The sequence below is a fragment of the Streptomyces griseoruber genome (assembly GCF_001514205.1).
Lineage (GTDB): Bacteria > Actinomycetota > Actinomycetes > Streptomycetales > Streptomycetaceae > Streptomyces > Streptomyces griseoruber.
The window spans coordinates 234,250-286,811 of sequence record NZ_KQ948777.1 but is presented as its reverse complement, the minus strand read 5'-3'; the positions used below and the strand labels follow the sequence as shown (position 1 = coordinate 286,811).

Annotated in this window: 35 protein-coding genes and 1 pseudogene (1 of these 36 running past the window's edge); 11 read left to right on the top strand and 25 right to left on the bottom strand. The window is 73.2% G+C overall.

The genetic code is table 11. The features are described 5' to 3' along the window. Positions 1-21: 21 nt before the first annotated feature. The 3 genes from AQJ64_RS33005 to AQJ64_RS32995 form a co-directional block, all read right to left on the bottom strand. The gene (locus tag AQJ64_RS33005; protein WP_059203239.1) at positions 22-927 is read right to left on the bottom strand and encodes a universal stress protein; all 906 of its coding nucleotides are present in this window, start codon (positions 925-927) and stop codon (positions 22-24) included. Between the two features lie 179 nt (positions 928-1,106). Next, the gene (locus AQJ64_RS33000) at positions 1,107-2,021 is read right to left on the bottom strand and encodes a universal stress protein (protein ID WP_055631318.1); all 915 of its coding nucleotides are present in this window, start codon (positions 2,019-2,021) and stop codon (positions 1,107-1,109) included. Between the two features lie 182 nt (positions 2,022-2,203). After that, on the bottom strand, positions 2,204-2,932 hold the full coding sequence (locus AQJ64_RS32995) for a DUF429 domain-containing protein (protein WP_055631317.1): 729 nt from the start codon (positions 2,930-2,932) through the stop codon (positions 2,204-2,206). A gap of 131 nt (positions 2,933-3,063) precedes the next feature. On the opposite strand from AQJ64_RS32995, the gene AQJ64_RS32990 reads away from it, so the two are divergent. Together AQJ64_RS32990 and AQJ64_RS32985 are read left to right on the top strand one after the other, a co-directional pair. Next, positions 3,064-3,528, top strand: a complete 465-nt coding sequence (locus tag AQJ64_RS32990; protein ID WP_055631316.1) for a cyclic nucleotide-binding domain-containing protein — start codon at positions 3,064-3,066, stop codon at positions 3,526-3,528. Positions 3,529-3,684: 156 nt separating this feature from the next. Then, positions 3,685-4,107 (top strand): pyridoxamine 5'-phosphate oxidase family protein, encoded by a 423-nt coding sequence (locus AQJ64_RS32985; protein WP_055631315.1) that lies wholly within the window; start codon positions 3,685-3,687, stop codon positions 4,105-4,107. Between the two features lie 74 nt (positions 4,108-4,181). On the opposite strand, the gene AQJ64_RS32980 is transcribed toward AQJ64_RS32985, so the two are convergent. Then, entirely contained in the window at positions 4,182-4,874 is a 693-nt protein-coding gene (locus tag AQJ64_RS32980; RefSeq protein WP_055631314.1) for a response regulator, read from the bottom strand. 352 nt (positions 4,875-5,226) lie between these two features. Here AQJ64_RS32980 and AQJ64_RS32975 point away from each other — a divergent pair, with 352 nt between their 5' ends. Next, entirely contained in the window at positions 5,227-6,441 is a 1,215-nt protein-coding gene (locus AQJ64_RS32975; RefSeq protein WP_055631313.1) for a globin domain-containing protein, read from the top strand. Between the two features lie 31 nt (positions 6,442-6,472). Here AQJ64_RS32975 and AQJ64_RS32970 read toward each other — a convergent pair whose 3' ends face one another. After that, positions 6,473-7,792 (bottom strand): hypothetical protein, encoded by a 1,320-nt coding sequence (locus tag AQJ64_RS32970; RefSeq protein WP_240512432.1) that lies wholly within the window; start codon positions 7,790-7,792, stop codon positions 6,473-6,475. Positions 7,793-7,872: 80 nt separating this feature from the next. Here AQJ64_RS32970 and AQJ64_RS46790 point away from each other — a divergent pair. Then, positions 7,873-8,641 (top strand): annotated as a pseudogene (locus tag AQJ64_RS46790) (class I SAM-dependent methyltransferase). Here AQJ64_RS46790 and AQJ64_RS32960 read toward each other — a convergent pair. After that, on the bottom strand, positions 8,619-9,158 hold the full coding sequence (locus tag AQJ64_RS32960) for an EVE domain-containing protein (RefSeq protein ID WP_055631311.1): 540 nt from the start codon (positions 9,156-9,158) through the stop codon (positions 8,619-8,621). The pseudogene AQJ64_RS46790 and the gene AQJ64_RS32960 overlap by 23 nt on opposite strands. Positions 9,159-9,833: 675 nt before the next feature. Here AQJ64_RS32960 and AQJ64_RS32955 point away from each other — a divergent pair. Both AQJ64_RS32955 and AQJ64_RS32950 read left to right on the top strand, forming a co-directional pair. Further along, positions 9,834-10,925, top strand: a complete 1,092-nt coding sequence (locus AQJ64_RS32955) for a GNAT family N-acetyltransferase (RefSeq protein ID WP_055631310.1) — start codon at positions 9,834-9,836, stop codon at positions 10,923-10,925. Between the two features lie 117 nt (positions 10,926-11,042). Then, positions 11,043-11,336 carry a hypothetical protein gene (locus AQJ64_RS32950; RefSeq protein ID WP_055631309.1) on the top strand — a complete coding sequence of 98 codons (294 nt, stop codon included), beginning with the start codon at positions 11,043-11,045 and terminating at the stop codon, positions 11,334-11,336. Positions 11,337-11,497: 161 nt separating this feature from the next. On the opposite strand, the gene AQJ64_RS49260 is transcribed toward AQJ64_RS32950, so the two are convergent. The 7 genes from AQJ64_RS49260 to AQJ64_RS32915 form a co-directional block, all read right to left on the bottom strand. Further along, entirely contained in the window at positions 11,498-12,727 is a 1,230-nt protein-coding gene (locus AQJ64_RS49260; protein ID WP_055631308.1) for an extracellular solute-binding protein, read from the bottom strand. After that, entirely contained in the window at positions 12,724-13,686 is a 963-nt protein-coding gene (locus tag AQJ64_RS49255; RefSeq protein ID WP_159060321.1) for a hypothetical protein, read from the bottom strand. Before AQJ64_RS49255 ends, AQJ64_RS49260 begins: the two co-directional genes overlap by 4 nt. Next, on the bottom strand, positions 13,683-15,143 hold the full coding sequence (locus AQJ64_RS32935) for a vWA domain-containing protein (RefSeq protein WP_159060320.1): 1,461 nt from the start codon (positions 15,141-15,143) through the stop codon (positions 13,683-13,685). The genes AQJ64_RS49255 and AQJ64_RS32935 overlap by 4 nt, the downstream gene beginning before the upstream one ends. Positions 15,144-15,195: 52 nt before the next feature. Next, complete coding sequence (locus AQJ64_RS32930) at positions 15,196-17,226, bottom strand: tetratricopeptide repeat protein (RefSeq protein WP_159060319.1); 2,031 nt, start codon at positions 17,224-17,226, stop codon at positions 15,196-15,198. Between the two features lie 103 nt (positions 17,227-17,329). Further along, positions 17,330-19,024 (bottom strand): S1 family peptidase, encoded by a 1,695-nt coding sequence (locus AQJ64_RS32925; protein ID WP_079062084.1) that lies wholly within the window; start codon positions 19,022-19,024, stop codon positions 17,330-17,332. Positions 19,025-19,029: 5 nt separating this feature from the next. Next, a complete protein-coding gene (locus AQJ64_RS32920; protein ID WP_055631303.1) occupies positions 19,030-19,404 on the bottom strand; it encodes a hypothetical protein in 375 nt (124 codons plus the stop codon). Between the two features lie 423 nt (positions 19,405-19,827). Next, positions 19,828-22,950 carry an AfsR/SARP family transcriptional regulator gene (locus AQJ64_RS32915; RefSeq protein ID WP_055631302.1) on the bottom strand — a complete coding sequence of 1,041 codons (3,123 nt, stop codon included), beginning with the start codon at positions 22,948-22,950 and terminating at the stop codon, positions 19,828-19,830. 198 nt (positions 22,951-23,148) lie between these two features. Between AQJ64_RS32915 and AQJ64_RS32910 the strand changes: the two genes are divergently transcribed. Next, positions 23,149-25,557: an ATP-binding protein gene (locus AQJ64_RS32910; RefSeq protein WP_059203232.1), complete on the top strand. Its 2,409-nt coding sequence runs from the start codon at positions 23,149-23,151 to the stop codon at positions 25,555-25,557. A gap of 38 nt (positions 25,558-25,595) precedes the next feature. On the opposite strand, the gene AQJ64_RS32905 is transcribed toward AQJ64_RS32910, so the two are convergent. Both AQJ64_RS32905 and AQJ64_RS32900 read right to left on the bottom strand, forming a co-directional pair. Continuing rightward, the gene (locus AQJ64_RS32905) at positions 25,596-26,216 is read right to left on the bottom strand and encodes a hypothetical protein (protein WP_059203231.1); all 621 of its coding nucleotides are present in this window, start codon (positions 26,214-26,216) and stop codon (positions 25,596-25,598) included. Continuing rightward, a complete protein-coding gene (locus AQJ64_RS32900; RefSeq protein ID WP_206189584.1) occupies positions 26,213-27,466 on the bottom strand; it encodes a hypothetical protein in 1,254 nt (417 codons plus the stop codon). Before AQJ64_RS32900 ends, AQJ64_RS32905 begins: the two co-directional genes overlap by 4 nt. Positions 27,467-27,730: 264 nt before the next feature. Between AQJ64_RS32900 and AQJ64_RS32895 the strand changes: the two genes are divergently transcribed. After that, positions 27,731-29,071, top strand: coding sequence for a jacalin-like lectin (locus AQJ64_RS32895; RefSeq protein WP_055631275.1), 1,341 nt, complete (start codon positions 27,731-27,733; stop codon positions 29,069-29,071). 194 nt (positions 29,072-29,265) lie between these two features. After that, the gene (gene argB / locus AQJ64_RS32890) at positions 29,266-30,171 is read left to right on the top strand and encodes an acetylglutamate kinase (RefSeq protein ID WP_079062083.1); all 906 of its coding nucleotides are present in this window, start codon (positions 29,266-29,268) and stop codon (positions 30,169-30,171) included. A 43-nt stretch (positions 30,172-30,214) separates the two neighbouring features. Here argB and AQJ64_RS32885 read toward each other — a convergent pair whose 3' ends face one another. Both AQJ64_RS32885 and AQJ64_RS32880 read right to left on the bottom strand, forming a co-directional pair. Next, positions 30,215-30,730 (bottom strand): GNAT family N-acetyltransferase, encoded by a 516-nt coding sequence (locus AQJ64_RS32885; protein WP_055631274.1) that lies wholly within the window; start codon positions 30,728-30,730, stop codon positions 30,215-30,217. 29 nt (positions 30,731-30,759) lie between these two features. Further along, the gene (locus tag AQJ64_RS32880) at positions 30,760-30,972 is read right to left on the bottom strand and encodes an MbtH family protein (protein ID WP_055631273.1); all 213 of its coding nucleotides are present in this window, start codon (positions 30,970-30,972) and stop codon (positions 30,760-30,762) included. Positions 30,973-31,066: 94 nt separating this feature from the next. On the opposite strand from AQJ64_RS32880, the gene AQJ64_RS32875 reads away from it, so the two are divergent. Continuing rightward, positions 31,067-32,167 (top strand): alpha/beta hydrolase-fold protein, encoded by a 1,101-nt coding sequence (locus AQJ64_RS32875; protein ID WP_055631272.1) that lies wholly within the window; start codon positions 31,067-31,069, stop codon positions 32,165-32,167. Position 32,168: 1 nt separating this feature from the next. Here AQJ64_RS32875 and AQJ64_RS32870 read toward each other — a convergent pair whose 3' ends face one another. The 8 genes from AQJ64_RS32870 to AQJ64_RS32835 all read right to left on the bottom strand — a co-directional run bounded on the left by AQJ64_RS32870 (position 32,169) and on the right by AQJ64_RS32835 (position 52,207). Beyond that, a complete protein-coding gene (locus AQJ64_RS32870) occupies positions 32,169-33,869 on the bottom strand; it encodes an ABC transporter ATP-binding protein (RefSeq protein WP_055631271.1) in 1,701 nt (566 codons plus the stop codon). Next, a complete protein-coding gene (locus tag AQJ64_RS32865) occupies positions 33,856-44,787 on the bottom strand; it encodes a non-ribosomal peptide synthetase (protein ID WP_055631270.1) in 10,932 nt (3,643 codons plus the stop codon). The genes AQJ64_RS32870 and AQJ64_RS32865 overlap by 14 nt, the downstream gene beginning before the upstream one ends. 71 nt (positions 44,788-44,858) lie before the next feature. Further along, on the bottom strand, positions 44,859-46,643 hold the full coding sequence (locus AQJ64_RS32860; protein WP_055631269.1) for an ABC transporter ATP-binding protein: 1,785 nt from the start codon (positions 46,641-46,643) through the stop codon (positions 44,859-44,861). Next, complete coding sequence (locus tag AQJ64_RS32855) at positions 46,644-47,711, bottom strand: iron-siderophore ABC transporter substrate-binding protein (RefSeq protein ID WP_055631268.1); 1,068 nt, start codon at positions 47,709-47,711, stop codon at positions 46,644-46,646. 112 nt (positions 47,712-47,823) lie between these two features. After that, positions 47,824-48,663 (bottom strand): ABC transporter ATP-binding protein, encoded by an 840-nt coding sequence (locus AQJ64_RS32850; RefSeq protein WP_055631267.1) that lies wholly within the window; start codon positions 48,661-48,663, stop codon positions 47,824-47,826. A gap of 38 nt (positions 48,664-48,701) precedes the next feature. After that, positions 48,702-49,763 carry a FecCD family ABC transporter permease gene (locus AQJ64_RS32845; protein WP_055631266.1) on the bottom strand — a complete coding sequence of 354 codons (1,062 nt, stop codon included), beginning with the start codon at positions 49,761-49,763 and terminating at the stop codon, positions 48,702-48,704. Then, positions 49,760-50,818: a FecCD family ABC transporter permease gene (locus AQJ64_RS32840; protein ID WP_055631265.1), complete on the bottom strand. Its 1,059-nt coding sequence runs from the start codon at positions 50,816-50,818 to the stop codon at positions 49,760-49,762. The genes AQJ64_RS32845 and AQJ64_RS32840 overlap by 4 nt, the downstream gene beginning before the upstream one ends. A gap of 36 nt (positions 50,819-50,854) precedes the next feature. Continuing rightward, positions 50,855-52,207, bottom strand: a complete 1,353-nt coding sequence (locus AQJ64_RS32835) for a lysine N(6)-hydroxylase/L-ornithine N(5)-oxygenase family protein (RefSeq protein ID WP_055631264.1) — start codon at positions 52,205-52,207, stop codon at positions 50,855-50,857. Between the two features lie 266 nt (positions 52,208-52,473). On the opposite strand from AQJ64_RS32835, the gene AQJ64_RS32830 reads away from it, so the two are divergent. Further along, positions 52,474-52,562, top strand: the start of a protein-coding gene (locus AQJ64_RS32830; protein WP_055631263.1) for a methionyl-tRNA formyltransferase. 859 nt of this gene lie beyond the right edge of the window; only the first 89 of its 948 coding nucleotides appear in the window; its start codon is at positions 52,474-52,476; the stop codon falls past the right edge of the window.

The following is a 52,562-nucleotide window of genomic DNA, read 5'->3' as shown; positions in this document are numbered from 1 at the left end:
TCAACTCCTGCAGAGGGTGGGTCAGTCGTGGGGGACCACGGCGACGGGGACGGTGGCGTGGTGCAGGACGGCGTGGGTGACATGGCCGATGTGGCTGCCCACCGGGTTGCGGCGGGTGCGCCGGCCGACGACGACCAGGGAGGCCTCGTGGGAGGCGTCCACGAGATGGACCGCGGGGCTGCCGTAGCGGGTGACCTCGACGGTCTCCACGCCCGGGAACCTGGTCCGCCAGGGGCTGAGCACCTTGGCGACCTCCTCGGCCGCGCTGAGGGCCAGCGCCTCGTGCAGGGCGGGGTTGGCGGGGGTGCCGTAGGCGTAGTACGGCGGCGGGTTCCAGGCGTGGACGACCCGCAGCGGGGTCTCGCGGCGCAGGGCGGCGTCGAAGGCGAACGCGATGAGCGTCTCGTCCGGATGCGCGGTGTCGAGCCCGAGGACCACGGGCCGGAAGGGCGTCGCGGCGGACGGGATGCCCACCGGGTCCGGCTCGTGCTCGTCGGCGGCCTGTTCCAGCGCCCGGACCAGCACCACGGGGCGCTCGGCGTGCGCGAGGACCGACAGGCCGACCGATCCGACCAGGAAACCGCCCAGGCCGCCGAGGCCGCGCGAGCCGAGGACGAGCAGTTCGGCGTTCTTCGCCGCCTCGGCGAGCACGTCGCCGGGGTGGCCGTAGAGCTGCTCGGTGATCACCTCCAGGCCGGGGTGGCGCAGCGCGACGCCCTCGGCCGCCTCGCGGGGGATCCGCTCGGTCCAGTGCTGCTGGGTCTCCGCGCCGAGGAGCGGGGCCTGGGCCATCGGCTCCGGTACCGGCTCCCACACATGGACGAGCTTCAGCGGCAGGCTGCGCAGGGTCGACTCGCGGGCCGCCCACTCTGCGGCGGCCCGGCTCTCGGGCGAGCCGTCGAGGCCTACGGTGACAGTGCGGAGCATGATCTCCACCTCCTGGTGCGACAGATCCGATTCCAGCGTGGTTTCCCGGGGGCCCGGGCGGCAGGGGCCGGTGGTCCCGGGTGGGGCCCGACCGGCCCGGCCGACGGCACCGGGCGGCGGCACCTGGCGGTGGCGCCGGGCGGTGGCGCCGGGCGGGCCGGTCGGGCGGTGGCCCGCCCTCAGTCGTGCGGTACCACCGCGACCGGTGCCGAGGCGTGTTGCAGGACGGCGTGCGTCACCGGGCCGATGCGGCCGCCGACCGGGGTGTGGCGCTGCGCGCGGCCCACGACGACCAGTGCGGCGTCCCGGGAGGCGTGCACGAGATGGCGGCCGGCGCCGCCCACGACCGTCTGCTCCCGGACCTCGACGCCGGGGAACTTGTCCCGCCACGGCCGCAGAACCTCGCTGAGCCCCTGCCGCGCCTCCTCGGCCAGCTCGGCGTTGAGACCGGCGTCCAGGACGGCGCCGTAGCCGTAGACGGCCGCCGGGTTCCAGCCGTGCACGACCCGCAGCCCACTGGCGCGGCGGCGGGCGGCCTCGAAGGCGAACTCGAGGACGGCGGCGGCCGGGTTCGCCAGGTCCAGGCCGAGCACGACGTCGCGGTACGGCGTGGCCTCCGAGGCGGCTCCGCCGGCGTCCGGCCGATGCTCGTCCTCGGCGCGCTCACCGGCCCGCACGAGGACGACCGGCCGCTCGGAGCGCGCCACGACGGCCAGGGCGACGGAGCCGACCAGGAACCCGGTGACCGTGCCGAGGCCCCGGGACCCCAGGACCAGCAGGTCGGCGTGTCCGGCGGCGGACAGCAGGGCGGGCACGGCCTCCTGCCGGGTCTCCTCGGCGGTGATCCGCAGATCGGGGCGGCGCAGCGCGAGCCGGGACTCCGTCTCCCGGAGCAGGTGCGCGGCCCAGTCGCGCTGCGCGGCGAGCACACCGGGCGCGGAGATGCCGCCGAGCGGCGCGTACAGGGGGACCACCGGTTCCTCGGCGTGGACGAGCCGCAGGAGCGCCTCCTGCTGGGCCGCCTCGCGGGCGGCCCAGTCCGCGGCGGCGAGACTCTCGGGCGAGCCGTCGAGACCGACGGTGATGACGGACATGTGCGGACCTCCTTGGGGGATGCACCGCAAGTCTCCGGTCCGGTGCCCCTGGGACGGCAGGGGCCTGAGGTCCCTGCCGGGGGCCGAACGGCCCTACGGCGGAGACTCGGTGATGGTCCGTCAGTCGTGTCCGTCGGTCGTGTCCGTCGGTCGTGTCCGGTCGTGTCCGTCGGCCGTGTCCGTCAGTCGTGCAGGAGGCCGGGGAGGGAGTCCGGCTCAGGGAGGTGGATCCAGCCCTCGGTGCGCGCGGGCCCGGCGTCCGCTGCGGTGGGCCACGCGGTGCGCCGTACGCCGATCGCCCGGGCGGTCAGCGAGGCGATGAGCGCGTCGTAGGCGTCCCGGTCGGTGGCGTACGTCTGCCGTGCCGTGCCGGAGAGGTGCAGCCAGGGTGCGGCGGCGGTCAGTTCGTCCACGGTGCCCAGGGGCAGGCCCCAGCGGTGCCGGGCGGCGGCCGGGTACACCTCGGCCACCCGGCCGGCCCCCGTGCGGTCCACCGGGTGGCCGAGCCGGGCCAGCCGGGCCTGCAGGCGGGCCCAGCGGGCGGCGACGGAGCCGAGCTTGTCGAAGGAGACCGACAGCGGAAAGCGCGGGGCGTGGCGGGCGACGAGCAGATCGGTGCGCCGGTAGCGCAGGGCCCGGAGATCGTCGTCGCCCGCGGCGTCCCGGCCCGGCCAGTCGGGGTGCGGTGCGGCGTGGGCGGCCATCGCCTCGACGAACGCGACGGGCCAGCCGAACGGGCAGTCCACCCCGGCCCGGTCCTCCTCCCCCAGCGCGGTGAGCAGCTCCAGCAGGCGATCGTCCGTGCAGCGCAGGATGGGGGCGTGCACGACGGCCCGCTCCCCGGACCAGTCGATCACGGACACGGCGGTACGACGGGGGCGCGCGGAGAGGTCCACGCCGACGGTGCGCATGCCGTCAGGATGCCCTGTCCGGGGCCGGGCCGACCGGCCCGGGCCGGGTACCGGACGGCCCATGGCCCGTGAGCGGGCGCCGGGACCATGCTGGACATGGCAGATCCCGCCGACCAGCCCGGAGGCACGCCATGATCGACACACCTGCGCCCAGCATGCTGCGGGCCCTGCCCGCCGCGCACCGTGAGCGGCTCCTGCGCGTCGCCCGCGAGGTGTCCTTCCCGCAGGGAACGCGGCTGTTCGAGGAGGGCGGCCGGGCCGACCGGTTCTGGATCATCCGTACGGGCACCGTCGACCTGGACATGCATGTGCCGGGCCGTCGCGCGGCCGTCATCGAGTCCCTGCGGCACAACGAACTCGTCGGCTGGTCCTGGCTGTTCACGCCCCACGTCTGGCACCTGGGCGCGGAGGCGGCGACGCCGGTGCGGGCGTACGAGTTCGACGCCACGGCCGTCCGCATGATGTGCGAGGAGGACCCCGAGCTGGGCCGGGCCGTCGGCCAGTGGGTCGGTGACGTCCTCGCCCACCGTCTGCGCTCCACCCGCACCCGGCTGCTCGACCTGTACGCCCCGTGGGGCGCCGACAGCGCCGTCTGATCCCGCACCCGGAGGGGTCCCGCGGCACTCACGTCGCGGGGCCCCTCCGCCATGCCCCTCCGCCCTGTCCCGCTCCGTTCGGCGGCCCGTGTTCCGTGCCCAGAACGGGCCGTCCGGCCCTACCCGGGACCCGGAGGCGCGTCCCACGATGGACGGATGGTTCAGAACGATGCCTTTCGCGCGCTCGACCGGCAGGAGTGCCTGCGCCTGCTGGCGAAGGTGCCGGTCGGCCGTGTCGTGTACACCCGACACGCGCTGCCCGCGGTCCTCCCCGTGAACTTCACCCTCGACCCGGACGCCTCCGTCGTGCTGCGCACCTCGGCCGCCTCCGACCTGGTCCGTGCGATCGACGGCGTCGTGGTCGCCTTCGAGGCGGACGAGTGGCACGCGGCGACCCAGTCGGGCTGGAGCGTCGTCGTCACGGGGCAGGCGGCCGTGGTGACCGACCCGGCCGAGCACGACCGGCTGTCCGAGAGCGGTCCCACCTCGTGGATGCCGATCAGGGACGGCGTCTTCGTCCGGATCGAGCCCGGCATGGTCACCGGTCGCGAGGTGATCGGGGCCCGGTACAGCGCCTGAGCACAGCGGTACGGCAAGGGGCCATGGGTCCCTTGCCGTACCGACCGGAGCGTGTGCGGGTCCGCGCCGAGGGGTCAGTGCCCCTTCTGCCGGAGCCGGTCCTGGGCCTGGGTGGCGATGACGGCGGCCTGGATGCGCCGCTCCACGCCGAGCTTGGCGAGCAGCCGGGAGATGTGGTTCTTGACCGTCTTCTCGGCCAGGTACAGCCGCTCTCCGATCTGGCGGTTGGTCAGCCCCTCGCCGATCAGGGCCAGGATCTCGCGCTCCCGGTCCGTCAGGCCCGGCAGGGCGTCCGGCTCGGGCTCCGGCTCCTGGCCCTGGCGCAGCCGGGCCATCAGGCGGGTGGTGGCGCTGGGGTCGAGCAGCGACTGCCCGGCGGCCACCGTGCGGACCGCGGACACCAGATCCGTGCCCTGGATCTGCTTCAGCACATAGCCCGAGGCGCCGGCCATGATCGAGTCGAGCAGGGCCTCCTCGTCGTCGAACGAGGTCAGCATCAGACAGAGCAGCTCCGGCATGCTGGACCGCAGCTCGCGGCAGACGGTCACGCCGTCGCCGTCCGGCAGCCGTACGTCGAGCACGGCCACCTGCGGGCGCAGCGCGGGCACCCGTACGAGGGCCTGCTCCACGGTGCCCGCCTCGCCGACCACGGTGATGTCCGGCTCGTCGTTCAGCAGGTCGCGCACCCCGCGCCGGACCACCTCGTGGTCGTCCAGCAGGAAGACCCGGATCGGGGTCTCGGGTCCGGGACGCTCGCCGTCCGCCATCGGATCGCTCCTCGTTCGTACCGTGGGACGCCTGGGCCGGCCTGCCCCGTACGAGGGCGTGACCGGTCCTGGCCTTAGGGAGATCTTGCGCCATCGGGGGCCGGAGGGCCAGGGCCGGTCGGCCCTACCGCGCCCGGTCCCCGGGCCGAAGGGCGGTCGCGTCCCGCCGTACGTCCCGTCGGCCGGGCCGCCCGCCGGGCCGATGTTCCCGAACCGGTGGGGCCGTTGGTCCCCTTTTCGTCCCGGACGGCCGATCGGGCCCGGAATCCTGGCTTTCGCCTGCTAGACAGAGGTGCGCCGCCGCCATCCGAAGCGGCGCTCCCCCTGTCTCAGGCCCTCCCCGGGAGGCTCCATGCTGTCCGCAGAATCCGCCGCAGTCGTCCGTGCCACCCTGCCCGCGGTCGCCGGAGCGCTCGACGAGATCACCACGCGGTTCTACGCCACGATGTTCCGCGAGCGGCCCGAACTGCTGGACGGGATGTTCAACCGGGGCAACCAGGCGAGCGGCGCCCAGCGGCAGGCCCTCGCCGCTTCGATCGCCGGGTTCGCGACCGCGCTGCTCGACGCCCCGGACACCCGTCCCGACACGCTCCTGGACCGGATCGCGCACAAGCACGCGGCCGTCGGGGTCACCGACGACCAGTACACGATCGTCCACAAGTACCTGTTCGGCGCGATCGCCGAGGTGCTCGGGGACGCGGTCACCCCGGAGGTGGCGGCCGCCTGGGACGAGGTGTACTGGCTGATGGCGGGGGCCCTGATCGGGCGGGAGGCCCGGCTCTACCAGGACGCGGGGGTCGCGCCCGGCGAGGTGTGGCGGCCGTGGACGGTCGTCGAGCGCCGGGCGGAGACCGCGGACGTGGCGTCGTTCCTGCTGCGCCCCGCCGACGGCGCGCCCGCACCGCACGCCCGGGCGGGCCAGTACGTGAGCGTGCGGGTCCGGATGCCCGACGGGGTACGTCAGCTCCGGCAGTACAGCCTGTCCTGCGCCCCGGGCGGCGAGCTGCGGCGGATCACGGTGAAACGGGTCGCGGGGACGGCCGGCGGACCGGACGGAGAGGTCTCCACCCTGCTGCACGACCGGGTCCGGGCGGGGGACGAGCTGATGCTGTCCGCGCCGTTCGGTGACATCTTCCTCGACGAGCCGGCCGACGCCGGCGCACCGGTGGTCCTGGTCTCCGCGGGCATCGGCTGCACCCCCATGACCGGCATCCTGGCCCACCTCGCCGGCCTCGGCTCGACCCGCCCGGTGCTGGTCCTGCACGCCGACCGCTCCCCCGCCGAGCACGCGCTGCGGGCCGAGACCCGCGACCTCGTGGAGCGGCTGCCGGGCGCCCGTGCCACGTTCTGGTACGAGCGTCCCGGAGCGGAGGAGCCCACCGCCCGGACCGGTCCGATGGACCTCGACGGGATCGAACTGCCCGCGGACGCCACGGTGTTCCTGTGCGGCCCGGTGCCCTTCATGCGGGAGATACGGGGCGGGCTGCTGCGCGCCGGCGTCCCGGCCCGGCGGATCCGTTACGAGGTCTTCGGCCCCGACCTGTGGCTGCCCGCCCCGACGGCGTGAGGCCGGGCCCTCCCGGCGGCTCCGTCCGGGTTCACAGGTGGTGCACCCGGGCGGAGCCGTCGACCCAGTGCCAGTTCACCGGGGCGTACTCCTTCTTCCACGCCGTGCGCCCGCGGGCGTAGCTCTTCAGGGCCGCCTCCACCGCGGCCGCGAGGCCGTCGAGGTCCTCCGGGACCGGCACGCGGAGCAGCAGGTGCTGGGTGCGGTGGGCGAGGAGGAGTTCACCGGCGGGCGTGGTCTCCAGGAGGGTGAAGTGGGTGAGCGCCTTGTACGGCTTGTCCTCGGTGGACATACGGGAGCGCAGCCGGCCGTCGGCGCTCCAGGCGTACAGGCCGAAGCGGTTGAGATGGAAGGCGCGGGCGCGGTACGGATCGCCGACCACGGTGAAGCAGAAGCCGGTGAACGGGCTGTCCTCGTACCGGTGGAGCCCCTCCAGACGGCCCCGGACCGCTCCCTGGTCGTCGAGGAGCGCGAAGGTGAAGACCTGGCCCCGGTTGCCCGAGCGGTAGAGGCGTCCGAAGACGGGGACGACGAACAGGTCGTCGCCGAGCGCCGCAGGCCGTCCCATCGTGCAGTCGTGGTAGTCGTCGGAGCGGGCGGCGTCCTCGGACACGATCTCGGTCAGCGAGGGCGAGGGACGGTTGTCGTGGCCCACCGGCGCGCCCCGGTAGCGGACGTGGGCACGGAGGTCGGCATCGGTCTGGCGGTCGGTGCGCGCGTCGTGCGTGGCGAGGGCCCGGAGCGTGGCCTTGGAGCCGGGGGCGAGAGGGTCGCCCGGCTCGGAGAGGGCGACGATGTTGGGGTGGGCTCCGGCGAAGTTGCTCAGCCCGTACTCGGAGGTCACGCACAGCAGCCGGCCCGAGGGCGTGACGGATATCGACGCGGCGTAGGGGTCGCCGTTCCGCTCCTTCTCCTCCTGCCAGCCCCAGGGCATCCGCCAGGAGGCCAGGACCCGGCTCAGGTCCGCGGAGAGCAGATGGGTGCTGCCCGGTCTGGAGCTGACGGCGAGGGTCCCGTCCGGAAGGACCGCCAGGGTCGGCTCGGTGCCCTCCTCGACCGCCGAGGGCGTGCCGTCCGGGCGCGGCTGCCCGTACAGGGCGACGGCGACGGGCCGTCCGTCGGTGCCGTGGCGGGTGATCAGCTGACAGCCGAAGTTCTGTTCCGCGGGATCCGTCGCCCCCTCGGCCTCCCATCGATAGCGTCGCGCCCCGGACACCACGTAGGTGTCCCCCGCGGGCGTGGCCACGGCGTGATGCGTGACGAACGCCCACCCGTCGGAGGCGGGATCGACCCGACGGGCGTCCGTCAGGGAAGCGGGCAGGGTCAGCGGCGAGGTCAGCGGCGACGTCATGATCGGCATCTTCCTCCGGACCACTGACAACGCCCGTCCAGGCGCCGCGGCTCAGCGGGCGAGTTCAGCAGTGTCCGGTCATGTCCGAGACCTCGGTGACCCGCCGCTTCTCCGACGAACTCGCCGACGACCACCACCTGATCCACGCGGACGGGGACGCGAGCGTCCGCCGGCAGGGCCGTGCCCTCGACGCGCTGCCGGGCCGGGCCGGGGCGGCTGTCCTGGACTGCTCCTGCGGCATCGGCACCCCGGCCGCCGGCCTCGCCCGGCACGGGCACGAGGTCACCGGGACGGATCTCAGCCCCCGCGCGGCGGCCCGGGCCGCCCGTGAGGCCGCCCTCAGGGAGGTGACACTGCGCACGGCCGCCGCCGACATGCGACGCCTCCCGTTTCCGGACGCCCGCTTCGACGCCGTCGTCTGCGCCGACAACTCCCTGCCGCACCTTCTGACGGCCCAGGACGTGCACACCGCGCTGACGGAGATGCGCCGTGTCCTGCGCCCCGGCGGCCGGCTGCTGCTCGGCACCCGCCCCTGCGACGACCTGCTGCGGACCGGCCCGAATCGACGCCTCCCCAGGTCCACCGGCCCGTGGGCGGAGCGGAGCGCACCGTCTCCTTCCGGCTCTGGCACTGGCACGAGGCGGCGAGCACTACGACCTCGAGCACTTCCAGCTCCTGCCGGCGGACGGGCGGTGGAGTGTCCAGGTCCGCGGGGCCACCTACTGGGCGCTCGGCCGGGACCGTCTGAGCGCGCTCGTGGCCGACGCGGGCGTCGTGGACCCCGTGGGGCGGCCGCCCCAGGAATCAGGTTTCTTCTTACCGCTGCTCACGGCGCGCACGGCCCCGTAGGCGACCGCGGCGACTCCTCTCCTCGCTCCATCGCTCCGCGCAGTACCTCGAAGTCCGCCACGGCCAGCGGCAGCAGCCCGAAGCGCAGTCGGTAGCCCCAGTTCCGCTCCCGGGTCAGGGCCAGGTCGTGGGTGACGGTGTGCAGGCCGACGGCGTGCACCCGCGCGAAGTCGACGGCCCGTCGCCAGGGCCGCAGGGTCCCTCTGGCGCCCATGTTCACGACTTCGTCGGCGAGATGGGGCTCGTCGTCGGCAACGGTCCCCAGCGCCGTGAAGGCGCGCAGCTTCGCCCGGTCGCCCAGGCGCTCGGTGGGCGAGTAGAAGACGAATCCGTCCCCCCGGCGCAGCCGGGCGACGTTGCGGCGGTCGCCGTGGTTGAGCTGGATCCAGCCGTGCCGGCTCGCACGGCGGGCGTGCTCGGCCGACACCACGCCGAGCCAGGCCCGCTCGAACGGAACGGATTCCTCACGGGAGGCTTCCTCGCCCCCCAGGGGGATGACGGTCTGCCGGATGTGCACGGGGGCTCCTCACGCCGTGGAATGCCGTCCTGACGAGCCCATGCTTCCTGCCATACCTGTCAAGTTCCGTCAGGTTTTGCCGGCGTGCGCACGGGCTGGCGCGGATCACCAGCCGGCCCGGGCCGAGGTGAGCGGCGGGATGAGGTCCGCGGCGAAGGGGACGTCGCCGAAGCCGACCACCGAGACGTCGGAAGGACACGCCGGTGGCCCTGGGAGAAGAGATCGCCGGCGGCCTGGAAGGCGCCGCCCCGGTTGCCGTGGTCCACGACGGTGACCGGGAGGTCCGCCGGCAGCGGCGGGCGGCCCACCAGCACCGGCCGGACCCGGCGGTGTCCAGGGCAAGCTGCGCGCACGGCGACGAAGCGGCGGGGATCCCGGCCCGGCCGGCGCGGTACCGGACGCACGGGGCCCGCGCGGCGGCCGGGTTCGTCGCCGGCGCGTTCTCGGCGGGCTCCCCGGGCCCGCCCACGGCGTGTCCGGACCGTACTCGGCACACCGGACACACGATCGCCCCGATCGTGTCCTGGGCCACCGGCAACGGACAGGGCCCGGACCGAACCGTGGCGCCCCGGGGCGGTTCACCCGTCCCCGTGAGTCCTCGGCTGAACGTTCACATGGGCCGGTTTTCCTGTTCCGGGCGCCTGGCCTGCGCGTCTCATCGACGATGGAGACGCCATGACCACCACCGCTCCGCGTATCTCCATCGTGCACCCCCGCGATCTGACCGCCGCCGACCTCGATCACTGGAACGACCTGCGGGCCGCGACCACGACCGCCACCAACCCGTTCATGAGTGCCCAGTTCAGCCAGGCCGTCGGCCGGGTGCGGCACGACACCCGGGTGGCGGTCCTGCGCCGCAACGGCCGTACGGTCGGCTACTTCCCGTACCAGAGGGGCCGTTGGGGCTGCGGCAGGGCCGTCGGCCTGGGCGTCTCCGACTGCCAGGGCGCCGTCCTGGCCCCCGGCCTGCGCCTGGATCCGCACCACCTGATGCGGGCCTGTGGCCTGAACACCTGGGAGTTCAACCACCTCGAAAGCGGCCAGGATCTCTTCCTCCCGTACGCGACGGGCCAGTTCGCGTCCCCGGTCGTCGACCTCACCGACGGGTTCGCGCACTACGAGCGCCATCTGCGCACCCATGCCCGTGGCTTCCTGAAGACGGCACGGGCCCAGGAGCGCCGGATGACCCGGAACATCGGGCCGGTCCGCTTCGTCCACGACGACCGGAGCCAGGCGGCCCTGCGCACCCTGGTCGCCTGGAAGTCCGCCCACTACCGCCGCACCGGCCGGCGCGATCCCTTCGCCCAGCCCTGGATCGCCCGGCTGGTGGAGGGTCTCGCCGCGACCGACGCCGCGGACTGCTCGGGCACGCTCTCGGTGCTCTACGCCGCCGGCCGGCCCGTCGCCGCCCACTTCGGCCTGCGCTCGCGCACGGTCCTCTCCTGCTGGTTCCCCTCGTACGACCGGGCCCTCGCCACGTACTCACCGGGCCGCATCCTCTATCTGCGGATGATCGAGGCCGCCGCCGAGTCCGGCATCCGGCTGGTGGACTTCGGCCGGGGCGAGGCCCCGTACAAGAACTCCTTCAAGACCGGAGATCTCCTGGTCCACGAAGGAGCCCTGAGGACGGCGGGCCCCGCCGCGGCCCTCCACTGGCTCCGGCACGAGCCCCTGCGCGCCGCCCACCACGTGGTACGCGGCCACCCCGCCCTGAAGAACGGGGCGGTCCGCGTCCTCAGGGCCTTCGGCACACTGCGTCAACGATGACCGGGCGTCGGGGACGACGGTGGGACGCCCGGGCCTCGGATGGGTAGAAAGCTTGCGGTGATGCGCACATCTCAGTGACCGGGGGCCGGGCCCCGCCATCGGGGAGGAGGGGCGTTCATGCGGCGCGGGGACATGCGGCGGGTGCGTGAGGCCGACCTCCGGCTGGGGGCCGCGATGGCCGAGGTCGAGGGGCTCTACGCCGCGGTGCTGCGGGCCGGTACGTCCGGGCGGCGCCGACGGCTCCAGGCGGAACTGTCACGCGCCGCCGGCCGTCTCGCCGACCTCGCCGCTCCGCCGTCCGCTCCCCGGACGCGCACCGTCGTACGACGCTCGCGCTGGGGCCGGCGACGCGCCCTGGCCGAGCGGGGCGCCGAACGGATCGTCGCGCGGTACGGGAGGGGCGCGAGCTGAACGCGTTCCGCGGGCACCGGGAACCCGTCCCTCGCCCCTTCCGCGCGACGAGCCGGCCTCGGTCCACGACCGTGAGCAGTTCACCGGTCCGGTCACCCTCGACGACCCGCCGGCCCGGCTCCGTCACCCGCGGGCGGTCCGAGCCCGGCCCGCGACCGGCGTCAGTCCGGGCCGGCGCAGAGCTTGCCGGAGGGGACGGGTGAACCGCCGAGCTTCTTCTGGACCTCGTCGAGCGCGTCCAGGACAGGGGTGGGATCCGTCGTCGCGTCGGTCGCGTAGTCGAGGACGGCCCGGTAGAAGGCGGCCGACACGTCCGGGGTCATCGCGTCGGCGGCGCCGAAGCACAGCGTGTGGCCGGAGCCGGGCCGCAGCAGCTCGGCTATCCGCCGCTGCACGGCGTCGCCGTAGGTGACCCGGCTGTCGGCGGAGAACGCGGCCCCCTCCCCCTGGTTCACCCAGGCCTGCTGGGCCTTGGTCCCCGCGAGGTAGGCGATGAACGTCTCGGCGCTCGGGTTGTCGTCGGTGAACATGCCGACGAAGTCCGCCGAGACCTCCAGCCGACGGGTCGAGGAGTACGTGGTGTAGTCGTAGCTCTGCCCCTTCTTGAAGCCCATGGCGGACAGCGCGCCGTGGGTGAGGGAGCAGGTGCGGGGCTCCGTGGTCATTCCGGCGGCCGCCGCGGCGAAGTTGCGGACGGCCGCGGACTCGGCAGCGGTCCCGACGAGGTGCCGCCAGGTGGTCCAGGCCTCCTTGACCGGGGCCGAGTTCCAGCGCAGCCGGCCCGTGAGCCACCGGGTGTAGGCGTCGCCGTTGCCCTGGGCGAGCACCAGGTCGGCGATCCAGTCGGCGCCCGGCCAGCCGGAGGTGGGGCCGGACTCCAGCCCGAGGCACCATGTCCCGGACGTCCGCAGCACCGCCGGTGACGGCCGCTCCGTGACCGCCGGGTCGAACCAGACGAGACTCTTGACGTCCACTTTGGCCGGCACCGCGTAGACCCCGCCCCGCACCTCGGCCAGCCCGCGGAACGGCTCCAGATAGGTACTCGTGGGTACGTGCAGCGGTTGCAGCTCCCGGTCCTCCTCCCGTTCCCCGTCCGCGTATCGGTGGATGGCTCCGACGCTCGGGAGCATGGCGAGATCGGGCGGCGCCCCGGCCGCCACCGCGGCGTCCAGCTGCTGGGTCAGGGCCCGGGTGACCTGGACGTCCACCTGGATGCCGGTGTCGTCCTCGAAGGACTCGACGACCGAGTAGAACGCCGTGAACTCGTTGCCGGACCAGGGAATCATGATCGTCACCCTGCCGTGGCCCGGGCCCCCGCCGCAGCCGGCCGCGGCGAGCAGCAGACCGATGACGAGGACACAGCGCGTGATCCGGGACGTCAGCGTGGTCATGACCGCGGGAACCGGTACTCGGCGAGGCGGGGCCGGTAGCCCAGGTGGGCGAGGACCCCGGCGGCAGCGAGCAGGCCCAGGGCGAGGGCCGTCGTCGCCCAGTGTCCGACCAGGGGCTCGCGACCGAGCGCCTGGGCGTCGTGCCGGCACAGCAGGCTCGTGGTGATCCCGACCCCCGCGGTGGCCGGCAGCGCGACGAGCAGCGACGGGCCGACGTGCCGGCGGAAGTGTCGGGCGATCACCCGGCCGGTCGCGAGGACGCACAGCAGCATGGCGACCGCCGGTCCGACGAGCAGGGACCAGACATGGGCGGGGTCGAGCCAGGAGGACCGGCGCTGGACGTCGAGGGCCTGGCGCTGCATCTCCTCCAGGTCGGTGAGCGAGGCCGTGAGGCCGCCCGTGCCGGGGATGGGCGCGCCGGTCTCCGGCTCCTTCGCGCGGGGGGCGGTGAGCGCCTGGCGGGCGGCGGCCAGACCGGCCCGGCCGCTGCGGGCGTAGTCGCGCACCGCCGTGTTGGCGAGCTGCACACATGTCGTCAACTGCCCCTGGACGAACTGGAACTGGGCCTGGCCCCGGCTGCCGGCCGCGTTGCCCTCGGCGGCCGAGGTGACGAGGGAGTTGACCCGCGCGGTGTCGTTGGCGAACTCCGTGCCCGTCCCGATCAGGGTGACCTGCCCGGTGCCGGCGGCCTTCGCGAGCGCCTCGTCGGCGGCGACGGCCGTCCGGCGGGCCCGGGCGATGTCCGCGACCGCGTCGCCGGTGCGCCGCGCTGCGGCCAGCTGGTCCTCGGCCCGCGTCGAGACCAGCAGGAACATCAGTGCCGTGGCCAGCACCATGGCGATCACGCCGGCTCGGAACCACCGCAGCCATCGCACCGGATGGACGGCCCGGACGCGGGTTCTCCAGCGGGTCGCCGTCCCCCGCAGGGATCTGCGGGGGGCGGCGGCCGACGCGCTCACGAGGCGTCCACCGACGTACCGCCCGTCGCCGCTTCGTCGAAGAGGCCGCCGCACTCCTCGCAGAACCTCGCGCCGCGGGCCGCCGTCGTCGCACCGCACCGCGGGCAGCCGCGCGGGGCCGTGCCCTCGGCGGGCGGGAGGTCGGCCGCGTCGAGCGGCGGGACCGTGGTCCTGGTCGACCGGAGTCCGAGGCGCTGCATCTCTCCGCGCGAGGCGTCGCGGCGCACCCGCGGCCGGCCGTCCGGGCCGGTGAGCGCCACCGAGCGCAGCAGCCGCAGACGCACGGTGTCCCGGAGGTCCTCGGCGAGTCCCAGGGCGAGGTGCAGCTCCCGGTCCGCGCGGGCGAAGTCGCCCCGCTGCTGGGCGTCGGCGCACGCCCGCATCGCCATGCCCAGTTCGTACTCGTTCTCGACCCGGGTGAGGTCGGCCGACGGCGGGATCCCGAACCCGGGTGTCGACCGCCGCCGTACGACCATGGCACGGGGCTCCGAGCAGGGCGCGCGGGTTCCGTCGGGCTGTTCGGCGTACAGCGTGAGCCGGGCGGCGCGCAGGTCCTCGTCGACGGTCAGCGTCTCGGGGTCGAAGCGCAGCGACACCTGGTACTGGCGGGTCTCCGGCGGCCAGGCGCCGAGCGGGACGTGCAGGGTGCCGTCCTGGTGCGGGCGGGCGGTCAGTTCCGCCTCCACGGGACGGGTCTGGCGTACGAAGCCCAGCCGGAACCGGTGGTTGAGGCGCAGGCCGAGGTAGACCCGGGCCACGACGATGCGCTGGGCCTGCCGCATGATGCGGGTGAAGTCCTCGGTGAGGTCGGAGACGGTGACGACCGCCTCGGCACTGCCGTGCAGGGCCTGGGTGATCCGCAGGAGTTCGGCGTAGTTCCAGTCCTCGCCGAGGCCTCGCGCGTCGCACACGAAGCGGTCGGTGCACGCCCGGAGCACGCCGTCGAGCTGCTCGGGCGTCTCGTGCTCGTCCTTGCCGTCCGTGTAGAGCACCGCGTGGCGCACGGTGCCGGGGGCGGTCACCGCGGTGAAGAGCCGGTCGGCGCAGGCCAGCCACTGCCCGATCGCCGTTCCGCCCTCGGCCAGTTGGCCGGCGATCCGGCTCTTGGCCTCCTGTCTGGCCGCGGCGTCGACGGTGGCGAGGCCGCCGGTGGCCGGGTAGACCACGTCGGCCTGGTGGTTGCCCGCGACGATCCCGAGGAGGGTCCCGTCGCGCAGGGTGTCGACGGCGGCGCACATCGCGCGTTTCGCCTCGTCCAGCTTGCCGCGGCCCGCCATGGACAGCGACTTGTCCATGATGAGGATCTCGGCCGCCCGCGTCCGGGGCGGCGGCTGGGCGGCGGGGTGCGCCCGGACGGTGACGAGCGCGTCCGCGCGGGTCTCGTCGTGGGCCAGATCGGACGGAGCGTCCACGTCGACCTCGAAGCTGAGCCCTGTTAAGTGCGGCCTGTCCCCCACCGGCACCACCCGACCGTGTCCCGTGTCCCCAGTGTGTCCTCTGCGTGGCGGACTAGGAGCGTAGCGTGTCGGGCTTCGGTCCGATACGGGAATGACCGGTTCGGCCGCTCCGCCGTGGCCACCTCCACTCCAGCAGCGGGCGCAGCCGGTTCGCCAGGTCCACCAGGGCCATGTACTCCTGCTCGGTGGAGGCGTGCGCGCCGAGTTCCCGGACCGCGTCGGACAGCGGCAGCCCGTCGTGGGTGCCGAGGAACGCGGCGTACTGGATCTCGGCGCGCAGTGCGGCGGTCACGGCGTCGTCGGCGTGGAGTCCGTCCAGCGCCGCGCGGGCCCGGGCGAGGTCGCCCTCCTCCGGCCGGCGGACGGGCGGTGCGCCGGGGACGGTGATGAGCAGGCGTACGGCGGCGACGCGTGCCTCGCGTTCGTAGCGGAATTCCTGGGTCAGCCGCTCGGCGGTGGCCACCGCTTCCGCGCGCCGTGCGGCGAGCAGGTGCACGCGGGCCAGTCCGAAGCCCGCCGCGCCGAGCGCGGGGGTGGTGTCGAAGACCGTGCCGTAGTGGGAGCGGGCGACCTCGCGGTCGTCGAGGACCTCGGCGCACAGTCCGAGCGCGAGCTGCGGGATCAGTTCGCCCGGCAGGCTCCGGCGCACCTCGGTGAAGTGGCGGACGGCTCGGGGCACGTCCTCGCGGGCCAGGGCGAGGAGACCGGAGTACCAGGCGTGCAGCCAGTGCCAGTCGGGCAGTTCGGAGCGGGCGAGGGCCCGGGCGGCCCGTGTCGTGTCGCCGCGGCGCAGGGCGAGCCTGCTCTCGGCCAGCGCGGTGCCGGCCGGGTCGCCGACGCGCGGATCGTCCGGGTCGGAGAGCGGGGTGGGGAGCGCGGCGGCGATGTGGCGCGGGCCGGGGCAGGAGAACGGTGCGGGCATCGTCGGCCACGTGTCGCCGGCCGCCGCCCGGACCCAGTGGCCGAGCGGCCGTGCCGCTCCCAGCCCGCCGTGCAGCGGCTCGGTCATCGGGCCGAACAGCGCCGAGGGACGGGCCACCTGGCGAGCGGTGGGAGGGGCCGCCACGATCTGCCGGACCACTCCGCTGAGCTGTTCGCCGAACTGCCGAGCCGAGACGAATCGCCGCTGGGGCACCGCGGTGTCCGTGGCGCGTTCGATCAGCAGCATGAGCGAGTCGACACCGGGGGCGGCCCGCTCGGTCCCGTAAGGGCCGCACACCTCTTCCAGCGTCCGGCCGAGTCCGTACAGGTCGAAGCCGGGGGTCGGCCCGAGGTGTTCCGGATCGCCCTCCGGGGGCGCGTACGCCTTGGTGTAGGCGACGACCGGACCGGCTTCCTCCTGGGAGCGCACCGCGCCGAAGTCGATGAGGCGTACCCGGTCGAGGGGCCGGGCGGAGCCCGCGGATCCCTCCTCCCTGAACCGGATGATGTTCAGGGGTTTGACGTCGCAGTGCAGCAGGCCCCTGGCGTGGAGGTAGTCGAGGGCCTGGAGGATGCGCAGGCCGTGCCCGAGGAGGGTCTCCAGCCGGTCGTCCTCCCGGGCGCAGAGGGGGGCACCGGGGACGTACTCGAGGACGAGGTGCGGGCCTTCGGGTTCGTAGCCGAGGATGCGGACGATGCTGTCGTGCCGGAGCCCGACCAGGACGTCCCGCTCGTGCCGGGCCGTCCTGGCCACCGATCGGTGCAGGGCCTTGAGGACCACCCGGGTCTCGAGGTTGCGGTCGTGGACGAGGTACGCCGTCCCGTACGCCCCCGAGTCGAGGAGGCGCTCGACGTCGTAGCGTCCGGCGATGGTGAGGCCCTGGAGCTGGGCGAAGTCGAAGCGGGTGCCGCAGCGGGCGCAGAATCCGGCGGTCCGGCCCGGCTCGCCGTCGTGGCCGCGGCCGACGGGGCGTGCGCACACCGGGTTCAGGCAGAAGCGGTGCTCCTCGGCGACGGGGCCCGCCGGGGCGGGCCGTTCGTCCGGGGGTTCGGGGGCGTGGTCGGCGTCGATCAGGCCGAGGCCGTACCAGGGGTCGGGGCGCACCTGTGCCACGCCGACGCTGACCCCGTGCGCGGGGCCGGCCGCGGATGCCCGGGGCACGGGGCGTCTTCGCCGGAGGGGCCGGCGGTCGCACTCCGGGCAGAATCCGTCCTCGTCGATCTCGCCCCGGCCGCAGTCGGGGCGGTTGCACAGCGGCACGGCGTCACCCTTCTTCGATCCTGCGGTCGACCTCGTCGGTGTACTGCCTGACCAGCGTGCGGGCGGCGGTGAGGTCGATCGGCACGGTCTGGAGCGCACGGGCGGCGGGGGCGTGCAGCTCGGCGAGCCGGCGGTCCTCGTCGCCGAAGAACCGTGCGGCGCGGACCCGGTGCAGTTCCAGGGCCGCGCTCAGGTCCGCATGGGTCTCGACGAGCCGCCGCAGGGCCCGGTCGAACCTGGCGACCTCGGCGCGGGCCTCGAGGGCGCGGTCGTGGACCGCGGCGAGTTCGGGGTGGGGCTCGGTGGTCCGGGCCACGGCCAGCCGGACCCGCAGGCGGGGGGCGACGCTGTGCGGCAGGCGGGGGGCGGCGAAGAACTTCTCGCCCCAGCGGGTGCGCAGCAGGGCCGCCGCGTCCTCCTCGGCGGCGAGCTGCCCGACGGCCGTCTGGACCTCCGCCGAGGTCACGCGTCTGACGGCGGATCCGCCGATCGGCGCGGGGTCGAGGGACACGTCGTGGACGAGACCGGCGGGGGGCCGGTCCTCGAAACCGAGGACGAGGCGCAGGCCCCGCGCGCGGGCGCGGCGGGCGAGCGGTCCGAGCAGGTCCCGCAGGAGTGCGTCGGGATCTTCGGCCCGGTCGATGCGGCCGACCACCAGACAGGCGGGCGGGCGGCGGCGCACGAGCTGTCGCACCGCCTCACGGTCGTTGTCGGCGCGGAGCCCGAACCGGCCCAGCAGATAGTCGCGGACCTCGGCGACGGACCGGCCGCAGGCGTCGTAGGCCGCGTCGATGGAGCCGAGGCCGAGGACGGTGTCCCGGGGTGCGCCGGTCAGCTCGGCGTCGGACACGGTGGCCCGGGCAGCGGGGTCGGCGGTGCGCACGAGGCGCACCAGCCAGGAGGAGCCCGCGCCGACCGAGGCGTCCGTGCCGACGACGACGGTGCCGGACCAGTCGCTGTCGAGCAGCCGGGTGAGTTCCTGGGTGAGGGCGAGCCGCAGCGGGTCGCCCAGCACGTCCGTGGGCAACTCGGCGCCGGAGGGCCCCAGTTCGTCGGCGCGGTGGCCTTCGGTGAACCCGGTGATGTCCGGCAGGTACGTCAGCAGTGTCTCGGTCGGCAGGATCCAGGCCGCCCTGGAGTCGCCGTTGACGTGCTCGGCCACCACGACGCCGATGACCCTCCCCCGGTGCTCGCCGTCCAACGCCACCGCTCCGGCGCCGGAATAGCCCGGCTCGACCCACGGGTCGCCGGTGCGGATCCGCCTGAGCTGCCCCCATTCCCCCCGCCGTCCGCCGGATCCCGCCAGCTCCGCCTCCGTCCAGATGCCGTACGGCTCGGCCGCCGGGAAGCCGTAGATCCGCACCCTGCCGCCGGAGATGGGGGCCTTCCACAGGGCGGTCCTGGTCCCGCAGTCGACGGGGGCGTCGAGGGCGAGCAGTGCCACGTCGCCGCGCAGCGTGCCGGGTTCGTACACCCATGTTCCCGGGACCACCCGCGCGGTTCGTGTCCACTCCGGACCGCACGCCATGCTCCTGATCCGCACCCCGTCCGCGGGGCCCTGTGGCTGCGCACCGGCGAGTTGGACGACATGCGCACAGGTCAGGACGTGCAGATCGTCGAGCAGCACCCCGGCCCCTCGCGGATCTCCACGCTCGTCGTCCACTCTGACCCGCCAGGGGTCGTCGCTGTGGTGATGCAACGGCGTCAGCTCCGCCCGGGTCCCTGGAAGGTGATGCCCGAGAAGTCCCGGCCCTGCAGCACCGGTCCTTCCTGGGTGCCCCCGCTGATCGAGTTGCTCGTCTCGCCGTCACCGGTGCGCAGGCCCCGGGCCTGCTGCTGCCACTGTGTCAACTGGGCCCGGAACACCGGGTCCTGCTCCGCGTGGCGGCTGAGCGCCGCACTCAGCGCCTGGGCTCGACGGGCGTCCTGCGGGGCTTCGCCCAGCGAGGTGAGTTCGGCCTCGCCGGCCTCGGGCCTGCCCCGCACCAACTGGACCAGTGTCGCCCACAGGTGCCGGCCGGCCTCGCCGCCCGCCCCGGTCGCCGCCGCCACGAGAAGCCCTGCCGAGATCGGATCCACGCCTGCGCCCCCTGTCGCCGGTTCGAGGCCTCATGGTCTCAGGCGGCCGCCGCCGGAGGAGAGAAGCCAACCGGCCTCCGGCCCGCGGTCGGCGCCGGGGCCGGAGGTGGTCGGTGCACGGGTGTGCAGGGGGCCGTCAGCCGCCGCTGATGAAGGACGACGGGGGGTTCGCCATCACAAAGAACGCGATACACGTGTAGATAGCTGCGGCGATACGAATGGCGCTCACTTGCTTCTGCTCCTTGCCTTGACTGAAGCGACAATCAGGGATGGAAAGACGGCACGACGGAGCGCCTCTGGAGCACGGCGACACCGACGTCCTCGACCGCATTCATCCTAGCGGTGATCAAGGCACTCCCCGCCACTCGCGAAATGGCGGCGGAACCGCAGGAGATTTATCCGTGTCGGCAACGGACGGCCATGCTATTGTCCCGGCGACTTCGCCCCGCGCAGCTGAGCCAGCGCGCGTGAGGCGCGAGCCTGTTCGGACAGGGCGCCGAGGCGCATGCTGATGGAGAGGCTCTCCTCGAAGTGGGCCACGGCGCGTGCCGTCTGTCCCGTGTCCCGCTCCGCCTGGGCCAGGTCGTAGAGGACTTCGGCCTCCTCGCCTGCGGCATGGATGCGCCGGGCGACCGCGAGGGCGGCCAGGTGACGCTCGATGGCGCGCTCGCCGCGACCGGCCGCCCGGTACGCCCGGCCGATGCGGTTGAGGGCGATGGCCTCGCCGCGCCGGTCCCCCATGTCGCGCAGCACGGGCAGGGCCTGCTCGTAGAGCGAGAGGGCCTCGCCGGTTTTCCCGAGCACGTCCAGAACACTCGCCAGATTGATTTTGAGGGTGGCACCGTCACGCTTGTTGCCCGCCCCGGATTCGATGCCGATCGCTTCTCGGTAAGCCTTCTCCGCGGCGGCGGGATCACCGATCCTCTGATACAGCTCGGCCAGGTTGTTCAACACGCTGTATTTGCCACGGTCGTTCCGCGCGGCCCGGAATCCGGCCAGGGCCGACAGAAAGGATTCGAGCGCCTCGCGATGCTCCGCGAGATGGAGATGGGTGATCCCCAGAAGATTCCTGCTGCGCGCGATCTGAAGTTCACTTCCCGTTTGCAAGAGGAAAGCAAGGGCTCGCTTCTGAAGCGTCTGGGCCATTCTGTACTGCCCCGTCTGCCACAGCGGAATGGCCAGCTGATGGATGCACTCGCTCTCCAGCGCCGGGTCCACGAGGAGACGAGCCGCCTCCAGCGCCTCCCGCGCGGCCGAAATCGCCTCCTCGTACCGCGACGCATGTGTATGGATCATGCACAGATCGAGCAGGGCGCGGACCCGTGACGCCTCGTCGCCCACCGCGGCCCAGTGGGCGACGGCCCTGCGCAGCAGCGGCTCGGCCGTCACGACATGCCCTTCGTTGTCCAGAAAACCCGCCAGGACATGGACGGAAAGGGCGAGTTGACGTTCCGAGCCGTGGTCCGCGATCCAGTGCAACGCGCCCAGGACATTGGCGCCTTCGGTGATCAGCCAGCGCTCGGCGGCCTGGGCGTCGGCGATTTCCTGCCGCGGCGACCCATCGGGGCCGGCCTCCGTTCGCACTTCCCTGCGCGGCCGAAAGGGATAGGCCAGCCGGTCGGCCCGGTCCGCGACGGACAGATAGTGCCGCACCAGCTTTCGCACAGCTTTTCGGTCGGCGTTCATGGATTCGAGATCGGGGTCGGGATCGGATTCGGGATCGGGGTCGAGATCGGGGTCGAGATCGGGGTCGTCAACCAGTGATCTTGCGTATCCGCGCAGCAGATCATGCATCGTGAATCGATGCGGAGCGGGTTCGGAGACGAGGTGGCGGGCGAGGAGTTCCTCCATGGCCCGTTCGGCCGCGCCGACGGAGAGACCGGTGAGCGCGGCCACCGCGAAGGGGCCGAATTCCGTCCCGAAGTGCAGACCGCAGCGCCGGAATACCTTCCGCTGGACCGGATTCAGCGCCCGGTAGGACAGCGCGAAGACATGCGCCACGCTCCGCTCGCCGTCGTGCAGTTCCTCCAGGTGCCCGTCGCCGCCGGTCAGCTGTCCCAGCAGGTCGGACGTGGTCCACGAGGGGCGGGCGAGAAGCCGGCTGGCGGCGATCTCTATGGCCAGGGGAAGAAAACCGCAGATACGGACGATCTCGGCCACATCCGTACGCCTGATGTCGGGTCGGGCGCCGAGGCGCCGCTCGAAGAGGGCGACGGCGTCGTCCTCCGGCAGCACGTCGAGGGAGACCGGCCGGACTCCCGGCAGCCCGGGCAGCCGTTTGCGGCTGGTGACGACGACGGCGGTCGGGGAGGCTCCCGGAAGCAGGGGGCGGACCTGGTCCGGGCCGGCCGCGTCGTCCAGGATCACCAGCATGCGGCGCTCCCGTGCCGCGGCGCGCCACACGGCGACCAGTTCTTCGAGGTCATGGGGCAGTTCCTTGGCGTCCGTGCCGATCAGGCGCAGCAGTTCGGTGAGCGCGCGGGTCGGGGACAGCGCCGTCCGGTCGGCGGCGTGGCCGCCGAGGTGCAGATAGAGGCGGCCGCCCGGGAAGCGGTCCCGCAGTCGATGGGCGAGGTGGACGGCGAGCGAGGTCTTCCCCACGCCGCCCATGCCGTCGACGGCCTCCACGGTGACCACGGTGGCGCCGGTGCCGTCGCTCTCGCTGAGGGCCGCCGTGAGCCGCCGCAGTTCCTCCCGCCTCCCGACCCACGGGACGTCCCTCGGCAGGTTGTCCGGGACCCTGCGGGCGGGCGGAGCGGGCGGTGCCGGCGGGCGGTCGGCGCGCTGCAGCAGGTCCGCGGCGGACGTTCCCGACAGGATGCCCTGCTGGACGCGGTGCAGCCGGCGTCCGGCATCGAGGCCGATGTCGCGGATGACGCGCTGCCGGGTGCGCTGGAGCAGCCGGGTCGCCTCGGCCGTGCGGCTGCTGCCGTGCAGCGCGACGGCCAGCCGTTCCACCAGGGCCTCGTCCACGGGATGGGCGTCCACCAGCGGCAGCAGCACCGGGACGGCGTCGGCGAAGGCGCCCCTGCCGATGAGGAGGTCGGCGCGGGTCAGGGCGGCGGCCAGTCGCGTCTCGCCCACGGTGGCCCGCAGATGCTCGGCCCAGGAACCGGCGATCCCGGCGAGCGGTTCGCCGCGCCAGAGCCGGTCCGCCCGGTCCAGCAGGAGCAGCGCCGCGGTCTCGTCGTCGCCCTGCCGGGCGCGGGCCTCGTGGACCAGGTCGGTGTAGCGGCGCAGATCCACGCGGGCCGGGTCGACGCGCATCTCGTACGAGTGGGAGCGGCTGACGATCGTGGGGGCGTCGGCACCGGCGACGCGCAGAGCGGCGCGGATCCTCGAGGCGTGCGTATGGAGCGCCTCCCTGGCCTTGGCCGGTGGATGCTCGTCCCAAATGCGGTGGATCAGCGTCTCCATGCCCACCGTGCGGCCCGCGTCCCAGGCCAGAGCGGCCAGGGCCAGGCGGGTCTTGGTGGAACCGAGATCTCTGAGGCGCCCGGCGGCCGGCACTTCGACCGAACCGGAAAGTCGAATCTCCCATTCCACCAGCGTCCTCCCGGCGGTAGGACCTTCATGTGGCTGAGCCTTCGAGAATGTCATGGACCTGTTAAATCTGACCAGACGACTATCGGTTCAGTCCAAATCCGATCGATAAAAAAACGATTCTGTTCGTGGATCCCGCAAACAGGGGAGGCACTTCCGGTATCGGCCCGTACGGAGCCGCCCCCGAAAGGAGTCCCCCGCGTGCGAGTTCCCCCCTCGGACCGGCTGGAGGCCATGCGGTCGGCCGTGTTCGCGAGTCACGCGCGGCCCGAATCCTCCGCCTGGCAGGACCTGGCGACGGTGGTGCGGACCGCCGCCCGGACGGATGGGGCGGTGGCCCGCCTCTGGCCCCCGGAGAACTCCCCGCCGGCGACGGCGCGTCCGCGGCTGGAACGCCTCGTCCAGGCGCTGGACGAGCTGGCGGCGCACGACGGCGGCACCGAGCGGGCCGTGACGTGGTGGCTGCGGCGCCATGCCCCCGGAGCGCCCCCCGGAACCTCCAACACCGTCGGCGGGAACTCCGTGATCCACGGACCGAGTGTGCAGGGCCGGGACTTCTACGGCGACCTCCACTTCCACGGGCCGCCCGAGCCGGCGCGCGCCCGCCTCCCGGTGCCCCGCCAACTGCCCCCGGCCACGGCACGGTTCGTGGACCGCGAGAGCGACCGGGCGGCCCTGGACGCGCTGCGCGCCGGCCATCCGGCGCACCACCCCCAGGTACTGGTCGTCAGCGGCCTCGCCGGCGTCGGCAAGACGACCCTCGTCTCGCACTGGCTGCACGAGCACTCCGCCGGTTTTCCCGACGGCATCCTCTACTCCGACCTCGGCGGCCACCGCGCCGAAGGGGACGGCGGACCGGTCCCGCCGGCCACGGTCCTGGAGCGCTTCCTGCTCGCTCTCGGAGCACCCGTGGTCCCCGCCGACACCGCGGGCCGCAGCGCGCTCTGGCGCTCCCTGACCGCGGGACTGCGGCTGGCCGTCGTCCTGGACAACGCGGTCACGGCGGCTCAGGTACGACCGCTGCTGCCCGGAACGTCCACCGCGCTGACCGTGGTGACCAGCCGCACCATCCTCACCGGTCTGCGGGTCGACGGTGCCGCCCTGCACCGGCTGGAGGCCCTGCCCGCGGAGTCGGCCGTCGCGCTGCTGGCCGTCGGCGGCGGGAGCCGTGTCGCCCGCGAACCCGCCGCCGCCCAGCGGGTCGTGGAGCTGTGCGGCCGACTGCCCCTGACGGTCTGCCTGGCATCCGCCCAGCTCGCCGTACGCCCCCACCGCTCCGTCTCCGCGCTGGCCGAGACGCTGTCCCGGACCCAGGGTGCCCTCGACGGCCTGCACATCGAAGGAGAGGCCGTGATGCGGACGGCACTGGACCTGTCGTACGGACTGCTGCCCCGGGAGAGCGCCACGCTCTACCGCCGGATGGGCCTGCTGCCCACCGACCGTCACGATCTCGCCCTGCTGACGGCCCTCACCGACGCCTCCGACCTCACCGACGTCGACAACGCGCTGCACGCCCTCGTGGAGGCCAACCTCGTGGAGGAGACCGGCCCCGGTGTCTACCGCTTCCACGACCTCGTACGACAGCACGCCCACCGGCTCGGTGCGGAACGGGAGGGTCCCGAGCAGCGTGACCGGGCCCTCCGCGGCTTCGTGGACTGGTGTCTGGCCACCGCGGCCGTGGCGGAGTCCCTCCTGACGCCCTCTCACCCGTTGCCGGACCACGCCCCGCCCGCACCGCATGCCGCCCCCACCCCGCTCGCCGGCCCCGAGGAGGCACTGGCCTGGCTCGACACCCACCGCGACGGGCTGATGAACGCCGTACGGCACTGCGCCGAGGCCGGCTGGCACACCAGCTGCTGGCGGCTGACCGACGCGCTGTGGCCGCTGTTCCAACGGCTCCGCCCCTCCGACATGTGGATCGAGGCGCACCGGCTCGGTCTCGACGCGGCCCGCCGCAGCGGATCACAGCCGGGGGAGGGGCGGATGCTCACCTCCGGTGCGATCGGACTCCGTGACGGCGGCCGGTACGAGGAGGCTGCCGACTGGTACCGGCAGGCCCTCGAACTCGCCCTGGCCGAGGGGGACGTACGGCAGCAGGCCCAGGCGGTCAACGGCCTGGGGCACCTGTGCCTGCTCACCGGGCGCCTGGACGAGGCCCGCGAGCACTTCGGGCGGGCCCTGCGGCTGAGGGAGTCGATCGGGTACCACAGGGGGGCCGCGCTCTCCCGCAGACGCCTCGGCGAGACCGCCCTCGCCGCCGGCGACCTGCCCGAGGCCGCCCGCCAACTGAGCCGTGCTCTCACGGAGTTGGAGTCGCTCCAGGAGTCGTACGAGGCGACCCGGGCGCTGGCCCTGCTCGGACGGGCCGAGACCCGCGGCGGGAACGAGGACGGCACCCGTCATCTGCGGGAAGCCCTGGAGCGGTTCCGCACCGGGCCCGGCCGCTCCGAGCACTGGGAGGCACGGACCCTGGAGTGGCTGGGACGGGCCGCCGAGACCCGGGGGGAGACGGCGCAGGCGGTCGGCCATTACGAGGCCGCCCGGGATCTCCTCCTGCGACTGGACCCCGCCGGGGCGCGACGGCTGGACGACCGGCTGCGGCACCTGTGAGCGGTGCCGCAGCCGGTCCCGCACGGCGCGGGGGGGGGTCAGCGGGGCGGACGGGGCCCCGCGCCGTCCGCCCCGGCGGCGAGGGAGCCCAGGGATTCCGGGGCGCCGCCGGCCACGACCCACGCGTGCAGCACCGAGGCGACCAGGTGCACCGCGGACCGGACCCGCGGGCCCCGCAGTTCGGGGCGCGCGTACCGCAGGGCGCCGGTCCGGTCCCGTACCCCCACCAGACACCTCGTCCCGGACTCGGGCACTCCGGCGACGAGACAGCCCGGATGACGCAGGAGCAGTTCGTCCACCCGTCGGCGGGCCTCCCACGGCGGCGACTCCACCCGGCTCACCAGCACATCGGCGTACTCCGCCAGACGGACGGTGCGCGGGTCACCGGCCGCCGCCCACAACTGCACGTCGCAGGGGAACCGGCCCGGCGGATGCGGGCACGGGGGCGGCCCCGGGTGCGTGAGGCCGCCGGCCGTGCCGGACAGCGGGTCACGGCGCACCAGAAGCGTTCCGTGCGCCGGGTGCGCCCGCCAGCGCACCCGGGCGGTGGCGCGGCCGGGCCCGGCGGACGGTCCGTCCCAGGAGGCCGCCGCCGCGCCGTCGAAGCACACCGTCGTCCAGGCCGCGTCGAGCGGGACCGGCGCGGCGCCCTCGCTCACCGTGCCGCTCCGAGGTCGGCCGCGGCCTCCCAGTGCCGCAGCGGCCGGGGCGCGGGCAGCGGGGCCACGGCCGGCGGGCGGGCGGGTTCACCCAGTCCCAGCAGCCGGTACACGACCGTACGCATCCGCCGGTGGAACTGCCCCGGTGCCGACGACAGCGACGCGGCCACCTGGTCGTAGTGACCCGGACGGCGGGTGCGGGCCGCGTACTCCAGTTGTTCGGCCAGCGGATGCACGGGAGAGATCACCGGTGCCACGGCGGACAGCAGGGCCGCCGGTGAGCAGGGCGACACCTCCCGGCGCGGGCCCGCCGTGAGGAGGATGGTGGCGTCCGTGAGGGTGCCGTACGCGGTGAGCGAGCCGTGATCGCCGATGATCCAGTCGGCCGCGATCAGCAGGGGCTGCCAGTCCGCCTCCGGGGGCACGATCGCGATACCGCGCCCGCGGCAGCCGGCGAGCCAGCTGTGCACCTGCCAGGCGCCGTGTCCGGCGAAGACGTTCGGGTGGACGAGCAGTGCCACCCGGTGGCCGACGCCCCTGTGTCCGAGCAGGTGCGGCAGCAGGGACTCGAGCCGCCCGAAGGTGGACGCCGGTCCCCAGGTGGAGCTGATGACGACCAGCCGCTCCCCGGCGCGGATGCCGAGCTCCCGCCGGTACCGCGCGCGCCAGGGCCTGCCCGCCGCGATCCGGTCGACGCAGGGGTCGCCCACCACGTGCGCCACCGGCAGCGCCTCCGGACACGAGCGGGCCAGGGCCTCCAGGTCGCGGTGGTGGGCGTAGCCGATCGCGGCGGGGACCACCCGGCCCTCGTGCAGCAGATGACGGCGGCTCAGCATCCCGGGCGGTCGCGCCTCTCCCGGAGCGAGCCCGGTGCGGTCGGTGAGCGGCTTGATGTGCCCGGCTCCGTGCGAGACGCGCACCACGGGGCACCGCAGTTCGTGCACCCCACGGGACCCGGCGGCGAGCGCCAGATCGAACTCGGCCTCCAGTGCCTCCTCCCAGGGCACCGGTGTGATGCCCATGTCGTGCAGGTACTGCGTGACCCCGTTCCCGAAGGCGTGCGGCGCGGCCGTGAAGACCAGTTGGACCCGCAGATCGGCCTCCAGCAGACCGAACACCTCCCGCAGCCGCTGTGCGAACGTCACCGTGTGGACGACCACCAGCACCCGCTTGCAGTCCCGCACCGTCAGCCAGTGCCCCTGCTCGATCAGTGCCGGTTTCGTGGTTCTGACAGACACGCGATCCCCCATCGCTCATCGCTTCCTACAGCACTCGGCGAGGGGCTTCCCGGTGCGCACGGCAGTTTCCTTGCAGGGGGCTTGCAGCGGGCTTGCGGCCCGGATGCGGGCAACGCGGCGCCGTCACCGGTTTCATGACGGGAGGTCAAATCGTCCGTGTACGGGCGGCGACTGCCGCGAAAGAGCGCGCAAACTCTGGACACACCCGGGGTAACCAGCGGTAACTTCCGCCATATTCAAGTCCGCAACCGCTTTCCCCCCCAGGAGACACACCCCATGCGCAGACTCCTCACCTGCCTGGCGGCGACGGCCGCCGCTCTCGGCGGGCTCGCCGCGGCCGCCCCGCCCGCCGCGGCCGCCGACTCGGGCACCTTCAGCGTCCTCAGCTACAACGTGGCCGGACTGCCCGAGGCCCTCTCCAGCGCGCCGACGCCCCGCCAGTCCAGCACGACCACCATCGGCGGGCGGATCGCGCCGTACGACATCGTGCATGTGCAGGAGGACTTCAACTACCACGCCTACCTGTACGCGGCCGACACCGCGCACGCCTACCGCACCCCCACCAGCGGCGGCGCCGGGATCGGCAGCGGGCTCAACACGCTGTCGAAGATCTCCTACGACGCGGACGACTTCGAGCGGGTGGGCTGGAACTCCTGCCAGCTGGACTCGGGCGACTGCCTCACCCCGAAGGGCTTCACCTTCATGCGCGAGCGTCTCGCCGAAGGGGTGTACGTCGACTTCTACAACGTGCACACCAACGCCGGGACCAGTGACGGGGACCTCGCCTCGCGCGCGGACAACCTGGCGCAGCTCACCGCGTTCATCTCGACCCACTCCGCCGGGAACGCGGTCGTGGTGATGGGGGACACCAACACGCGCTACACCCGCTCCGGCGACACCATCGCCGAGTTCGCCGCCGCCAACGGCCTGACCGACGCCTGGGTCCAGCTGATCCGCGGCGGCTCGGCGCCCGCCAAGGGCAGTGACGCCCTGGTCTGCGACCAGTCGGGGGCGACCGTCCCCAACACCTGCGAGGTCGTCGACAAGGTCCTCTACCGGGGCAGCAAGCTCGTCTCGCTCAACGCCACCGCGTACAACAACGAGCATGCCAAGTTCCTCACCGACGACGGGCTGATGCTCTCCGACCACGACCCGATCACCGTCGGCTTCAGCTGGTCGCGCAACTCCGCCTTCCAGCTGAGCGACCAGTTCGGCGGCCCGCACGGCGACTACTACAACGACATCAACAGCGTGCCGGCCGGTGCCCGCGCCTCCACCATCGCGCTGCGGGCGGGTTCCCGGGTCGACCAGCTGAGCGTGACCCTGTCGAACGGCACCACCCTCGCCCACGGCGGGACCGGCGGCACCGCGTCCTCGCTGACGCTGGGCAGCGGCGAGTACGTGACGACGGCGTATCTGTGCCAGGCCGAGAAGGACGGCCACACGCGGATCTTCTACGCCAGGTTCACGACGAACCTCGGCCGCACCCTGGCCGGTGGCACCACGACCTCGGACTGCGTGACCCGCACCGCTCCCAGCGGCTGGCAGATCGCCGGGTTCCACGGGCGTTCCGGCGACGAGGTCGACAAGGTCGGCTTCCTCTACACCCAGCGCTGATCCGCCGCCCCTTCGGCATCACCCCGGGGCCTCGGGGGAGCCTTTCCCCGAGGCCCCGAATACAGGAATACCCCCAGGAACATTAGGGTAGGCTAAGCTAACAAAATCTTGGGGTCGGTTCCGTGCGGAACACCGTCAGGGGAGGGAACGGCGCGACGCGTGACCACACCGGGACACCGCACAGGGGAGCGAGCATGACCGCAGGGGCCGCAGACGTGACCACCGCCGTCGCGGAGCGCACACCCGGGCAATCCCCGGCCGAAGAGCTCCGGGGCAGCACGGTCGTCGTCAAGTACGGCGGCAACGCCATGGTGGACGGGAGCCTCCAGCAGGCCTTCGCCCAGGATGTGGTGGAGCTGTGGCACGCGGGCCTGCGCCCGGTCGTCGTGCACGGCGGGGGCCCGCAGATCAGCGCGATGCTCGACCGCCTCGGACTGGAGAGCCGCTTCGAGGCGGGCCTGAGGGTCACCACCCCCGAGACCATGGACGTGGTGCGCATGGTGCTGACGGGCAGGGTCCAGCGGGACCTGGTCGGGCACATCAACGCCCACGGCCCGTTCGCCGTCGGGATCACGGGCGAGGACGCGCACACGATGACCGCCGTGCGCCGGCCGGCCCGGATGGACGGCCGGCCGGTGGACATCGGTCTGGTCGGCGACATCGTCGACGTGAACCCGGGGGCGGTGCGGGCCCTCCTGGAGCAGGGGCACATCCCCGTGGTCTCCCCCGTGGCACGCGGCGAGGACGGAGAGGTCTACAACATCAACGCGGACCTCGCGGCGTCCGCGCTGGCGGTGGCCCTCGGCGCCGCCCGTCTGGTGGTGCTCACCGACGTGGCGGGGCTCTACGCCGACTGGCCGCGCGGCACCGAGGTGATCGAGCGCCTCACGGCCGGCGAACTCGAACTCCTGCTGCCGGAGTTGGCGACCGGGATGCTGCCGAAGATGGAGGGCTGCCTGCGGGCCGTCCGGGCCGGTGTGCACCGGGCCCGGGTGCTCGACGGGAGGGTGCCGCACGCACTGCTGCGGGGCCTGCTGGGCAAGGAGGGGTCCGGGACGACCGTGGTCCCGGACGACGGTCCCGAGCACCGGGGCGGGTGAGCTTCCGCCCGGACGGCGGGAGCCCACCCGATGGCGTGCGCCGCTACAACGCCCGCCCCAGGACCCGGGCGTCGCGCCGCGGGTCCAGGGACCGCACCCAGTCGGCCGGTGCCGGAGAGGGGCCGGTCGGCGTGAAGCCGTGACGCAGGAAGAGGCCGCCCCCGCCGGTCGTCGCCGTGAACAGGGCGCCCAGCGACAGGGCACGGGCCCGGGCCAGGGCCGCCTCCAGAAGACGCGCCCCGGTTCCGCGGCCCTGCCGGTGCCGGGCCACGCAGAAGTTGTACAGGACGCCGGCCGGGCCGTGATCGCCGTCCGGATGCGTCCGCAGCCCCAGACACCCCTCGAGCGTGCCGTCGAGGGCCTCCACCACGAGGAAGTCGGCCGCGTGGGCCGCGTACAGCGAGAGGGGCCGTTCGCGCAGTGCCCCCGCGCGCACGAACGGACGGGACAGAGCGGCGAGGGCGGGGGCGTCCTCGCGGCACGCGGCGCGTACGAGCGGTGCCGCCAAGGGGTGCGCGAGCGGCGGGACAGGGTGCGGCGTAGCCGTGGTCGGGGTCACGAGATAAGGCTAGCCTTGCCTAATGGCCTTCATGTGTCCATGGACGCGGCGAGGGACCGGGGCCGCAGATCGGTCCAGTTCGCCTCGATGTACTCCAGGCACGCTTCCCGGGTGCCGCCGTCGAGGACGACCGTCCACCCTCCGGGCACCTCGGCGAAGGACGGCCAGAGCGAGTGCTGGCCCTCGTCGTTCACCAGGACCAGGAAACGCCCGTCGGCGTCGTCGAAGGGGTTGGTGCTCATGCTGAGTGCCTCCCGGAAAGGTCAAGATTAGGTTAGCCTCGCCTAATTGGAACGAGCCTAACCTCTCCCCCTTCCCCCTCACAAGGAGACGTCCATGCGGGGCCTCCCGGCCGAAATGACAGACGGCTTCGCCGGGTTCGGGCTGCCCGGCACACCCGGCACCGACGCGTTCTGGGCGGCGGCGGCAGCGCCGGCGTCGATACCCGCCGAGGACGGCGGCTGGCTGACCCTGTTCCTGTGGCGCGGGTCCGAGGCGAGCGTCGGTTTCGAGAGCTGGTCGGAGCCGGTGCGGCTGCGCCGGTGGGGCGCCTCGGACTGCTGGTACGCCGCGGTGCGCATGCCCGCGCGGCTGCGGGTGACCTACCGGTTCCTCGCGGGTGACGAAACGTACGCCGACCCGTTCAACCCGGTCGGCGCGGGCGGTGACCGGTCCATCGCCGCGACCCCGGACGCCCCGGCCCAGCCGCACTGGCCCGCGCTCGGCGCGGACGGCGTCCTGCCCGTGCCGCTCGCCCGGATCCGCTGGGCCAGTGCCCGGCTCGGCGACCGGCGGACCGTCCGGATCCACCCGGCGGGAGGCGGCGGGCCGGTCGTCCTGCTGCTCGACGGGGACGACTGGCTGTATCTGCACCCGGCCATGACCGCGTTCGACTCGGCCGTCGCCGCCGGTGAACTGCCCCCCGTCACCCTCGTCTTCCTCCCGGCCGGGGACCGGGTGGCCGAGTTCGCGTGCCGGCCCGACCTGTGGGAGGCGGTCCGCGACGAACTGCTCCCGCTGGTCGCCGAGTCCGGGATACCCGCCGACCCGGAGCGACTGGTGGTCGCCGGGCAGAGCCTCGGCGGGCTGAGCGCGCTGTACGCGGCCCTGGAGTTCCCGGAGCTGGTGTCCCGCGTCGCCTGCCAGTCGGGATCCTTCTGGTGGACGCCCGGAGCCCTGGACCTCGCCGACCCGCTGGGCGGCCCGGCCGGGGGTGCCGTCGCCGACCGGCTGCGCGAGCGCCCCGATCTGTCCGGTCTGCGGATCGCGTTCGACGTGGGGGAACACGAGACACGGATGCTGCCCCACTGCGAGCTGACCGAGAACCTGACCCGGCAGGCCGGCGCCACCGTACGGGTCTCACGGTCACCGTCCGACCACGACCGCGCGGGGTGGCGCCACGCCCTGCTCAGGGATGTCGCCTGGGCCCTCGGTTAGCTCACCGGGCCACCGCCGCGCAGTACTCCTCGTCCGTCGCCAGCAGGTTGCGGTGGGTGTCCTCGGCCGTGATGACGCCGTCGTCCAGGACCAGGACACGGTCGGCGGCGTCGAGCAGGGCGGGACTGCTGGTGATGACGAGGGTGGTGCGGCCCCGGCGCAGTCGGGCGACGCCCCGGGCGATGAGCTGTTCGGTCACGGCGTCCACGGCCGTCGTCGGGTCGTGCAGGACCAGGACCTCGGTGTCGGCGGCCAGGGCGCGGGCCAGGGACAGCCGTTGACGCTGCCCGCCGGAGAGGTTCGCGCCGCGGTCGCGGACACCGTACTCGAGTCCCTCGCGGTGGAGGGCGACGACATCGGTGAGCATGGACGCCTCGACGGCCTCGGGGACCAGCCGGCTGCTGCCCGACGGGTCGATGTTGGTGCGGAGGGTGCCCGCGAAGATCTCCCCGTCGTAGGGGTTCACCAGCAGGTGCGCGCGGAGCGCCTCGATGGAGAGGTCCGCCAGCTCCCGCCCGCCGACCCGCACCACGCCCTCGTACGCCTCCGGCGGCACGTTGACGGCCAGGACCGACGCGAGGTCGGCGGCCGTACGCGGCTGGTAGGCGGCGATCGCCACGAACTCACCGGCGGACACCTGGAGCTTCAGCCGGCGCAGGGACCCGTACCGCACACAGTCGATCTCCAGTCCCCCGCCCGCGGCCGGGCGTTCCGGCCCCGGGACCGTCACCGGCGGCGCGGCCAGCACCAGCGCCATCCGCTCGGCCGAGGCCCGGGCGATCATGACGTACTTGGGCATCTCCGAGAACAGCTTGAGCGGGTCCATGATGAACTGCGCCAGCCCCACGGCCATGACGAGTTCCCCGATGTCGATCCGGCCGTCGAAGGCCAGCCAGCCCGCCGTCAGGGTCACCGCGCCGGCGAGGACCGCGTTGAGGGCCAGCGCGGTGCCCGCGTAGGCGCCGTTGACCTTGGCGACGGTGACCGCCTGGTGCTGCGCCTCGGTGCTGACCGTCCGGTAGGAGCAAAACGCCGCGTGGTTGCCGCCGAAGCCGTGCAGCGGGCGCAGACCGGTGATCAGGTCGGCGACCTTCGCACCCGCCCGCGCCACCCGGGCCTGCTGTTCCTGGGTGCTGGAGCCGATCCGCCGGGACAGCACGCTCAGGATCGACATGATCGCGACGGTTCCCACGATCACCAGCAGGCCGAGCCGGAGATCGGCGAGGCCCAGCGCGACCGCCGCGACCACCACCGCGACCAGCGAGCTGATCAGCAGCGGCACCACCTCGATGATGTCGGCGGTCTGGTCGGCGTCCTCGGTGGCGATGGTCAGCACCTCGCCGGACTTGAGGTCGACGTCCCGGGCCACCGGCTGGAGTCCGCAGGCCGCGACCCGCACCCGCCAGCGGTGCGCCTCCGTGGTGTTGGCCTTCTGCAGGACGCGCATGCCGAACCGCCACGACAGCGACACCGTCGTGATGATCACGGCCAGCGCGGCGATCGACAGGCCGAGCGAGCCGAGGCTGCGGTGGCGCAGGGTGTGCTCGACGATCAGGCCGAGCGCGATCGGGAACGCCGTCTCACCGGCCTGGTACAGGCCCATGAGGAGGGTGCCCCCGGCCATGGCGCCGAGGTTGCGGCGCAGGGCGGTGCGCAGGATGTCGGACCCCGTGCGGGGCCGCTGGGTGTCAGGAGTTGTCATCGAGGTGGCGGGCAATCGCTTCCGGGGTGCGCAGGGTGAACAGGTCTCGGATCGTGATCACAGGGCCGTACTCGCGGCGGAGCAGCCCGATCAGCCGTACCGCCAGCATGGAGTGCCCCCCGAGGGACACGAAGTCGCTCACCGCGCTCACCTCGTCGTCGTCCAGGTCCAGTGCCTCGGCGAAGAACTCGCACACCACGGTCTCGGTCCCGGTCCCGGGGCCCCGCTCCCCCGCCGTGGTCAGCGCGCCCAGCGGCTTGGCCTCCGGCAGTGCCTTCGTGTCAGCCTTCCCGTTCACGGTCAGCGGGATGCCGTCGACCCGGGCGTAGTGCGTCGGGCGCAGGAAGTCCGGCAGTCCGGCGCCCACCTCGGCGGCGACCGACGCCAGGTCCGCGCCGTCCAGCACGAGATAGGCGGCCAGCCGGTGGGAGCCGTCGACCTGCGGGTCCGGCTGGGCGACCGCGGCGACGAACCGCACCGCCGGGTGGGCCGCGAACACCGCCTCGACCTCGCCGAGTTCGACCCGGTGCCCCCGGATCTTGACCTGCTGGTCGGTGCGGCCCAGATACAGGAGATTGCCGTCGGGACGCCGGATCACCAGGTCCCCGGTGCGGTACATGCGCTCGCCGGGCTCGCCGAACGGGCAGGCGACGAACCGGTGCGCGGTCTGGGCGGGCTGTCCGAGATAGCCGCGCGCGATGCCGATGCCGGACACGTACAGCTCACCGGGAACCCCGTCCGGCAGCGGCCGCAGCCAGGGGTCGAGGACGTACACGTCGGTGTTGTCGATCGCCACACCGACCACCGGGTCCTCGCACTCGAAGGTGCCGACGCCGAGGGTGTTGATGGTGTACTCGGTGGGCCCGTACAGGTTGTAGCCGACCGTCCCCTCGGTCTCCGCGAGCCGCTGCCACAGCGTCGGGGTGACGGCCTCACCGCCCAGCAGCACCAGCGCCGGCCGCCGTGCCGGGTCGTCGAGCAGGCCCTCGGCGACCAGCTGCTGGGCGTAGGTCGGCGTCACGTTGATGACGTCGATGCCGTGCTCCAGGCAGTACGCGACCAGCCGGGGCGCGTCACGGCGCAGTTCCTCGTCGCAGATGTGCACCTCGTGGCCGTCGGCGAGCCACAGCAGCTCCTCCCACGACATGTCGAAGGCGAACGACACGGTGTGCGCGATCCGCAGGACCCGGTGGCCGTGCCGCGCCAGCACCGGCTCGAAGATCCGGCGCTGATGGTTGATCAGCATGTTGGTGAGACCGGCGTACTCGGTGACCACGCCCTTGGGCTTCCCGGTCGAGCCCGAGGTGTAGATCGTGTACGCGGGGTGCCGCAGCCGGTCCGGGTCCTCGGGCGCGAACGTCCGGTAGGGCTCGGCCGCGGGCAGCGGACGGTCCAGTTCGACCAGCTCGCCGCCCATGCCGGTCAGCCGGGGCGCCACGGAGCTCACGGTGAGGATCACGTCCGGGCGGGCGTCGGCGACGATCGCGGCGATCCGCTCGTCCGGATGGTCCAGCTCCAGCGGCACATACGCGGCTCCCGCCCGCAGGACGGCGAACAGGGCCACGATCGAGTCCGGGGAGCGCGGGATCGCGAGCCCCACGGTCGTCTCGGGGCCGATGCCGCGCCCCACGAGCACTCCGGCCACGGCGCGGCTGCGGTCCCGGAGCCCCGCGAAGGTCAGGGTCGCGCCGTCGGCGACCAGCGCCACCCGCTCGGGGTCACGGTCGGCGGCCCGGTCGAACCGGTCGACGACGGTGTCCGTGCCGATGTCCGTGCGCTCCTCCCGCACGGGCTCCGGCCCCAGCCCGCCGAGCGCGCCGACCGGTCCGGTGGCCCGGGCCAGGTCGTCCAGTACGCGCAGGTAGTCGTCGAGGAGCCGGCGGGCGCCCTCGGTGTCGCCGTCGCGGTACTCCAGCTTGACCGTGAGCCGGTCGCCGGGCGTGACGACCCAGGTGAACGGGTAGTGGGTGGAGTCCTCCGCCTTGACCGAGACGATGCCGTGCCGGGCGTTCATCTCGGCGAACGCGTCCAGGTCCAGGAAGTTCTGGAGCACGAACAGGTTGTCGAACAGGGTGTCGTGCCCGCTGGCCCGCTGGATCTCGCCGAGCCCCAGGTGCTCGTGCTCCATGGCCTCGACCCTGGCCGCCTGTACGGCCGACAGGTAGCCGCGGACCGTGTCGTCCGGCCGGGCCCTGGTCCACATCGGCACGGTGTTGAGCAGGACGCCGACGATGTCCTCGAGGCCCTCGCCCTCGCGGCCGGAGACGGTCACGCCGAACACGGCGTCGCCGCGGCCCGTGCGGGCGCCCAGCAGCAGACCGAACGCACCGGTCAGCACGGAGTTCAGGGTGACGCCGTGCCGTCTGGCGGCCTCCGCCAGCAGCTCCGACTGGGCGGCGGTCATGGTGTGCACCAGGGCCCGCGGCAGGTCGTCGGAGAACACCGGCGCCGGCCCGGCGAGCAGGGTCGGGCCGGGCAGTCCGGCCAGGTGCTCCGCCCAGAAGCGTTCCGCCGCGGCGCCGTCCCTGGCGTCGAGCGCCCGGGCGTGGTCCTCGAAGCCCGGCACGGCCGGGACCGGGACCGGCGACTCGCCCGCGACGACGGCCTCGTAGGCGTCGAACAGGTCACGCAGCACGATCTCGCGGGACCAGCCGTCCCACAGCAGCAGGTGGTAGCTGAGCAGCAGACCGTCACGGCCGCCGGGCCGCCGTACCACGGTCAGCCGGATCAGCGGCGGCTCGCCCGGGTCGAAGCCCGTGTCGCGGTCCCGGGCGCGCAGGTCCTCCACCTCGGCGTCCGTCGCGAGCTCGACGGTGCGGACCCCGACCCGCCGGCCCGCCCTGAGGACCTGCACGGGGTTGCCGTCGTCGTCGGTGGTGAAGCCGGCGCCGACGACCGGGTGCCGTGCGGTCACGTATGCCATCGCCTCGGCGAGCGCGTCCGTGTCCAGGCGCCGGTCGAAGGTGAACCAGCTCTGCGCGACGTAGTGTCCGGCCGATCCCGCGAGCTGCGCCTGGAAGTACAGGCCCCGCTGGAGGGGGGTGACCGGTGCCGTGCGCTCGGTCGTCGCGGAGGCGTCGGCCAGCTGCTCCAGCGCGCCGCGCCAGTGGTCGAGGAGCTCGTCGGGGATGCCCTCGGCGAGCGTGAAGGCCGCGTGCAGGCTTCCGGTGGCGGCGTCGAGCCAGGCGTTCACCTCGACGGCGTACCGGCTGCCCTCGTCGCCGCCGGTGATGTGCACCGCCTGGGACTCGCTGCCCCGGCCGAGGTAGTTGAACAGCACCTGCGGGCGGGCGGTCAGCAGCGGGGCCGTCTGCGGGTTGAGGTACCGCAGCCGGCCGTAGCCGGCGTGCGCCCGTTCGTCGGGCTGGCGTGCGGCGAGTTCGCGCGCCGCGGCGACCGGATCGGTGTGCGCGGTGAGCCGTACGGGCGCGATGGCGGTGAACCAGCCGACCGTACGGGTGTAGTCGTGGTGCTCCAGGACCGGGACCCGGCCGTGCCGCTCCAGCTCGATCGCCAGATCCGTGGGCTCGGGCTGGATGCGGGTGAGGGCGGTGCGCAGCGCGCCGCACAGCAGCTCGGTGAGGCCGACGCCGAGCGCGGTGGGCGCGGTACGCGTCACCCGGTCGGTCACGTCGGGCGCGAGGACGACCGTGGTCTCGCGGAGCCCGTCGACGGCGGGGAGCAGCGGGGGCGCCTGGAGCGTGGTGATCCAGTGCCCGAGGTCGTCGGTCGTGCGGGCGGCGTCGAGGGCGAGTGCTTCGGCGTACTCGGCGTAGGAGGTGGTCGGCGGCGCCAGGGCCTCCGCGCGCAGGGCGGTCGCCAGGTCCTCCAGCAGGATCAGCCAGGACACCGAGTCCACGGCGAGGTGGTGCACGGTGACCACCAGGGTCCGGCTCCGCTCCAGCCACGAGAACGCGACGACCTCACCGGCTTCGGGGTCGAGCCGTCCGGCGGCCTCGTTCGCCGCCGTCGTGGCATCGGTCGTGTCCGGCCGTACGACGGTGATCCCGCCGGCGGGTTCGGTCCGCAGGGTCCAGACGCCGTGCTCGGTCCGCAGCCGGAGCCGCAGGGCCGCGTGCGCGGCCACGACGGTGCGCGCGGCGCGCTCGGCGTCGGCGTACCCGGTGCCCTCGGGGGCCACCAGTGTCCGGGCCTGGGCGAACCGGGCGAGGGAGCCGCCCAGTTCGCGGCGGCGCAGGATGATCGGCGTCGGTGTCAGCGGGCCGTCCTCGCGGCGGTCCGGTGCGGGTGCCGCCGCGGGCCGCGGTGCCTGTGCCGCGAGGTGTCCGGCGAGCGCGCGGGGGGTCCGGTGCAGGAACACGTCGCGGGGTGCGATCGGCAGGCCGAGCGCCCTGGCCCGGTTGACGAGGGTGATGGCGACGATGCTGTCGCCTCCGGCGCGGAAGAAGTCGGTGTCGGGGTTTGCGTCGGTGTCGTGCAGCACCTCGGCGAAGATGCGGACGAACGCGGGGAGTGCGGCGTGTTCGTCTGCGGGTGCGTCGTGGCCGGTCGCGCAGTTCCCCGCGCCCCTGGGCGGCGCTGCCGCGCCGGCTGCCAGGGCCTGGCGGTCCAGTTTGCCGTTCACCGTCAGAGGCAGGGCGTCCAGCGTCAGCACCCGGCCCGGCACCATGTGCACGGGCAGTTTCGCCGACAGCAGGGCGGTGAGGTCGCCGGGCACCCGGCCCACGACGTGCGCCACCAGGTGGTCGGCGTCGGCCGCGACGGTGACGGCCACGTCGACCACTCCGTCGAGCTCCCGGACCGCGTTCTCCACCTCGCCCAACTCGATGCGGAATCCCTTGAGTTGGACCTGATCGTCGGCGCGGCCGGTGAATTCCAGTTCGCCGTCGAGGGTGCGGCGGGCGAGGTCGCCCGTGTGGTACATGCGGGAGCCGTCGCCCGTGAACGGGTTCGCCACGAACCGGCTCGCCGTGAGTCCGGGCCGGCCCAGATAGCCGAGCGACACCTGGTCGCCGGCCACGTAGATGGCGCCCACCCTGCCCGGCGGGACCGGCCGCAGCCGGTCGTCGAGGAGATAGGTGGCCAGGCCGGGGATCGGTCCGCCGATGGGGCTGACGGCGTCGCCGCCGGCGAAGTCCTCGTCGGTCAGCACCCGGTGGGTGACATGGACGGTGGTCTCGGTGATGCCGTACATGTTGACCAGCTCGGGCGTGGCGGTGCCGTGCCGGTCGACCCAGCCGCGCAGCCGCCCGAGGTCCAGCGCCTCGCCGCCGAAGATGATCCGGCGCAGTGCGGGCAGCGGCTCGCCCGCGTGCCGATCGGCCTCGATGAACTGGTAGAACGCCGACGGCGTCTGGTTGAGCACGGTCACCGAGCGCTCGCGGACCAGCCGGTGGAAGTCGACCGGGGAACGGGTCAGCCCGTACTCCGGCACCAGCAGCTCACCGCCGTGGGCCAGCGCGCCCCACAGCTCCCAGACCGCGAAGTCGAAGGAGAAGGAGTGGAACTGGACCCACACGTCCCGCGGGCCGAAGCCCATGTCGGGCCGGGTGTTGCCGAGCAGGGTCACCACGCTGGAGTGCGGGACGACGACGCCCTTGGGCCGGCCGGTCGAGCCGGAGGTGTAGATCACGTACGCGGGATCGTGCCAGCCGGCCTCGGCAGCGGGCGCGACGGCGGTCTGCGCCGGTTCCGGTGCGTCGCCCTGCGCCAGCACCCGGGCCGGGACGCCCGCCCGGGCCAGCAGTCGCGTGAAGCGGTCGCGCTGGTCGCGGTCCACGAGGACCACCTGCGGAGCGGCGTCCGCGAGGATGTACTCCAGCCGTTCGTCGGGGTACGCCAGGTCCAGCGGCACATACGCGCCGCCCGCGCCGACGATCGCGACCAGGGCGACGACCTGCTCGACGGAGCGCGGGACGGCGACGGCGACCCGCTGGCCCGGTCCGACCCCGGCCGCGCGCAGTGCCGAGGCCAACTCGGCCTTCGCGGCGGCCAGTTCACCGTAGGTCAGGGAGCGGGTGGCGCCGTCGAGGGCGCACTGGGTGACGGCGGTGGCGGACGGGTCGCGGCGGGCGGCGGCGTCGAACAGTCCGCCGAGCGTGGCCGGCGTGCTGCCCACGGGACGCCGGTCGTTCTCCGGTGTGAGGTCGTCGACCAGGGCGTCCGGCCGGGTGAGCAGACCGGTGAGGGTCCGGGCGAAGGTGTGCAGGACGGACCGGGCGCTCGTCTCGCGGATCAGCTCACCGTCGTAGATCAGGTTGAAGCGGGCGCGGCCGTCGGGGGTGCGTTCGACGACCAGCGTCAACGGGTAGTGCGGGGCACCCTCGTTGACGATGCCGGTGACGGCCAGGGTGTCGCCGGGCCGCCGCAGTCCCGCCACGTCGGTGGCGACGTCGAAGACCACCAGGGTGTCGAACAGGGAGCCGCCGCCGGCGAGCCGGCCGATCCTCGCCAGCGAGACGTGCTGGTGCGCCAGTACCGCGCTCTGGTGCTCGCGTACCGAGGCGAGCAGATCGTGCGCGGTGGTGGTCGCCGCCCAACGGGCCCGCACGGGGATCGTGTTGATGAACAGGCCGACCATGTCCTCGATGCCGGGCAGGTCGAGGTCGCGTCCGGACACCGTGGAGCCGAACACCACGTCCCTGCCGTGCAGGAGGGAGCCCAGGGTCACCGCCCAGGCACTGTGCACGGCCGCGCTGAGGGGCACGCCGGCCGACCGGGCGGCCGCGTCGATGTCGTCCCGCGGCTCCAGGGCGGTGTCCGCGAAGCGGTCGGAGGGCGTGTGGCCCTCGGCGACCAGGGAGGGGCCGGGCAGTTCGGCGAGCTGCTCGCGCCAGACGCGGTCGCTCTCGCCCTCGTCGTGTCCGGCGAGCCGGCGTACGTAGTCGGGGAAGCCGCCGAGGGGGTGCACCGTTCCCGGCGCGTGGTACTCGGCCAGCAGCGCGCGCAGCATCGGCGGTACCGACCAGCCGTCGGCGATGATGTGGTGCACCGTCTGCACCAGGACGGCACGGCCGGGGCCTCCGCGGACGAGGGTGTACCGCATCAGCGGGCCGGTCGCGAGGTCGAACCCGGCGCGGCGGTCCCGCTCGGCGAACGCGCGCAGCTCGGCGTCGGTGATGCCGGGGCGGTCCAGTGTGCGGAACGGCGCCCGCGCCCCGCTCTCCAGAACGGAGACCACCCGGCCGTCGGCGAGGGCCGTGAACCGGGCCGCCAGGTTGGGGTGGAGCGTGAGCAGGCGGGTGGCGGCCGCCTCCAGCCGGTCCGCGTCCACCTCGCCGTCCAGCGTGAGCAGTTGCTGCTCGACGTAGGAGCCGGCCGAGTCGTCGTCGAAGACGGAGTGGAAGTAGAGGCCTTCCTGGAGCGGGGTCAGCGGCAGGACGTCCAGCAGCCGGGGGCCGTCGAGGGCGTCGACGTCGGCCTGGGTGAGCCGCACCGGCGCGAAGTCGCTGGGCGAGTGGCCGCCTTCGTCCAGCGCGGCGAGTCCGGCCAGGGCCGTCCGGTAGTACGCGCCGAGGGTGGTGATGTCGTCGTCGGTGAACATCCCCTCGGGCCAGGAGACGGTGGTGACCAGTTCGTACGCGCCGTTCGCGGCGGGTTCCGCGATGGCGTTGAACTCCAGGGGACGCGGCAGGCGCATGCCCGGATCGCGCCTCTCGCCCAACTGGCCCGTGGTACTGGCGAGTTGCCAGTCTCCGGGGGCGCCTGCGTCGAAGCGGCCCAGATAGTTGAAGAGCACCTGGGGGGCCGGCGCCTCGAACTCGGTCCCGGCCAGGTAGCGCAGGGCGCCGTAGGACACGCCGTTGTCCGGCACCCGGGCGAGGTCCTCCTTGACCGCCTTGAGCGCGGCGGCCAGGTAGGAGGGTGCGGTGAAGTCGGCGGTGTGTCCGGGGTCGACGGTCACGGGGAACAGGGTGGTGAACCAGCCCACGGTCCTGGACAGTTCGGGCTCGAAGCCGGCGGAGGGCGCCACGAACGGTGCCTCGCGGCCGTGGCCCTCGAGTTCGATGTGCGCGAAGGTCTGCGTGTGGCCCAGGTCACGGCGCCACCGGGCGAGGGCGACGGCGAGCGCGGTCAGCAGGACGTCGTTGACGCCGGCGTGGAACTTCGCGGGGATCTCGCCCAGCAGCGCGGCCGTGACCTCGGGGCCGACCGAGACGGTCCGCAGCCGCTCCTTCGCGACGGTGTCGGTCGCGGCCAGGGCACGCCGGCCCACCGGCAGGTCCTCACCCGGCAGGGGCTGCCGGTAGTACGCGCTGTCCGCGTCGAACGCGGCGCGTTCCAGCAGGTGGGTCCAGCGCCGGAAGGACGTGCCCGCCCGGGGCAGTTCGACCGGGGCGCCCGCGGTGCGCTGCCGCCATGCGGTGGCCAGGTCGTCCATCAGGATCCGCCAGGACACACCGTCGATCACCACATGGTGGGCGACGAGGACCAGTTGCCGTGCCGCGCGGCGCCAGACGGCCCGCAGCATCGCGCCGCCCGCCGGGTCGAGGCCCGCGGTGGCGAGGGCGACGCACGCGTCGAGCGGCCGGTCGCTCTCCTGCCATCCCGCCACGGCCCGGTCGGGCTCGGGGATCTCGAAGCTCCACCGCTCGCCGCGCACCAGCCGGGCGCGCAGCATGTCGTGCCGGCGGACCACGGCGGTGAGGATCTCGTCGAGGTCGTCCGCGGTCAGGTCCGCGGGGGTGGTCAGCACCACCGACTGGACGAAGCCGTCGATGGCGTCGGTGGTCTCGCCGAGCCACTGCACGACGGGTGATCCCACGACGGAGCCGGTGGGGACGTCGCGGTGGTCGACGGCGGAGACGTCCTCACGGCTCGCCACCGCCGCCAGCGCGCCCACCGTGCCGTGGGTGAAGATCTGCCGTGCCGTGACATGCAGCCCGGCCTCGCGCAACGCGCTCAGCAGGGAGATCGCGAGGATGCTGTCCCCGCCGAGCTTGAAGAAGTTCTGGTCGACGCCGACCTCGTCGAGCCGCAGGACGGCCGCGACCGCCGTGCACACCGCCCGCTCGTCCTCGGTGACGGGCCGGACGAGCGAGCCCGTCCCGATCACGGGCTCGGGGAGCGCGGCCCGGTCGAGCTTGCCGTTGGCGGTGAGCGGGAACGCGGTCAGGACGACGACATGGGCGGGCACCATGTACTCCACCATGTGCGCGGCGGCCCACGTCGTGACGTCGTCCGCCCGCAGGTCCTCGCTCCCGGCGGCCGGGATGACGTACCCGACGAGGTAGGTGCCGCCCGCCGTGTTCTTCTTCGCGACGACACAGCTGTGCCGGACGCCGGGGTGCTCCGCCAGCCCGGCCTCGACGTCCTCGATCTCCAGCCGCATGCCGCGGATCTTGATCTGGTTGTCGGCCCGGCCGAGGAAGTCCAGCGATCCGTCGGCGTTGAAGCGTGCGAGGTCACCGGTCCGGTACAGCCGGGAGCCGTCGGCGGCGAAGGGGTTCGCGACGAACCGGGAAGCGGTCAGGCCGGGCGCGCCCACGTATCCGCGCCCCAGGAGGAAGCCGCCCACGTACAGTTCGCCACCGGCGCCCACCGGGACCGGGCGCAGTTCGTCGTCCAGGACGTAGAGCTGGGTGTTCGGATTGGCCCTGCCGATCGACGTCGACAGGCGTTCCGCCGCGCCCCGGTAGATGACGTGCGAGACGCCGATGGTCGTCTCGGCGGGGCCGTAGCCGTGGTACATGGGGATGTCGAGCCTGGTGCGGAAGCGCTCGTACAGCTCAGGGGTCAGGACCTCGCCGCCGCACCACACGTGCCGCAGACTGTCCAGGCGCCCCGACTCGCCCGCGATCTCCAGCAGGACGTCCAGCATGGAGGAGACGAGGTAGGTGAAGGTGACGCGGTGCTCGGCGATCACGCCCAGCAGATGGTGCGGGTCGCGTTCGCCGCCGGGCCGCAGCACGACCAGCCGGCCGCCGGACACCAGCGGCAGGAATATCTCGTTGATGGAGATGTCGAAGGACAGCGGCGCCTTGAACAGCGAGGCGTCGTCATGGCCGAAGCGCAGGATCTCGTCGACCTGCCACAGCAGGCGCTCGCTGATCGCCTCGTGCCGGATCATCGCGCCCTTGGGCCGCCCCGTGGAACCGGACGTGAAGATGACATAGGCCAGGGCGTCGCCGAGGACGGTGACGCCGGTCCCCTCCGTGGGGTACGCGCCGAACCGCCAGTCGCCGAGGTCCACGGCCACGGCGTCCGGTTCACCCGGGGCGGGCTGGCCCGAGGCGTCGAGTTGCAGGACGACCCGGGCGTCCTCGATGACGACGGCCCGGCGCGCGGCGGGCCATTGCGGGTCGAGCGGTACGAACGCGCCTCCCGCCTGGAGCACGGCTAGCAGAGCGACGACCATGTCGGCGGAGCGGCCGAGGGAGATACCGACGATCTGTTCGGCGGTGAGACCGCGTTCGATCAGATGATGAGCCAACTGGCTGGAGAATTGAGCGACTTGACGGTAGGTCAGCGTGCGGTGCTCGTCGACGACGGCCACGGCGTCCGGCCGGGTGCGGGCCTGTTCGCGGAACATCTCCACGAGGGTGGGGCGGACGCGGTCGGCCCGGTTGTCGTTCCACTCGGCCAGGGTCGCGAGCCGCGCCGCCACGCTGGACGGGCCGATCGTGCCGAGGGGCCGGTCGGGGAAGTCGGCCAGGTCGTCCAGGGCCAGCTGGGCGTCGGCCGGGTCGACGCCTTCGGGGACGGTGATGCTGCGTCCGTCCGCGCCGACCCGCCAACCGCCGGGCGCCGCACCGCCGTTGCCGACCCAGCCGAGGACGTCGGCGAAGAGCGTGCCGGGGGTGAGGTCGATGCCGTCAGGACTCAGGCCCGTCGCCCAGTACGACAGCCCGATGGCGCACGCTTCGGCGACGGTCCTGTCGGAGTGGTCGCCGATGCGCCGGCGTACATCGGAAAGGCGATCGGTGGACAGCAGTACGAGACGAGCGCTCGGTTCCATCGACGACTCAACGCCCCTTCTGAGCATGAAAGTTGCCTCACATAACGGAGGGCTGCCTGGCCTGGGGCCGGTCAACTGCCTTCTCGCCAGGCCCGCCACAGTCGTGCGTAGCGGCCGCCCACAGCCACCAGTTCGTCGTGCGTGCCCTGTTCGACCACGCGTCCCGCGTCCAGTACGGCGATCCGGTCGGCCGCCATGGCCTGGGTGAGCCGGTGCGCCACGAACAGCGTGGTCCGGCCGGAGCACGCGGCCAGTACCGCCCGCTCCAGTTCCGCGGCGCCCTCGCTGCCCGCCTCCGCGGTCGACTCGTCGAGCACGACCACGGGCGAGCGGGCCAGCACCAGCCGCGCCAGGGCGAGCTGGGCGACCTTGGTGACGTCCAGGCGCTCGCCGCCCTCGCCGACCGCGGTGTACAGCCCGTCGGGCAGCGCCTCGGCCCACGCGCCGGCGCCGACCCTGCGCAGCGCGCCCGTCAGCTCGGCGTCGGTGGCCTCCGGAGCGGCCAGCCGCAGATCGTCGGCGAGCGGACCGGAGAACACGTGGGTCTCCTGGGTCAGGATGCTCACCAGGGCCCGTGCCCCGGCCTCGTCCAGACCGGCGAGGTCGGTCGACCCGACGCGCACGGACCCGGACGTCGGGGTCCCGATGCCCGCGATCAGCGCGGCCAGGGTCGTCTTGCCCGCGCCCGTCGCCCCCACCAGGGCGAGCGAACCGCCGGCCGGGATCGTCAGGTCGACGTCCCTCAGGACCGGCTCGTCGGTGCCGGGGTAGCGGAACGTCAGCCCCTTCACGGTCACCGGCAGGGGCGCGGGGTCCGCCGGCGCGACGGCCGGGTCGCCCACGAGCCGGCCCTCGGCGGCCTCCCCCAGCACACCGACCAGCCGGGTCAGGCTCGCGCCCGACTTCTGCGCCTCGTCGAAGGTGAACATGATGAGGCCGAGCGGGGTGAACAGCCGGTGGAACAGCAGCGGCGCCGCGGACACCTCGCCCAGGGTGGCGGCGTCCGTCTCCAGCAGGCCGTATCCGACCAGGAGGATCAGGACCAGCCCGATGAACTCGGCGCGGTTCTCCCGGCCGACGAACCGGCCGAAGAACCGGAACACGTCGATGCCCAGGTTGCGCACCCGCCACGACTCGGCGGTGACCTTCTCACGGAAGGTGTCCTCGAGGCGGTAGGCACGGACCGTGTCGATCCCGTTCAGGCCGCTGATCAGGGCCTGGGCACGGTCGGCCTGGGCCATCCGCTGCCGCTGGTAGAGGGGCGCGGAGCGGGGCAGGTACCAGCGCAGGGCCAGCGCGTAGGCCGGCAGGGCCGCGGCGCCGGCCAGGCCCAGCCGCCAGTCCAGTCCGAACATGCCGGCCGTGGCGATGGTGACCAGCACCCCTGCCGAGAACACGGTGGGGACGGCCGTACGGATGCCCTTGGAGATCACGGCCACGTCGTCGCCGACCCGGGAGAGGACGTCTCCGCGGCCGACCTCCTCGATGCGTGCGCTCGGCATGCCGAGCACCGCGCGGACGGCGCCCTCCCGCAGCCGGGCGAGCAGGTCCGCGCCCAGCCGCCCGATCAGGTAGGTCGACACCGCGGTGGCCGCCGCGCCGAGCAGCGCGGCGACCGCGATCAGCACTCCGACGGTGACGAGGACCGAGCGCGACTCGCCCTCGACCACTGCGTCGACCACCCTGCCGAGCAGGAGCACGGGGAGCACCTGGAGCGCCGCCCCGGCCACCGTGGTGAGCACGGTGGCCGCGGTCAGCCAGGGCACCTCGCGGCAGTGCGCCGTGACCCACCGGCCGGCCTCGCGTCCGGACGCCGTACGCAGGGTCGCGGGGGCCACACGCGTGTCGGTCGACATCTACTGGCCGGCCGCCGACTCGACGAGTTCGTCGATCGCGTACGGCATCGACAGCAGGGTGCCCTGGGAGATGGCCGCGCCGACCGCCGGGCCCTCGCTGTCCAGCAGGTAGGACACGTTGCCCTTCTTCACGGCGTCGAGGTTGGCGAAGAGCTTGAACTTCTTCAGGGCTTCCGTGTCGGCCTTGTCGTTGATGACGAAGATGTGGTCGACGTCGACCAGGTCGACGCGCTCGGGGGAGAGCTTGGTGTAGAAGCTGCCGTCCGCGATCTTGTCGATCTCGGTCTGGTAGCCGAAGCCGATGCCGGACACGAGCCGGCCGCGGACGTCGGTGGAGGTGAACGGCGCCACGGAGTTCTCGTACCAGGACAGCACCACGGCCTTCCGGCCGGCGAACTCGGGGTGCGCCTTCTTCGCCGCGTCGAGCTTGCCCTCGATGTCGTCGACCATCTTCTGGCCCTCCTCGGCCTTGCCGAGGGCCTTGGCGATCTGGAGCGCGTTGTCCTGCCAGGGCGCGCTGAACGGCTCCTTCTCGGTCTTGGTACGGCCCACCGTGGGAGCGATCCTGGAGAGCTTGTCGTAGGCGGCCCGGTCGACCTCGGAGTAGACCGCGATGATCAGATCCGGGCGCAGGGCGGCGATCTTCTCGTAGTTGGGGCCGGAGTCACCGTTCTTCATGATGACCTCGGGCCTGGTGTCGCCCCACTTGTCCTTCACCCACGGCCACTGGGTGTTGATGTCGGGGCTCCGGCCCGTCGGGTTCGGGTACTGGTCGACCATGCCGACGGGCTTGATGCCGAACGCCAGGACGGTCTGGTCGTCGGTGTAGCCGACGGTGACGACCCGCTCGGGGGCCTTCTTGACCGTCGTGCTGCCGAACGCGTGCTCCACGGTGACCGGGAAGGCGCCGGCCGCGGTGGTCGAGGTGGCGTCGCCCGCCTTGTCGGCCGCGTCCGTGTCCGAGCCGGAACCGCACCCCGCGAGGAGGCCGACACCGAGGGCCGCGGCGGACAGGGTCGCCGCGAGCCGCCGCCACGGCCTTCTACGCGTCGTTCTGTGGAGGAGCATCCGTCAATCCCCTTGCTGTTCGCGCTGACCAGTGCGCCCGGGTAAGGGCAGGCAAACCGTACCGCACCGAAGTAAGGTTAGCCTAGCCTAACTTACCCAACTTTGTTGGCATCTAGTCCAGTTGGACGTGCGTACGCCCGATCGGAACGATGAGCGGCCGGTCTCCCACCGGGTCGTCGATCACCCTGGCGCGCAGTCCGAACGCCGCGTGGAGCAACTCGGCCGTGATGACGTCACTCGGGTGCCCCTGCGCCAGGATCGACCCGGACCGCATCACGACGAGGTGGTCGCTGTAGCGGACGGCCAGGTTGAGGTCGTGCAGCACCATGACCACGGTGCAGCCCGAGCCCTGGAGGTCGCTCACCAGGTCGAGCACGTCGATCGCGTGCGCCAGGTCCAGATAGGTGGTCGGCTCGTCGAGCAGCAGCAGGTCGGTGCCCTGGGCCAGGGTCATCGAGATCCAGACCCGCTGCCGCTGCCCGCCGGACAGGGTGTCGACCGCCCGGCCGGCCAGGTCGGACACTCCGGTCATGGCGAGCGCGCGCTCCACCACGGCGGCGTCGTCCGAGGACCACTGCCGCAGCCAGCTCTGGTGCGGATGGCGGCCCCGGGCGACCAGGTCGGACACCGTCAGCCCCTCCGGCGCGACCGGCGCCTGCGGCAGCAGCCCGAGCTTCTTCGCCACGTCCCTGGTCCTGAGCCCGGCGATGTCCTCGCCGTCCAGCACGACCGTCCCGCCGGCCGGCTTGAGCAGCCGCGCCAGGGTCCGCAACAGGGTCGACTTCCCGCAGCCGTTGGGGCCGATGATCGTGGTGATCACGCCGGGCGGTATCGCCACGTCGAGATCCTCGATCACGGTCCGGGCGCCGTACCCGACCGTGACCCCCCTCGCGGCCAGCCTCGCGGCCGTATCGGTCCCGGTCTCGACGCCGGTGATGGACTGAGCGACCACAAGGCCCCCTTGTTCAGGCTTACCTAACGTAGTGTCAGCTATCTGCGGTTCGCGCGTACCAGCAGATGGACGAGGAAGGGGCCGCCGATCGCGGCGGTGACCACACCGACCGGGAGACCGACGGGGAGGGCCGTACGCGCGAGCAGGTCCGAGCCGGTCAGCAGCAGGGCGCCCACCACACCGGAGGCCGGTATCGGTGGCGTGGGGGACCGGGTCAGCCGCATCGCCGCCTGCGGGGCCACCAGGGCGACGAACGGGACCGGGCCCGCCGCGCTCACCGCCACGCCGGCCAGCAGGACCGCGCACAGCAGGAGGGCCGCCCGCACCGCCGAGTGGCGGACGCCCAGGCCCGCCGCGACGTCGTCGCCGAGGTGCATCGGCTTGAACTGGAACGACACGCACGCCACCACGGCCAGGAGGACGAGCGTGCCCCAGAGCGCCACCTGCACCTCGCTCCAGGAGCGGTTGTCCAGCGAGCCGACCAGCCAGGCCTGGGACCGGGCCACGTCCCTGATGTCGGCCGTGGCCAGCAGCCAGGTCGTGATCGCCTCCGTCACCGCGCTCACCGAGATGCCGATGAGGATCAGCCGGAAGCCGTCGATCCCGCGCCGCCACGCCAGGAAGTACACCAGGAGCCCGGTGCCGAGACCGCCCACGAGCGCGGCCGCGGACACTCCCACGGAGTCGACGATCGCCGCGGCGGTCCCGCCCGACGCCGTCACCAGGAACACCGCGGTCGCACCCGCGCCCCCGGTGATCCCGAGGATGTCCGGGCTGGCCAGCGGATTGCGCGCGACGGACTGCGTGATCGCCCCGGACACCCCGAGCGCGATCCCCACGACGACCCCGGCCAGGGCGCGCGGCATCCGCAGATCCATGATCACGAACTCGTCGACCTGCTCGCCCCGGCCGAGGATCGTGGCGAGGACCCGGGGCAGGCCGATGGGAAAGTCCCCGACGCCGATGGACAGGCAGAACACCAGGAAGGTGACCGCCGCCAGCAGCAGCGTGACCAGAACCAGCCAGGGCCGCCAGACGAACGACACCCCGCCGAGCCTGAGGCCCGGTGCCACCGATGGCTTCACGTCCGTCCCGTTCATGCGTTCTTGAACTTTCCGAGCCACACCAGCCCCGCGAAGAACGGCGCGCCGAGCAGGGCGACGAGGACACCCGCGTCCAGCTCCCCCGGACGCACCACCAGCCGCCCCACGATGTCGCAGACCAGCAGGACGACGGCGCCGAGCAGTCCGGCGTACGGCACCAGCCAGCGGTAGTCGGGACCGGTGAGGTACCGGGCCACATGGGCCACCATGAGCCCGAGGAAGGCGATGGGACCGCAGGCCGCCGTCGCCGCGCCCGCCAGCAGGGTGACGGCGGCGATGCCGACCGTCCGGCTCAGCGCGATGTTCACGCCCAGCCCGCGCGCCACGTCCTCGCCGAGGTTCAGCAGGTTGACGGTGGGCAGCGTGGTGAGCGCCAGTACGAGGCCGACCGCGATGAACGCGGTCACCGGCCAGATGACGTCGAAGCCGATCCCGGCCACGGAGCCCGCGTTCCAGAACCGCAGGGCGTTCAGCGACTTCTGGTCCGACAGCGCGACCGCCGTGGTCATCGCCGCGAGGAACACCGTGACGCCCTGCCCGGCGAGGGCGAGGGTCAGGGGGTTGCCGGCGCCCCGGCCGATGCTGGCCAGGCCGAACACGACGACACCGGCCACCGCCGCGCCCAGGAAGGCGAACCAGACGTACTGGAAGGGGCGGGAGAACCCGAACACGGCGATCGCCGACACGACGGCGAAGGACGCGCCGGAGTTCACCCCGAGCAGGCCCGTGTCGGCGATCGGGTTGCGGGTGTAGCCCTGGAACAGGGCACCGCCGACGCCCAGGGCGATGCCCGCGACGATCGCGAGCACCGTCCGGGGCACCCGTACGGTCTGCACGATGAGCCTGATCTCGGTGAGCCGCCGGTCGGAGTCGGGCGCCGCGAACAGCCCGTGCCACACCTCACCGGGACTCAACTCGCGCGCTCCCACCGCCAACGACACCATCCCCGCGGCGACGAGAATCGCCACCAGCATGCCGAGACCCACAACTCGCTTACGGCGTAACCGTGTTGGGGCCTGGGAGGTGGGTCGCTCCACTGCTGTCGTGCCCATGTCGACGTACGTTGTCCCTCTGATCGGCGGATCGGCCTAGCGCGCGGTGCTGCTGGTGCCGTCGGCGACCGTCCGCGCCCCGCCCGAGGGGACCGGGCCCCGGCCGACGAGCGAGTCGAGGATCTCGCCCACCCGGATGGCGGTGTTGGACAGCAGCGCCGAGGTGATGCCGTGCGTGTGCTCGGTGCCGCCCTGGAGGTAGATGCCGCAGCGCAGGTCGGGGTCGGTGGCGATGCGGTAGTCCCGCTCGACGCGGACCCGGCCCTCGTCGTCGCGCAGACAGCGGTCCGCGACCTCGCCGAGCAGGGCGACGGGGTCGGCGGGACTGTAGCCGGTGGCGAAGACCACGACGTCCGCGTCCAGGAGGGTCTCCTCCCCGGTGACGAGGGAGGTGACCGTGGCCCGCACCTTGCCCTGCGCGTCCTTGACGTCGGTGAGCCGGGAGACGTTGAGGAAGCGCAGACGCTCGCTGCCGAGCACCTTCTCCTGGTACATCTGCCGGTAGAGGTCGTCGATCAGGTCGATGTCCACCACGGAGTAGTTGGTGTTCCCGTGGTAGTCCATCAGCCGGCGCTTGACGTCCTCCGGCGCGGTGAAGAACTCGTCGACGGCCGCCGGGTCGAAGATCCGGTTGGCGAAGCTGCTGTCGTCGGCGGGGCTGTAGCCGTAGCGGGAGAAGACGGCGCAGACCTCGGCCTCGGGGAAGCGCCGGTGGAGGTAGGCGACGTTCTCGGCGGCGCTCTGTCCGGCGCCCACGACGACGAAGCGCGACGGCGAGCCGCCGTCCAGCCCGTCGACCTTCGCGAGGAGTTCGGAGTTGTGCCAGACGCGCTCGGAGCGCTCCACCCCCTCCGGCATGAGGGGACGCAGACCGGTGCCGATGACGAGGTTGCGGGCGCGGTGGACCGCGAGCCCCTCCCCCGACCGGACCGTGACGTCCAGGTGCTCCACCACACCGTCGCGGACGACGGGCATGACGCCGACGACCTCGTGGCCGTAGGAGACCATGTCGTCGACCTTGCGGGCGGCCCACTCGAAGTAGTCGTGGAACTCCACCCGCAGCGGGAAGAGGTTCTTGTGGTTGATGAAGTCGATCAACCGCCCCTGGCTCTGGAGGTAGCACAGGAAGCTGTACTCGCTGGCCGGGTTCCGGAGCGTCACCAGGTCCTTGAGGAAGGACACCTGCATGGTCGCGTCGTCGATGAGCATGCCTCGGTGCCATCCGAAGCGCGGCTGCTGCTCGAAGAAGTGGGCGGTGACCGCTTCCTCGGGGGCGACGCCTGCGTTGTGCTCGCTGAGCGCGATCGCCATGGCCACGTTGGACGGCCCGAAGCCGATGCCTATGAGGTCGTGGATCAAAGGGGCGTCGCCAGGACGAGCCTGTGCCATGTCACTCCCATCGTGCGGGCGGCCGCCCTGCGGGGAAGGCGGCCGTTGGTCGAGCATCGGGAAGTACGAGAAGCCGGGCACGCCGAAGAGCCGCGGCCCGAACTTAGGTAAGGCTAAGCTCATTCCTTGCAGCCTGTCCATAGAACAAACCGGACAGCCCGGAGACTGACCGCCCGTCAGCACGCCTTCCCCGAGGCCCCGTTGACCACTTAGGTAAGCCTTGCTTTACTGACCGGGCACCCATTCCTGGCCTGAGGAGGAACCCCATGCGGGTCGTCATGTTCGGTTACCAGACCTGGGGGCACCGCACCCTGCAAGCCCTCCTGGACTCCGAGCACGACGTGGTCCTCGTCGT

Excerpts from the sequence above, each read along its gene's own strand:
- AQJ64_RS33005 (WP_059203239.1), bottom strand. The coding sequence starts at position 927 with ATGCTCCGCACTGTCACCGTAGGCCTCGACGGCTCGCCCGAGAGCCGG.
- AQJ64_RS33000 (WP_055631318.1), bottom strand. The coding sequence starts at position 2,021 with ATGTCCGTCATCACCGTCGGTCTCGACGGCTCGCCCGAGAGTCTCGCC.
- AQJ64_RS32995 (WP_055631317.1), bottom strand. The coding sequence starts at position 2,932 with ATGCGCACCGTCGGCGTGGACCTCTCCGCGCGCCCCCGTCGTACCGCC.
- AQJ64_RS32990 (WP_055631316.1), top strand. The coding sequence starts at position 3,064 with ATGATCGACACACCTGCGCCCAGCATGCTGCGGGCCCTGCCCGCCGCG.
- AQJ64_RS32985 (WP_055631315.1), top strand. The coding sequence starts at position 3,685 with ATGGTTCAGAACGATGCCTTTCGCGCGCTCGACCGGCAGGAGTGCCTG.
- AQJ64_RS32980 (WP_055631314.1), bottom strand. The coding sequence starts at position 4,874 with ATGGCGGACGGCGAGCGTCCCGGACCCGAGACCCCGATCCGGGTCTTC.
- AQJ64_RS32975 (WP_055631313.1), top strand. The coding sequence starts at position 5,227 with ATGCTGTCCGCAGAATCCGCCGCAGTCGTCCGTGCCACCCTGCCCGCG.
- AQJ64_RS32970 (WP_240512432.1), bottom strand. The coding sequence starts at position 7,792 with ATGACGTCGCCGCTGACCTCGCCGCTGACCCTGCCCGCTTCCCTGACG.
- AQJ64_RS32955 (WP_055631310.1), top strand. The coding sequence starts at position 9,834 with ATGACCACCACCGCTCCGCGTATCTCCATCGTGCACCCCCGCGATCTG.
- AQJ64_RS32950 (WP_055631309.1), top strand. The coding sequence starts at position 11,043 with ATGCGGCGCGGGGACATGCGGCGGGTGCGTGAGGCCGACCTCCGGCTG.
- AQJ64_RS49260 (WP_055631308.1), bottom strand. The coding sequence starts at position 12,727 with ATGACCACGCTGACGTCCCGGATCACGCGCTGTGTCCTCGTCATCGGT.
- AQJ64_RS32900 (WP_206189584.1), bottom strand. The coding sequence starts at position 27,466 with ATGGGGGATCGCGTGTCTGTCAGAACCACGAAACCGGCACTGATCGAG.
- AQJ64_RS32895 (WP_055631275.1), top strand. The coding sequence starts at position 27,731 with ATGCGCAGACTCCTCACCTGCCTGGCGGCGACGGCCGCCGCTCTCGGC.
- argB (WP_079062083.1), top strand. The coding sequence starts at position 29,266 with ATGACCGCAGGGGCCGCAGACGTGACCACCGCCGTCGCGGAGCGCACA.
- AQJ64_RS32880 (WP_055631273.1), bottom strand. The coding sequence starts at position 30,972 with ATGAGCACCAACCCCTTCGACGACGCCGACGGGCGTTTCCTGGTCCTG.
- AQJ64_RS32875 (WP_055631272.1), top strand. The coding sequence starts at position 31,067 with ATGCGGGGCCTCCCGGCCGAAATGACAGACGGCTTCGCCGGGTTCGGG.
- AQJ64_RS32870 (WP_055631271.1), bottom strand. The coding sequence starts at position 33,869 with ATGACAACTCCTGACACCCAGCGGCCCCGCACGGGGTCCGACATCCTG.
- AQJ64_RS32865 (WP_055631270.1), bottom strand. The coding sequence starts at position 44,787 with ATGGAACCGAGCGCTCGTCTCGTACTGCTGTCCACCGATCGCCTTTCC.
- AQJ64_RS32860 (WP_055631269.1), bottom strand. The coding sequence starts at position 46,643 with ATGTCGACCGACACGCGTGTGGCCCCCGCGACCCTGCGTACGGCGTCC.
- AQJ64_RS32855 (WP_055631268.1), bottom strand. The coding sequence starts at position 47,711 with ATGCTCCTCCACAGAACGACGCGTAGAAGGCCGTGGCGGCGGCTCGCG.
- AQJ64_RS32845 (WP_055631266.1), bottom strand. The coding sequence starts at position 49,763 with ATGAACGGGACGGACGTGAAGCCATCGGTGGCACCGGGCCTCAGGCTC.
- AQJ64_RS32840 (WP_055631265.1), bottom strand. The coding sequence starts at position 50,818 with ATGGGCACGACAGCAGTGGAGCGACCCACCTCCCAGGCCCCAACACGG.
- AQJ64_RS32835 (WP_055631264.1), bottom strand. The coding sequence starts at position 52,207 with ATGGCACAGGCTCGTCCTGGCGACGCCCCTTTGATCCACGACCTCATA.